The 48,376-nt window shown below is 74.5% G+C and carries 43 protein-coding genes and 1 pseudogene; 20 read left to right on the top strand and 24 right to left on the bottom strand.

Annotated elements, in window-relative coordinates; translation table 11 throughout:
- The first annotated feature begins 250 nt into the window (after window positions 1-250).
- The 3 genes from ABEA15_RS22620 (at window position 251) to ABEA15_RS22610 (ending at window position 3,053) form a co-directional block, all read left to right on the top strand.
- Window positions 251-1,798, top strand: coding sequence for an aldehyde dehydrogenase family protein (locus ABEA15_RS22620; protein ID WP_344142855.1), 1,548 nt, complete (start codon window positions 251-253; stop codon window positions 1,796-1,798).
- A gap of 355 nt (window positions 1,799-2,153) precedes the next feature.
- On the top strand, window positions 2,154-2,351 hold the full coding sequence (locus ABEA15_RS22615) for a hypothetical protein (protein ID WP_345558873.1): 198 nt from the start codon (window positions 2,154-2,156) through the stop codon (window positions 2,349-2,351).
- Between the two features lie 120 nt (window positions 2,352-2,471).
- The gene (locus ABEA15_RS22610) at window positions 2,472-3,053 is read left to right on the top strand and encodes an HhH-GPD-type base excision DNA repair protein (RefSeq protein ID WP_344142858.1); all 582 of its coding nucleotides are present in this window, start codon (window positions 2,472-2,474) and stop codon (window positions 3,051-3,053) included.
- A gap of 147 nt (window positions 3,054-3,200) precedes the next feature.
- On the opposite strand, the gene fdhD is transcribed toward ABEA15_RS22610, so the two are convergent.
- The 5 genes from fdhD to ABEA15_RS22585 all read right to left on the bottom strand — a co-directional run bounded on the left by fdhD (window position 3,201) and on the right by ABEA15_RS22585 (window position 10,792).
- Entirely contained in the window at window positions 3,201-4,061 is an 861-nt protein-coding gene (gene fdhD, locus ABEA15_RS22605; protein WP_345558871.1) for a formate dehydrogenase accessory sulfurtransferase FdhD, read from the bottom strand.
- A 198-nt stretch (window positions 4,062-4,259) separates the two neighbouring features.
- Window positions 4,260-5,201, bottom strand: coding sequence for a 2Fe-2S iron-sulfur cluster-binding protein (locus ABEA15_RS22600; RefSeq protein WP_344142860.1), 942 nt, complete (start codon window positions 5,199-5,201; stop codon window positions 4,260-4,262).
- Window positions 5,198-7,192 (bottom strand): NAD(P)H-dependent oxidoreductase subunit E, encoded by a 1,995-nt coding sequence (locus ABEA15_RS22595; RefSeq protein ID WP_345558879.1) that lies wholly within the window; start codon window positions 7,190-7,192, stop codon window positions 5,198-5,200. Before ABEA15_RS22595 ends, ABEA15_RS22600 begins: the two co-directional genes overlap by 4 nt.
- Window positions 7,193-7,636: 444 nt before the next feature.
- Window positions 7,637-9,607 carry a molybdopterin oxidoreductase family protein gene (locus tag ABEA15_RS22590; protein ID WP_345558869.1) on the bottom strand — a complete coding sequence of 657 codons (1,971 nt, stop codon included), beginning with the start codon at window positions 9,605-9,607 and terminating at the stop codon, window positions 7,637-7,639.
- Window positions 9,608-9,760: 153 nt separating this feature from the next.
- Window positions 9,761-10,792: a 2-dehydropantoate 2-reductase gene (locus ABEA15_RS22585; RefSeq protein ID WP_345558867.1), complete on the bottom strand. Its 1,032-nt coding sequence runs from the start codon at window positions 10,790-10,792 to the stop codon at window positions 9,761-9,763.
- A gap of 328 nt (window positions 10,793-11,120) precedes the next feature.
- Between ABEA15_RS22585 and ABEA15_RS22580 the strand changes: the two genes are divergently transcribed.
- Window positions 11,121-11,798, top strand: a complete 678-nt coding sequence (locus ABEA15_RS22580) for a GntR family transcriptional regulator (RefSeq protein ID WP_344142863.1) — start codon at window positions 11,121-11,123, stop codon at window positions 11,796-11,798.
- A 77-nt stretch (window positions 11,799-11,875) separates the two neighbouring features.
- On the opposite strand, the gene ABEA15_RS22575 is transcribed toward ABEA15_RS22580, so the two are convergent.
- Window positions 11,876-13,900, bottom strand: coding sequence for a CocE/NonD family hydrolase (locus ABEA15_RS22575; protein ID WP_345558864.1), 2,025 nt, complete (start codon window positions 13,898-13,900; stop codon window positions 11,876-11,878).
- A gap of 19 nt (window positions 13,901-13,919) precedes the next feature.
- Window positions 13,920-15,194: an ATP-grasp domain-containing protein gene (locus ABEA15_RS22570; RefSeq protein ID WP_345558862.1), complete on the bottom strand. Its 1,275-nt coding sequence runs from the start codon at window positions 15,192-15,194 to the stop codon at window positions 13,920-13,922.
- A 140-nt stretch (window positions 15,195-15,334) separates the two neighbouring features.
- Between ABEA15_RS22570 and ABEA15_RS22565 the strand changes: the two genes are divergently transcribed.
- Together ABEA15_RS22565 and ABEA15_RS22560 are read left to right on the top strand one after the other, a co-directional pair.
- Window positions 15,335-15,757: a hypothetical protein gene (locus ABEA15_RS22565; protein WP_344142867.1), complete on the top strand. Its 423-nt coding sequence runs from the start codon at window positions 15,335-15,337 to the stop codon at window positions 15,755-15,757.
- A 616-nt stretch (window positions 15,758-16,373) separates the two neighbouring features.
- Window positions 16,374-16,643 (top strand): hypothetical protein, encoded by a 270-nt coding sequence (locus tag ABEA15_RS22560; RefSeq protein ID WP_344142868.1) that lies wholly within the window; start codon window positions 16,374-16,376, stop codon window positions 16,641-16,643.
- A 159-nt stretch (window positions 16,644-16,802) separates the two neighbouring features.
- On the opposite strand, the gene ABEA15_RS22555 is transcribed toward ABEA15_RS22560, so the two are convergent.
- The gene (locus ABEA15_RS22555; RefSeq protein WP_425579437.1) at window positions 16,803-17,939 is read right to left on the bottom strand and encodes a pyroglutamyl peptidase; all 1,137 of its coding nucleotides are present in this window, start codon (window positions 17,937-17,939) and stop codon (window positions 16,803-16,805) included.
- 321 nt (window positions 17,940-18,260) lie between these two features.
- Here ABEA15_RS22555 and amaB point away from each other — a divergent pair, with 321 nt between their 5' ends.
- A complete protein-coding gene (amaB, locus tag ABEA15_RS22550; RefSeq protein WP_345558858.1) occupies window positions 18,261-19,802 on the top strand; it encodes an L-piperidine-6-carboxylate dehydrogenase in 1,542 nt (513 codons plus the stop codon).
- Between the two features lie 241 nt (window positions 19,803-20,043).
- Here amaB and ABEA15_RS22545 read toward each other — a convergent pair whose 3' ends face one another.
- Window positions 20,044-20,949, bottom strand: coding sequence for a hypothetical protein (locus ABEA15_RS22545; RefSeq protein ID WP_345558856.1), 906 nt, complete (start codon window positions 20,947-20,949; stop codon window positions 20,044-20,046).
- Window positions 20,950-21,134: 185 nt separating this feature from the next.
- Between ABEA15_RS22545 and ABEA15_RS22540 the strand changes: the two genes are divergently transcribed.
- The 5 genes from ABEA15_RS22540 to ABEA15_RS22520 all read left to right on the top strand — a co-directional run bounded on the left by ABEA15_RS22540 (window position 21,135) and on the right by ABEA15_RS22520 (window position 25,922).
- Entirely contained in the window at window positions 21,135-23,522 is a 2,388-nt protein-coding gene (locus ABEA15_RS22540) for a lysylphosphatidylglycerol synthase transmembrane domain-containing protein (protein WP_425579436.1), read from the top strand.
- A gap of 234 nt (window positions 23,523-23,756) precedes the next feature.
- The gene (locus tag ABEA15_RS22535) at window positions 23,757-24,197 is read left to right on the top strand and encodes a MarR family winged helix-turn-helix transcriptional regulator (RefSeq protein WP_344142876.1); all 441 of its coding nucleotides are present in this window, start codon (window positions 23,757-23,759) and stop codon (window positions 24,195-24,197) included.
- Between the two features lie 81 nt (window positions 24,198-24,278).
- Window positions 24,279-24,743: a MarR family winged helix-turn-helix transcriptional regulator gene (locus ABEA15_RS22530; RefSeq protein WP_345558854.1), complete on the top strand. Its 465-nt coding sequence runs from the start codon at window positions 24,279-24,281 to the stop codon at window positions 24,741-24,743.
- 82 nt (window positions 24,744-24,825) lie between these two features.
- A complete protein-coding gene (locus ABEA15_RS22525; protein WP_344142879.1) occupies window positions 24,826-25,248 on the top strand; it encodes an organic hydroperoxide resistance protein in 423 nt (140 codons plus the stop codon).
- A gap of 131 nt (window positions 25,249-25,379) precedes the next feature.
- Window positions 25,380-25,922 (top strand): hypothetical protein, encoded by a 543-nt coding sequence (locus ABEA15_RS22520; protein ID WP_344142880.1) that lies wholly within the window; start codon window positions 25,380-25,382, stop codon window positions 25,920-25,922.
- 312 nt (window positions 25,923-26,234) lie between these two features.
- Here the strand turns inward: ABEA15_RS22520 and ABEA15_RS22515 are convergent, their stop codons facing one another.
- From ABEA15_RS22515 to ABEA15_RS22495, 5 genes are all read right to left on the bottom strand, one after another.
- A complete protein-coding gene (locus tag ABEA15_RS22515; RefSeq protein WP_344142881.1) occupies window positions 26,235-27,176 on the bottom strand; it encodes a DMT family transporter in 942 nt (313 codons plus the stop codon).
- A gap of 283 nt (window positions 27,177-27,459) precedes the next feature.
- Complete coding sequence (locus tag ABEA15_RS22510) at window positions 27,460-28,473, bottom strand: hemolysin family protein (RefSeq protein WP_344142882.1); 1,014 nt, start codon at window positions 28,471-28,473, stop codon at window positions 27,460-27,462.
- Complete coding sequence (locus tag ABEA15_RS22505; RefSeq protein ID WP_345558851.1) at window positions 28,470-29,861, bottom strand: hemolysin family protein; 1,392 nt, start codon at window positions 29,859-29,861, stop codon at window positions 28,470-28,472. The genes ABEA15_RS22510 and ABEA15_RS22505 overlap by 4 nt, the downstream gene beginning before the upstream one ends.
- A gap of 246 nt (window positions 29,862-30,107) precedes the next feature.
- On the bottom strand, window positions 30,108-30,695 hold the full coding sequence (locus ABEA15_RS22500; RefSeq protein ID WP_345558875.1) for a TrmH family RNA methyltransferase: 588 nt from the start codon (window positions 30,693-30,695) through the stop codon (window positions 30,108-30,110).
- A 132-nt stretch (window positions 30,696-30,827) separates the two neighbouring features.
- On the bottom strand, window positions 30,828-31,511 hold the full coding sequence (locus tag ABEA15_RS22495; RefSeq protein WP_345558849.1) for a class I SAM-dependent methyltransferase: 684 nt from the start codon (window positions 31,509-31,511) through the stop codon (window positions 30,828-30,830).
- Between the two features lie 307 nt (window positions 31,512-31,818).
- Here ABEA15_RS22495 and ABEA15_RS22490 point away from each other — a divergent pair, with 307 nt between their 5' ends.
- From ABEA15_RS22490 to ABEA15_RS22475, 4 genes are all read left to right on the top strand, one after another.
- Entirely contained in the window at window positions 31,819-32,574 is a 756-nt protein-coding gene (locus ABEA15_RS22490; protein WP_344142885.1) for an SDR family oxidoreductase, read from the top strand.
- A 181-nt stretch (window positions 32,575-32,755) separates the two neighbouring features.
- Window positions 32,756-32,959 (top strand): DUF1918 domain-containing protein, encoded by a 204-nt coding sequence (locus ABEA15_RS22485; protein WP_345558847.1) that lies wholly within the window; start codon window positions 32,756-32,758, stop codon window positions 32,957-32,959.
- A gap of 33 nt (window positions 32,960-32,992) precedes the next feature.
- On the top strand, window positions 32,993-33,268 hold the full coding sequence (locus ABEA15_RS22480) for a DUF1876 domain-containing protein (RefSeq protein WP_311546291.1): 276 nt from the start codon (window positions 32,993-32,995) through the stop codon (window positions 33,266-33,268).
- A 334-nt stretch (window positions 33,269-33,602) separates the two neighbouring features.
- Entirely contained in the window at window positions 33,603-34,871 is a 1,269-nt protein-coding gene (locus tag ABEA15_RS22475; protein ID WP_345558845.1) for an APC family permease, read from the top strand.
- A gap of 172 nt (window positions 34,872-35,043) precedes the next feature.
- Here the strand turns inward: ABEA15_RS22475 and ABEA15_RS22470 are convergent, their stop codons facing one another.
- From ABEA15_RS22470 to ABEA15_RS22450, 5 genes are all read right to left on the bottom strand, one after another.
- A complete protein-coding gene (locus ABEA15_RS22470; protein ID WP_345558843.1) occupies window positions 35,044-35,916 on the bottom strand; it encodes an NUDIX hydrolase in 873 nt (290 codons plus the stop codon).
- The gene (locus ABEA15_RS22465) at window positions 35,913-36,686 is read right to left on the bottom strand and encodes an HAD family hydrolase (RefSeq protein ID WP_344142891.1); all 774 of its coding nucleotides are present in this window, start codon (window positions 36,684-36,686) and stop codon (window positions 35,913-35,915) included. The genes ABEA15_RS22470 and ABEA15_RS22465 overlap by 4 nt, the downstream gene beginning before the upstream one ends.
- A 180-nt stretch (window positions 36,687-36,866) precedes the next feature.
- Window positions 36,867-37,814: a VWA domain-containing protein gene (locus ABEA15_RS22460; protein WP_344142892.1), complete on the bottom strand. Its 948-nt coding sequence runs from the start codon at window positions 37,812-37,814 to the stop codon at window positions 36,867-36,869.
- 100 nt (window positions 37,815-37,914) lie between these two features.
- Window positions 37,915-38,895 carry a DUF58 domain-containing protein gene (locus ABEA15_RS22455; protein WP_344142893.1) on the bottom strand — a complete coding sequence of 327 codons (981 nt, stop codon included), beginning with the start codon at window positions 38,893-38,895 and terminating at the stop codon, window positions 37,915-37,917.
- Window positions 38,896-38,904: 9 nt separating this feature from the next.
- Window positions 38,905-39,981: an AAA family ATPase gene (locus ABEA15_RS22450; RefSeq protein WP_345558841.1), complete on the bottom strand. Its 1,077-nt coding sequence runs from the start codon at window positions 39,979-39,981 to the stop codon at window positions 38,905-38,907.
- Window positions 39,982-40,133: 152 nt separating this feature from the next.
- On the opposite strand from ABEA15_RS22450, the gene ABEA15_RS22445 reads away from it, so the two are divergent.
- The 3 genes from ABEA15_RS22445 to ABEA15_RS22435 all read left to right on the top strand — a co-directional run bounded on the left by ABEA15_RS22445 (window position 40,134) and on the right by ABEA15_RS22435 (window position 42,558).
- A complete protein-coding gene (locus ABEA15_RS22445) occupies window positions 40,134-40,895 on the top strand; it encodes a hypothetical protein (protein ID WP_345558839.1) in 762 nt (253 codons plus the stop codon).
- A gap of 262 nt (window positions 40,896-41,157) precedes the next feature.
- Window positions 41,158-41,658: an SRPBCC family protein gene (locus ABEA15_RS22440; RefSeq protein WP_345558837.1), complete on the top strand. Its 501-nt coding sequence runs from the start codon at window positions 41,158-41,160 to the stop codon at window positions 41,656-41,658.
- A 591-nt stretch (window positions 41,659-42,249) separates the two neighbouring features.
- Window positions 42,250-42,558: a 4a-hydroxytetrahydrobiopterin dehydratase gene (locus ABEA15_RS22435; RefSeq protein ID WP_344142899.1), complete on the top strand. Its 309-nt coding sequence runs from the start codon at window positions 42,250-42,252 to the stop codon at window positions 42,556-42,558.
- Window positions 42,559-42,632: 74 nt separating this feature from the next.
- Here the strand turns inward: ABEA15_RS22435 and ABEA15_RS22430 are convergent, their stop codons facing one another.
- Window positions 42,633-44,264, bottom strand: coding sequence for an AMP-binding protein (locus tag ABEA15_RS22430; RefSeq protein WP_345558835.1), 1,632 nt, complete (start codon window positions 44,262-44,264; stop codon window positions 42,633-42,635).
- A gap of 146 nt (window positions 44,265-44,410) precedes the next feature.
- On the opposite strand from ABEA15_RS22430, the gene ABEA15_RS22425 reads away from it, so the two are divergent.
- Window positions 44,411-45,415, top strand: coding sequence for an acyltransferase domain-containing protein (locus ABEA15_RS22425; RefSeq protein WP_345558833.1), 1,005 nt, complete (start codon window positions 44,411-44,413; stop codon window positions 45,413-45,415).
- Window positions 45,416-45,434: 19 nt separating this feature from the next.
- Here the strand turns inward: ABEA15_RS22425 and ABEA15_RS25705 are convergent.
- From ABEA15_RS25705 to ABEA15_RS22410, 4 genes and pseudogenes are all read right to left on the bottom strand, one after another.
- Window positions 45,435-45,779 (bottom strand): annotated as a pseudogene (locus ABEA15_RS25705) (IS982 family transposase); the annotation flags it as partial.
- 19 nt (window positions 45,780-45,798) lie between these two features.
- Window positions 45,799-45,996: a hypothetical protein gene (locus tag ABEA15_RS22420; RefSeq protein WP_344142902.1), complete on the bottom strand. Its 198-nt coding sequence runs from the start codon at window positions 45,994-45,996 to the stop codon at window positions 45,799-45,801.
- Between the two features lie 32 nt (window positions 45,997-46,028).
- On the bottom strand, window positions 46,029-46,865 hold the full coding sequence (locus ABEA15_RS22415; protein ID WP_344142903.1) for an arginase family protein: 837 nt from the start codon (window positions 46,863-46,865) through the stop codon (window positions 46,029-46,031).
- Between the two features lie 170 nt (window positions 46,866-47,035).
- Window positions 47,036-47,791, bottom strand: a complete 756-nt coding sequence (locus tag ABEA15_RS22410; protein WP_345558830.1) for a class I SAM-dependent methyltransferase — start codon at window positions 47,789-47,791, stop codon at window positions 47,036-47,038.
- Window positions 47,792-48,376 lie beyond the last annotated feature (585 nt).

Below are 48,376 nucleotides of genomic sequence, written 5' to 3'. Positions count from 1 at the left end.
CAGGCGAAGAAGGAGGCGTTGGAGGCGGCCGGCGTCAAGGTCGGCAAAACCCCCACCGAGACGGCCGAGATCGCCCGCTCGCTCTGTTAACTATCGCCGCACGTCCCGTTTCCGTGAAGAGTCGCCGAAGAGCGCACGCCGCGGCCGTGGCCGCGGACGAGGACTTCGGGGGACCGTTGACTAGGGCCGGCGGCCGCGCGGCCGCCGGCTCCGCAGTTTCGAGCAGCACCGCAACCACCAGGGGAACCCTATGACCCTCATGCTCAAGCCCGGGACCGAATGGACCACCCTGTACCAGCGCTGCCGCGAGATCGCCCCCGAGGCGTTCGCAGCCGAGAGGGTGTACAACCACTGGGGCGGCCGCTGGCGGGCCGACGGCGAGCCGCGGCTGGCCGTCTCGCCCGTCGACGGCACCGAGATCGCCGGCCCTCCGATGGTCGGCGCCGACACCGCCGAGGCGGCCGTGCGCGCGGCGGCCGACCAGCACCGCGCCTGGCGCGTCACGCCGCTGGAGGAGCGGCGCGCGCGGGTGCGCGCGACCGTCGAGGCCTGGACCGAGCACCGCGACACGCTCGCGCTCGCGCTGGTCTGGGAGATCGGCAAGCCGTGGCGGCTGGCGCGCCAGGACGTCGACCGCGCCGTGTCGGGCGTGGAGTGGTACCTCGAACAGATCGAGGACATGATGGAGGGCCGCGCTCCCCTGGAGGGGCCGGTCAGCAACATCGCCAGCTGGAACTACCCGATGAGCGTGCTGACCCACGCCATGTGCGTGCAGGCGCTCGCCGGCAACGCCGCCATCGCCAAGACCCCCACCGACGGCGGCCTGGTGTGCCTGACGCTCGCCGTCGCCCTGGCCGCGCGCGAGGGCCTGCCCTTCACGCTCGTCAGCGGCGGCGGCCGCGACCTCTCGCCGGTGCTCGTGCGCTCGCCGGAGATCGGCTGCGTGTCCTTCATCGGCGGCCGCGACACCGGCGGCCAGGTCGCCACCGACCTCGCCGACCTCGGCAAGCCGCACATCCTGGAGCAGGAGGGGCTCAACTGCTGGGGCGTGTGGGAGTACAGCGACTGGGACACCTTCGCCGGCCAGGTCCGCAAGACCTTCGACTACGCCAAGCAGCGCTGCACCGCCTACCCCCGGTTCGTCGTGCAGCGCTCCCTGTTCGACCGGTTCCTGGGCGCCTACCTGCCCGCGGTGGCCTCGGTGCGCTTCGGCCACCCGCTGGCCGTCGCCTCGGCCGAGGACGACCTGCCCGAGCTGGACTTCGGCCCGCTGATCAACGCCGCCAAGGCCAAGGACCTCACCGCCCAGGTGAGCGAGGCCATCGCGGGAGGGGCGGTTCCGCTCTACCGCGGCTCGCCGGACGACGCCCTGCTGCTGCCCGGCCAGAACACCGACGCCTACGTCGCGCCGGTCTCGCTGCTGGAGCCGCCGCGCTCCTCGCCGCTGTTCCACGCCGAGCCCTTCGGGCCGGCCGACTCCATCGTGCTCGTCGACACCGAGGCCGAGCTGATGGCGGCCATGAACGCCAGCAACGGCGCCCTGGTCTCCACGATCTCCACCGACGACCCCGACCTGGGCGCGCGCCTGGCCGCGGAGGTGCGCGCCTTCAAGGTCGGCATCAACAAGCCGCGCTCGCGCGGCGACCGCGACGAGATGTTCGGCGGCTGGGGCGCCTCCTGGCGCGGCGCCTTCGTCGGCGGGAAGCTGCTGGTCCACGCGGTCAGCCGCGGCCCGGTCGGCGAGCGACCGCCCGGCAACTTCCCCGACTACACCCTGGTCCCGCGCGAGCACTCCTGACCGCGGCGCCGACCTCCGCGCCGGCGCCTGAGGGGGCGCCGGCGCGGAGTCCTCGACCGCGGGGTGCGCCGCCCCCGCCACCGCCGGCGGCGCACCCCGTCCGCCCCGCCCCCGCCCGCGTGCTCAGCGCTGCGCTGATCGGCATGGTCGGGGACTGGGCCGATGCGCTGGAGGGCGGCCTGGAGGGACCGCTGTAGGAGGGTGCACCCTCCGCCGTGGGGGCGCCGGTTCCGTCGACCGCTTCCGCACGGCCTGGGAGCGGATCGCGGCCACCTGCGCCGACTCGGCGGGCGACTGGCGCGACGGCATCGAGGCGCCGGCCCGGTCGCGGCACTCTCCGTCCGTCCGCGCGCGGTTGGCCGACGGCTACGAGGAGGGCCGCCGAGCGCTGGGAGCGTGGTTCGGGTTCGGCGCCGGCCCCGGGGCCGACCCCGAGGAGGCGCGCGCCTTCGGCGGATTCCTGTCCCTGCTCATCGGCATGCTCGTCCAGCACGGCATCGATCCGAGCGCGCGCCGACGTCCGGAGACCTCACCCGGGCCCTGCGCCGTATGACCGCCGACGCCGGGGCGGACGGCGCCGGAGCGGTGGAGCGCAAGCGAGGCCCGTGCGGCGGGCCGCCGACCCGCCCCGGCGCGGCGTGCCGCCGGCGCCCTCTCCTGGGACAATGGCGCCATGACCTCGTTGCACCTCGTCCAGGAACCCGAAGCCGACGCGCTGTTGGCGTCGGACCCGCTGGCGCTGCTGGTCGGCATGCTGTTGGACCAGCAGGTGGCGATGGAAGTCGCCTTCGCCGGGCCCAAGAAGATCGCCGACCGCATGGGCGGGCTCGACGCCGGCGCGATCGCACGCACCGATCCCGAAGAGTTCGCCGAGCTGTGCGCCCGCCAGCCGGCCGTGCACCGGTTCCCCGGGTCGATGGCCGCCCGCATCCAGTCGCTGTGCGGCTACCTCGTCGAGCACTACGGCGGCGACGCCGCCGCGGTGTGGACCTCGGGCGAGCCCGACGGCCGCGAGGTGCTCAAGCGGCTCAAGTCGCTGCCGGGCTACGGCGACCAGAAGGCGCGGATCTTCCTGGCGCTGCTGGGCAAGCAGCGGGGCCTGCGCGCGCCGGGCTGGCGCGAGGCCGCGGGCGACTACGGCGAGGAGGGCGCGCGCCGCTCCATCGCCGACGTGGTCGACGAGCAGACACTGGCCGAGGTGCGCGCGTTCAAGAAGAGCGCCAAGGCGGCCAAGAAGGCGGCAAAGCCCGAGTAGGCGCGGGCGGCCGGGAGGACGCGGGCGCCGCGCCCGGCGCAGCGCGAACGCCGGTGCCGGGCGCGGCGGCGGTAAGTGTCGGGACCGGCCGGCGCAGGGGGCTGGTGCACGCCGGCCGGTCCCCGCCTACCGGCCCGGTCGGCTGACTCACCCTGGGGCCGCCATAGGCGTCGTGGACGCCGTCTCCAGGGTGATCCGATGCCGGCCGGCGTAGACGTTCATCGAGGCGCCGCGCAGGAATCCCACCAGGCTCAGCCCGGAGTCGGCCGCCAGCTCCACGGCCAGCGACGACGGCGCGGAGACCGCGGCCAGCATCGGGATTCCCGCCATCAGCGCCTTCTGCGCGAGCTCGAACGAGGCCCGGCCCGAGACCATCAGGGCGCTGCCGCGCAGCGGCAGCCGGTCCTCGCGCAGGGCCCAGCCCACGAGCTTGTCGACCGCGTTGTGCCGGCCGACGTCCTCGCGCACGCAGAGCAGCTCCCCCTCCGGAGTGAACAGGCCCGCCGCGTGCAGGCCGCCCGTGCGGTCGAAGACCCGCTGGGCCTCGCGCAGGCGTTCGGGCATCCGCGAGAGGACGGGGACCTCGAAGAGGGGCGCGTCCTCGGCGACCGACCAGTGGGCGACGGTGGTGACCGCCTCCAGACTGGCCTTGCCGCACACTCCGCAGGAGGAGGTGGTGTAGAAGTTGCGCTCCAGCGACGCCTCGGGCACCGCGACTCCGGGTGCCAGAACGACGTCGAGGACGTTGTAGGTGTTGGAGCCGTCGTCGGTGGCGCCGGCGCAGTAGCGGATGGTCGCGATCTGGTCGGGGCCGGTGATGACGCCCTCGCTCACCAGAAAGCCCGCCGCCAGGTCGAAGTCGTGTCCCGGCGTGCGCATCGTGACGGTGAGCGGACGCCCGTTCATCCGGATCTCCAGCGGCTCCTCGGCCACCAGGGTGTCGGCGCGCTCGTCGGCGGCGCCGTCCCGGATGCGCAGGATGCGCTCGCGGACCGTGACCCGTCCCATGGCCCTGCCCCTTTCCGGAGGCCCCTCGGGGCCTCCTGTGCCCGGCGTGCTGTCCCCGACTCGGGTGGCATTCCCGTTCCGGTCCGTTCTCAGTCGCGTCCGGTGCGGGTTCCGCCCGTCTCGGTCGCGGGCGGAACGGATTCCGTCCGCTGCGCCGGGCTGACGGCGGCGGCCCGCGGAGAACGGGCCGCGCCGGCGTCAGTCGTGGCGCCTCTGCTGTACGTGCTGGAAGCCGAACCGCCCCTTGATGCACAGGTTCCCGTGCGTCACCGGGTTGTCGTGCGGCGAGGTGACCTTGACGATCTCGTTGTCCTGCACATGCAGGGTGACGTTGCAGCCGACCCCGCAGTAGGTGCACACGGTGGTGGTCTCGCTCTGGCGCTCCTCGTCCCAGGTGCCCTCCTGGCGCATCTCGTACTCGGTGCGGAACGACAGCGCCCCGGTGGGGCAGACCTCGATGCAGTTGCCGCAGTAGACACAGGCGGAGTCGGGCAGCGCGAAGTCGTGCTCGGTGGAGACGCGGGCGTCGAACCCGCGGCCGGCGATGCCGATCGCGAACGTGTTCTGCCACTGCTCGCCGCAGGCGTCGACGCACTTGTAGCACATGATGCACTTGCCGTAGTCGCGCACGTAGAGATCGTTGTCGACCTTGGTGGGCTGCTCCACGGTGGCGGCGGTCGCGCCGTCGCCGGCCTCGTGCTCGCCTGCGCGGCGGGCGTCGCGCTCGCCCATCCGTGCGGGCTCGGCCCGGGGGCCGAACCGGTCGGGCCGGGCGTCGTAGCGCTCGTTCCACTCGGGGACGCCGGGTGTGGTGGACAGGTCCACCGACGAGCCCAGCAGCTCCAGCACCATCTTGCGGCTGTGGCGGACGCGCTCGGAGTCGGTGGCCACCGACATGGAGTCCTCGACCTTGCGCGAGCAGGCCGGCGCGAGCGTGCGCGCCCCCTCGACCTCCACCACGCACACCCGGCAGGCGTTGCGCGGGGTGAGGGTGTCGCCGTAGCACAGGGTCGGTACGTCGGTGCCCACGGCCTCGCAGGCGTCCAGGATGGTCGCGCCCTCGGGAACGCGCACCTCCTGGCCGTCGATGGTCACCTCGACCAGGCGGCGGGGCGCCCCAATGACAACCGGTGTGCTCACCGGGCCTCCTTTACGGGTTGTTCCTCCTGCGGACCGAAGACGCCGAGCCGGTCGATGGCCGACTCCACCGCGTTCCACGCGGTCTGGCCCAGGCCGCAGATCGAGGCGTCGCGCATGGCCTCGCCCACCTCGCGCAGCAGCGCGATGTCGGTGCGGCGCGGCCCCGCGTCCTGCGCGAGCCGCACCAGCGCCTCCTCCTGGCGGACCGTGCCCACCCGGCAGGGCACGCACTGCCCGCAGGACTCGTCGCGGAAGAACGCCGCGATGCGCACGAGGATCGCGGCCAGGTCGACGGTGTCGTCGAGGACCAGGATCACGCCCGAGCCCAGGGTGGCCCCGGCCTCGCGCGCCCCCTCGAAGGTGAGGGGGATGTCCAGCTCGTCGCCGCGCACGAACCCGCCGGCGGCGCCGCCCAGCAGCACCGCGCGCGGCAGGCGGGGCCGGCCGTCGGGGCCGGTGCCCACACCGCCGCACATGTCCATCAGGTCGCGCAGGCTGGCGCCGAAGGGGACCTCGTAGACGCCGGGGCGCTCCACCGAGCCGGACACGCAGAACAGCTTGGGTCCGGTGGAGCGGCCGGTGCCGATCGCGGCGTAGGCGGGGCCGCCCATCATCATGATCGGCAGCACGTTGACCAGGGTCTCGACGTTGTTGATCGCGGTCGGCTTGCCGAACACGCCGCGCTCGACCGGGAAGGGCGGCTTGCTGCGGGGCTCGCCGCGCAGCCCTTCGATCGAGTTGAAGATCGCGGTCTCCTCGCCGCAGATGTAGGCGCCTGCGCCGCGGCGGATCTCGATGTCGAAGTCGAACCCGGATCCGAGGATGTCGCGCCCGAGCAGGTTGCGCGCGTGCGCCAGCTCGATCGCGTTCTCCAGCAGCGACAGCGCCCGCGGGTACTCGCCGCGGATGTAGATGTAGCCGTGGTTGGCGTTGTTGGCGAAGCCGGCGATCGTCAGGGCCTCGACGACCGAGAAGGGGTCGCCCTCCATGAGGACGCGGTCCTTGAAGGTGCCCGGCTCGCTCTCGTCGGCGTTGCAGATGACGTAGCGGGGGGTCTCGGGCCGCTTGGCGGTGCCGTCCCACTTGCGGCCGGTGGGGAAGGCCGCTCCGCCGCGCCCGACCAGGCCGGAGTCGGAGACCTCGCGGATGACGGCGCTGGGCCCCATGCGCAGTGCCTCGCGCAGGGCGGCGTAGCCCCCGTTGGCCCGGTAGTCGTCCAGGCTGGCGGGGTCGACCACGCCGATGCGGCGCAGCAGGACCAGGTCGGCCTCGCCCGCCTGGGGAACGGCCTCGCCGGCGGGCGGCTCCGGCGCGGGGCCGGGCAGCGTCGTCGGGGAGAAGGTGGCGCGCCGCCGGGGGCGGCCGCCGTTGAGGGAGGGGCCGTGCCCGTTGGCCGAGGGGCCGGAGGTGCCGGCCTCCGCCGCGGGGACCTCGCCCGGAGCGGGGACGATGTCGTCGGCCGCGGCGGGCGCGGCGACGCTGTAGCGGGGCGGGTCGCCGGCCTCCAGCGAGACCGCGGCCGGCGCGCGTTCGCACAGGCCCAGGCACGGGCTCTCGTGCCAGGTGAACTCGCCCCCCTCGGTGCCCGGTCCTCCGGCGCGCTCGGTCAGCGCCGCGCACAGGCCCTCGGACCCCTTGGCAGCGCACGCGATGTCGGTGCAGACGTGCACCACCCGGCGCGGGCGCTGTTTGAGCGAGAACATGGCGTAGAAGGTCGCGACGCCGTAGGCCTCGGCCGGCGGGATCGTCAGCCGACGGCAGATGTAGTCGAGCGCAGCGGGGCTGATCCAGCCCACGCGGTCGTTGACAGCGTGCAGGGCCGGCAGCAGCAGGTCGCGCCTGCCGCGGGCGGCGTGGCCGCCCTCGGCGAAGCGCAGATCGGAGGCCTGGCGCGTGCCGCCGTCCCACCCCGACTCCGGTGGGCCCAGGACGGCGTCCACGGCCTCACGCTCGGAGTCCTCCGGCACAGCATCCAGGAAGTGCAGGTCCACGTCCCCGGTCACCTCGAATCATGTAAGCCAGGTCACAGACTTTGTATACGGGCTACAGTATGCTTTATTCCGACCGCGGGCAACCCCTGGTCGAACCCGGTTTCGACGCCTCGTGCACGTGCATCAGAGTATGCGCCGAGAGTGATCACGGCAGTCCGCCGGGCCGTGGCGGCCGGCGCGCACCGCTGGTGCGCGCCGGCCGCGGCAGTGGCCGCCCGGGCGCCGTTCGGGCGGCCGCCGCCCCGGTACGCGCCGGGGTGGGCACATCCGTGCCGCTCGGCGGAGCCGGCCGCCTCGGGCCGCGCTCCGCCATCCGCCGCGTACCCGCGATCCGTGCCCCGGGCACCAGGTGGCGAACAGCGCACCCGGGGACACGGCGCGGACCGCGGGGGAACGGCCGGGACCCCGAAGGGCCCCGGCCGCGGACCGCGGGGCTCGCGGCGTTCAGGGCGAGGCCGGCACCGGCGCATGGTCGGAGGCTCCGGCGGGCGCGGCGCCCTCGGCGACCTTCTCGATGCTCACGGCGGCGGCCTTGTACTCGGCCGTGCCGGCGTCGGGGTCGGTGGCGTCGATGGTCAGCAGCTGGGTGTCCACCTGGTCGGGGAAGTGGAAGGTCATGAAGACCAGCCCCGCCCGCATCTGCGTGGACACCGCGACCGGGACCAGCACCGACCCCCGGCGGGAGGAGACCCGCACGGTCTCGCCGTCGGCGACGCCCAGCTTCTCGGCGTCCTCGGGCGATATGTCCAGCGTCTCGCCGCGCCGCATGGGCGAGGAGAACCCGCTGCTCTGCACGCCGGTGTTGTAGTCGTCCAGCCGGCGGCCCGTGGTCAGGCGGTAGGGGTAGTCGTCGTCGAGCAGGTCCACCGGCGGGGAGTGGCCCACGATGCCGAACGGCGCCGGCATGCCCCGCTTCTCGGGGTCGGTCGACCACAGCCGCGCGTGCAGGTAGCTGGGCTCCAGGTCCTCCTCGGAGAAGCACGGCCACTGGATGCCCTGCAGCTCCTCCAGCCGCCGGTAGCTCATGCCGCGGTGGATGGGGGAGAGGCTGCGCAGCTCGTCCCAGACGGCCTCGGCCTCGGGCCGCTGCCAGGCGTGGCCCAGGCGCTGGGCCAGCTCGCACATGATCTCGATGTCGTCGCGCGCGCCGGGCGGCGGGTCCAGTGCCTTGCGCACCAGCTGCACCCGGCGCTCGCTGTTGGTGAAGGTGCCGTCGGACTCGCACCAGGAGGCGCTGGCGGGCAGCACCACGTCGGCCAGCTCGGCGGTCTTGGTCAGGAAGATGTCCTGCACCACCAGGTGGTCCAGCCGCTGGAGGCGGCGCGTGGTGGTGAAGGTCTCGGGCTCGGACTGCACCGGGTTCTCGCCGATGATGTAGAGCGTCTTGAGCTCGCCCTCGTCCATCGCCTCGAACATCTGGGTCAGCGTCCGGCCCTTGTGCGGCCGGATGCTGGTGTTCCAGACCGCCTCGAAGCGCGAGCGGACCTCGGGGTCGAGGATGTCCTGGAACCCGGCCAGCCGGTCGGGGATGGCGCCCATGTCGCCGCCGCCCTGCACGTTGTTCTGGCCGCGCAGCGGCTGCAGGCCGGAGCCGTAGCGGCCGACGTGCCCGGTGAGCAGGGCGAGGTTGATCAGCGCCTTGACGTTGTCGGTGGCGTTGTGGTGCTCGGTGATGCCCAGGGTCCACGACAGCTGCGCGCGCTCGGCGGTGGCGAAGGCGTGGGCGAGCTCGCGGATGGCCTCGGCGGGGACCCCGGTCTCGGCCTCGGCCGCCTGCAGGGTCCAGGGCTCGACCAGCTCGCGGTACTCCTCGTAGCCGGTCGTGGCGCGCGCGATGAAGGTGTCGTTGGTCAGGCCCGCGTGGATGATCTCGCGCCCGATGGCGTGGGCCAGCGGGATGTCGGTGCCGACGTTGAGGCCGAGCCAGCGGTCGGCCCACTGGGCCGAGGAGGTGCGGCGGGGGTCGACCACGAACAGCCGGGCGCCCTTGTGCACGCCCTTGAGCACATGCTGGAAGAAGATCGGGTGGGCGAAGCGCGGATTGCCTCCCCACACCACGATCAGGTCGGTGTCCTCGACCTCGGCGTAGGACGAGGTGCCCCCGCCCGAGCCGAAGGCCGCGGAGAGCCCGGCCACGCTGGGCGCGTGGCAGGTGCGGTTGCAGGAGTCGACGTTGTTGGTGCCCATCACGACGCGGGTGAACTTCTGCGCCATGAAGTTCATCTCGTTGGTGGCCCTGGCACAGGAGAGCATGCCGAAGGATTCGGGGCCGTGCTGCTGGACGCCGTCGCGGAAGCCGTCGGCGGCGCGGTCGAGTGCCTCCTCCCAGGAGGCGGGGCGCAGTCGGCCGTCCTCGCGCACGAGTGGGCGAGTGAGGCGTTCGTAGCTGCTGGGCTGAAGGTCGTCCGATCGCATCTTCTAAGGCCTCGCTTGGGTCTCGTGGCCACTGCGGTGCTACAAGTACATCACAGCAATATTGTCTACAGTATGCGCCGCCGGGGCGGCGGGCAAGGGTGCGCAGGCGGGGCGGCGGCAGGGACCGTTCCGCCGGGTGTCGGAAGGCGCGTGCTAGGCGGCGCGCGCGGGTGCGGCGGCGGCCGCGGCGGCGGTCATGCGCTCGGCCACGCTGCCGTCGGTCAGCCGGGCGTTGAGCAGTCGCGCGACCGAGTCGACGGTGCGCAGGGTGGGCACCTCGGCGCCGACCATGTCGGCGAGCTCGACCACGGCGGTGAGGATGACGTCGAGCTCCATGGGCCGGCCGCGCTCGACGTCGTGCAGAGTGGAGGTGCGGTGGTCGCCGGCGCGCTCGGCGCCGGCCAGGCGGCGCTCGACGGAGATCGTGGGGTTGACGCCCAGGCGGGCCGCCACGTCCAGGGTCTCGTTCATCATCGACCGCGCGAGTTCGCGCGAGGAGCGGTCGCGGCAGATCTGGGCCATGGTGGACCGGGTCAGGGCGCTGAGGGGGTTGAAGGTGATGTTGCCCATCAGCTTGACCCAGATGTCCTCGCGCAGGTCCTGCTCGACCGGGCACTTCAGGCCGCCGGCCACCATCGCCTCGCTGAGGTCGGTGCAGCGCCGGGAGATCGTGCGGTCGGGCTCGCCGATGGAGAACCGGGTGCCCTCCAGGTGGCGGATGACCCCGGGCGCCTCGATCTCGGTGGCGGCGTAGACGACGCAGCCGATGGCGCGCTCGACCGGGATCGCCCGGCTGACCGAGCCCCCCGGATCGACGGTGTGCACCCGGTGGTCGGCCAGCGGCCCCGTCAGCCCGTGGAAGTACCACCAGGGGATGCCGTTCTGGGCGGCGACCACGGCGGTGTGCGGGCCCATCAGCGGGCGCAGCATCGGGCCGCAGGCGGCGTAGTGCTGGGCCTTGAGCCCCAGGAAGACGAAGTCGACCGGACCGACCTCGCGGGGGTCGCTCGTGGCATTGGGGCGGGCGGTGAAGTCGCCCCGGTCGCTGAGGACGCGCACGCCGTCGGCCCGCAGAGCCTCCAGGTGCGGGCCGCGGGCGATCAGGTGGACGTCGGCCCCTCCGCGGTGCAGGGCCGCGCCCGCGTAGGCGCCGATGGCGCCGGCGCCGAGGATGGCGATTCTCATACTGCGCTCCGTTCTCTCGCCCGAACGATTTTGTATACAGTATGCTGATGAGTGCGCAAAGAGCGAGGGGTCTGCAGCGGAAAAGGAACGTGTGAATGCAGGCGAACAGCAAGTTCACCGGTTCTTCTTCGCTGCGGGTCCCTCGCTCGGCAGGGGGCGGATGCGGCCTGGACGGCCACCGCGCCGCCAGGTGCGCTCCGAGCGATCGCGGGCCGGCGAGCCGCCCGCGGGCCCGCGATCGCCGTCCGGACTGCGAAGGGGCGGTGGTTTTCGTAGACTGTCTACATCATTCACTCGAGTCGAGCATCGTGCGACGGGCGGGAGCGGCATGACCACACAGCCGTTGAAGGCCGCGCTGAGTGGACGGGTCCAACGCCCCGTCCCACTTCGTGAGACGGTTTACGAGACCATCCTCAACCTGATCATCACCCGCGAGTTCCCGCCCGGCCGTCACCTGGTCGAGAGCGAGCTCGCCGAGCAGCTCGGCGTCTCCCGCCAGCCGGTGCGCGAGGCGCTGCAGCGGCTGAGCAACGAGGGCTGGGTGGACCTGCGGCCCGGCTACGGCGCCTTCGTCCACACGCCCACCGAGAGCGAGGCCGACCAGCTGCTCGCGGTGCGCGCCGTCCTGGAGACCGAGGCCGCCCGGCTGGCCGCCCTCTCCGCCGCGCCCGAGCAGGTCGAGCACCTGCGCGAGCTGTGGCGCGCCGGTGTCGCCGCGGTCGACGACGCCGACGTCGACTCCGTGGTCACCGCCAACGCCGACTTCCACCGCGGCGTCATCGAGGCCTCAGGCAACCGGGTGCTGGCCGAGCTCGCCGCACAGGTGGACCGCAGGGTGCGCTGGTACTACGCGCCCATCGCGCGCTCGCGCGGCATGGCCTCCTGGGACGAGCACGCCGAGATCATCGTCGCCGTCGCCGAGGGCGACTCCGCAAAGGCCGCGCGGCTGATGAACGACCACACCGAGCGCACGCGGCTCACCTACCACGACAAGATCGACCGCTGACTCCCGCCGCGGCAGGGGGCGCGCGACCCGCGCGCCCCCTGCCGCGGTCCCCGGCCCGCCGGTACCGGGCGCGCGGCTCAGACGTGGTCGCGCGGGATGACCGTGTTCCAGGTGCGCGCGGCCACCCGGTCGCCGCCCTCGTAGGCGTCCAGCGTCGCGTTGACGTGGAACTCCTCGGGCGTGGCCGACAGCTCCGTCCGGGTCACCGTCTCCACCTCCCAGTCGCCGCGCTTGAAGCGCATCCGCCAGGTCGTCACGCCCTTGGGCGAGGTGAAGTCGTCGCCGCGCACCGTGTAGACCTCCTCGGCGCGGCGGCTCACCTCCCAGCCGATGTCGTCGAAGTACACCGTGCCCAGGTCCTTGATCACCTTCAGCGACGACTGGTAGTCGACGAGGTCGCGCTCGACCTTCCACTGCTGCTCGCCCGGCACCGGGCGGCTGGTGTCCAGCGGCGGGGTCCCCTCGGGCTCGTCGAAGGGCTGCGGAGCGACCTCGTCGGAGCTGTCGGTCGGGCGCACCGGCAGCACCAGCGAGCTCTCGCCCTGCAGCAGGACGGTCAGCAGCACCGGCTGCGGCGGCGGCCAGGCCAGCGGCCAGTACGAGGTCGACACCGAGACCCGCAGCCGGTGCCCCGGCGGGAACGCCTGGGCGACGCCGTTCATCGGCACCGCCACGTTGTAGAGCCTGCCGGGCGCCAGGTCCTCGGCTTCGGCGTGGTCGCCGGAGTGGGTGAGGTTGAGCAGGCCGTAGGTCACCCGGGTGGCGCGCCCGTCGGGGGCCACGTCCGACAGCCGCACGCACACCATCGCCACCGGCCGGTCGACGGTGAACTCCAGGTTGACCACGGGCGCGCCGAGGATCTCCAGCCGCTCGGTGAGCTCGTCGCTGTCGAACACCAGCGACCCGCCGTCGTCCTCGCGCTGGTCGTAGGGCAGGTCCGGAGGCGCGTTGTAGGAGCACCACTTGCCCGCGTACTGGCCCACCGTCAGCGGCGACTCCACCGACGCGGCGGCGGTGGCCACGTCGGCGCCGGGATCGGCGATGCCGTCCTGGGCCAGGGGGTGGGTGCGGCGGTAGACCCGCGGCGAGGGCCAGCGCGGCTCGCCCACCCAGCGCCCGGGGCGCTCGGAGTAGGCGGTGGAGGGGGGAACGCTCTCCTGCATCCAGCTGCGCAGCATGGGCTCGCGCATCACGTCGTTGTCGGCGCCCTTGAGCCAGCGGTCCCACCAGCGCACGCACTGCTGCAGGAAGCCGATGGCCGGTCCGGGCTCGCCCAGGTGCGGGTACTTGTGCGACCACGGTCCGATCAGCCCCAGCCGCGGTACGCTCAGGCCCTCCATCAGCCGGAAGACCGCGTTGGAGTAGCCGTCGGCCCACCCGCTGACGGCCATCACCGGGATCTCGATCGCGGAGAGGTCCTCGCGCACCGAGCCGTGCCGCCAGTAGTCGTCGCGCAGCTGGTGGCGCAGCCAGGTGTCCAGCCACAGGCCGCTGCCCTCCAGCCGCCGGCGCCACATCTCGCGCCAGCGCTCGCCCACCACCGCCGGGTCGGGCGGGCAGGAGGTGTAGGCGAACATCGTGGAGGCCCACGAGAGGTTGTCGCCCAGCAGGCAGCCGCCCATGTAGTGCACGTCGTCGGCGTAGCGGTCGTCGGTCGAGCACAGCGTCACGATGGCGCCCAGGCTCGCGGGCCGGCGGGCGGCCAGCTGCAGCGCGTTGAACCCGCCCCAGGAGATGCCCATCATCCCCGTCGTGCCCGAGCACCAGGGCTGGGCGGCCAGCCACGCCAGCACCTCCTCGGCGTCGCGCAGCTCCTGCTCCAGGTACTCGTCCTGGAGCACCCCCTCGGAGTCGCCGCTGCCGCGCAGGTCCACCCGGGCGCACGCGTAGCCGTGCCCGGCGAGGTAGGGGTGGATGGTGGAGTCGCGCTGTGCGGTGAGGTCGCGCTGCCGGTAGGGGATGAACTCCAGGATCGCCGGCACCGGCTCCTCCTCGGAGTCGGGGCGCCAGATCCGCGCGGCCAGCCGGGTGCCGTCGGACATGGGGATCATGACGCCCCGCTCCTCGGCGATCTTGTTGGGCAGTGCCGTGACTTGGCGCATGCGGCCTCTCCCTTCTCGATCACGCCTGGTCGGCGTCTCCCGTCTCCTCGATCTCGAACGGGAGCCGGGCCAGGCACAGCTCGTAGGCGCGCTGCAGGCCCTCGGCGTCGGCGGCGCCGGTGTAGACGACCGCGAGGGCGAAACTGTAGCTGTCCTGCTCGCCCATCTCCGAAAGGCGGGTGCCGGGCTCGACCAGGATCTCCGCCGACGTTCCCGGAATATCGCGCTCCATGCGCGCGACGTCCTCCTCGCCGGGGGCCATGCGCACCATCCCGTCGCCGAAGCGGCGCAGGAACCACTTGGCCGCCACCGCGTAGTCGCCGCCGCCCTGCTCCAGCTCGGGTTCGCGGCCCAGCGCGAGGTCGACGCGGTAGGTGTGGTTGGGCCGGCCGTCGACGAAGGACATCAGGCGGGCGTGGGACTGGGAGTGGCGGGGGTTGACCTCCAGCAGCCGCACCTCGTCGGTGTCGGGGTCCCAGAAGAACTCGATGTTGAATGTGGTGTTGTCCAGCCCCAGCCGGGTGACCACGCGGCAGGCGACGTCGCGGACGCGGTTGAGCACGTGCCCGGGGAGCTCGGACGGGTACTGGTAGCGCAGGAAGCTGGGGGAACCGGGGTAGTCGAGGGAGTCGACGACACCGTAGGCGTGGGGGCGGCCCTGGTACACGTAGCCTTCGACCGTCAGCTGCAGCCCGGTGACCTCCTCCTCGGCGAGGCAGGCGGTGCCGCCGGCCTCCGCCACCGCCTCCGGCAGCTCGACCTGCTCCAGCACCCACTCGAAGGGGGCGCCGAGCTTGCCCGCTCCCTCGCCGATCCGGGCGAGGGCGTCGCGGAAGGCGTCGTCGTCCTCGACCCGGAAGGCCAGCTCCGAGGAGAAGCCCTTCACCGGCTTCAGCCACATCGGGTAGCTCATGTGGTCCGGCGGACGCTCGGCGTCGAAGGGGATCGCGGCGAACCCGGGCAGCTCCTCGATGACCTCGGCCTGCTCCAGGCGGCTCCAGTACTTGTGCTCGCACTTGACCACCGCCTCCAGCGGCGGCGCGGGCAGCCCCCGCTCGGCGCACAGGATCGGCACCAGGGTGCTGACCGGGAAGTCCCAGTAGCCCATGATCGCGTCCACCGGGCCGTCGAACGCATCGAGCACGGCGCGGGCCTCGTCGAGCAGGGCCTCCATGTCGTCGCGCTTGCGCACCCGCTCCATGGAGAGGAGCTGGAGGAAGCGGGCACCGGGGATCTCCTTGAGGGATTCGCGGTTGTGCTCGTCCATACCGAGCACGAAAACGTTCTGGCTCATCTCGCACCCCTTTCGGTCCCTCCGTGGTGGCAGCGCCTACCCGCCCGGGGCACGGATGCGACGTGGCCGCCGCGTGATCCACGCCTCGCCGCGGGGCGGTCCCCGCCGGCGCGCGGTACGCCCCCGCCTAAGCTGGGCCCATGGCGCACCGACACCCCAGCAAGCTCAACGCCGAGCACGTGGTCCACCCCGGGGCACGGCGCCTGCTCAAGGCCGAACTGGCCAACTGCGCCGACTGCCGCGCCCACGGCGACGCCGATGCGCTGGCCGACCCCGGGATCCTGGAGTCGCTGCTGCACGGCTTCGTGCTCAAGCGGGCCGAGCAGTGGCGCAACCGCCACTCGCGCTACCCGGTCAACCTCTACGACCTGGCCCCGCCCGACGAGCTGCGCTTCCTGCACATCCCCACCCGCGAGGTGGTGCGGCTGTGCGTGGTCGAGGGGCGCGCGGGCGACCGCGTGGACACCGCCGGCGCGCTGGTCGAAACGGGCAACCTCACCGACGAGGACCGGTCGCGGGTGCTCGGCGACATCGTCGACGGGATCCTGGAGGACGAGGGCTGAGCCCGTGGCCGATACCGGCCCCGATCCGCCCCGCCGCGGCTCCGCTGCAGGTCGGCACCGATTGCGGTTGCATCACGATCGGCGGCCTTCGTGCTCCCGCTCGGCGATGGTTCGCCCCCGCCGCGACCGGCTGCCCTGCTCCGCAGCGTGGTGTCGCCGAACCCGCCGGGACGCCAGCGGGGCCGAGCGCACGCGTTCGGCCCCGCCCCTGGCGGACGGGACCAGGGGCGCGGCATCGTATGCTGCCCTAGCGGACGCCGAGGCCTCGAACGCCCTGAAGCCGGTTTCGGCGCGTCCCGGAGGCGGTCGCTGCACGCCCGGTTCGGGCAGGCTCCTGCGAATCCATGGAACCTCGGCGGCCGCGTGCGCATCAGACATGTGCGCTTCAGCAACGGAAACATCATCGAGACATCCCGGCGGCGCCGGTGAGCGCGCGCCGCCCAGGGCATTCCGGGGAGGAAACAGCATGAGTTACGGTCCGTCAGGGGGCCAGCCGCCTTACGGCGGAGGAAGCGGAGGTTACGGTCCCCCGCCCCCGCCGCCCCCCGGTCCGCCCGGTGGCGGCGCCTACGGCGCTCCTCCGCCTCCCCCGCCCGGAGCCCCCGGCGGCGGCGGAATGGAGCCTCCGGCCAACAAGGGCAGCGCCATCGGCGCGACCATCGCCAACGGCATCGGCATGTGCCTCACCTGCGGTGGAACCACGATCGGCCTGGTGCTGGGGATCATCGGCATCGTCATGGCCGAGAGCAACCCCAAGGCGGCGCGGACGTGCACGCTGATCTCATGGATCTTCTTCGGGGTGGTCCTCGTCCTCGGGATCATCTGGTGGATCGTCTACGGAATCGCGCTCTTCTCGGCCTCGTCGACGGGCTACTCGACCTATTAGCGCCGCGGGGCCCCGGCCGGCGGACGCGCCGGCCGCTCCGTGCGGCCTCCTCCGCGGGCCCGTCCCTGCGCCCCGGTCCGGCATCGCGCCCGGGCCGGGGCGTTCGCGTGTGCGCGGGCGTGCGCCCGCGCACACGCCGGGCCGCCGGCGCGCCGTCGGCTACCCCTCCAGCGCCGTCTCCACGATGGCGCGCAGCTGCTCGACGATGTCGGCGCGGTCGCGCTCGAAGTCCGGCGTGCTCAGCACCTCGGGGTCGGGCGAACCGACCTCCAGCACCGGCGTGAGGACGTGTCCGGCGGGGATGTCGCGTCCCGTGGCGTCGCGCAGCAGCGTGTTGCGGTAGGCGACCTCGTTGGACACGTAGTCGCCGCCGGCGCCCGCGAGTACGCGCGCGCCGGGCGTGGGCCCGCCCGCCCGCACCGCGGGCTCGCCCGCGCCCGGCACGGCCTCGGTCACCTCGGTGTTGTCGTGGACCGGAAAGCGCCCCTCGGCGTTGGCCAGGACGGCGCGGCGCGGCAGCGTGGAGACCGTCCACTCCGGCAGGGGCCCGGTCGACCCGGGCGCGGGCGGCACCGGCCCCGGCGCGCTCACCCGCTCGTTGTCGGGCGCGGCGCCGCGCATCCCCGCGTTGTAGACCTGCAGGTCGAAGCGGCCCGCCCGGCCCTGGCTCGCCGTGATCACCGCGTCGGCGGCCACCGCGCCCGGCCCGGGGGAGTAGTGCGGCCCCAGCGCCCGCTCGACCATGCCCGCCCCCAGGTCCCGCCAGCGAGTGGGGAAGATCGCGGTGCGCACGGCGGCCCGGCGGCCGCGCGCCTCCAGCACCGACCCGTGCAGGCTCAGCGCCGCGGCGCCCGAGGGGTTGGACCGGCGCACGTCCTCGTCGAGGCCGAAGGGGTCGAATCCGGTGACGATGACGCGCAGCAGCTTGTCGTCGGGCGGGAACACCAGGTCGTCGTGGCCGCGCGAGGCCAGCTCCAGCCGGTCGGCGAGCGCGGCGCGCTGCTCGGCCTCCAACGGGAAGGCGGGACTCCACTCGCGCAGCCGGGCGGTGAGCGTCAGCCGCGCCCAGTACAGGAAGCGGTCGTCGGCGACGCGGTCGCTCTGGCGCACCGCCTCGGTCCACAGCCTGCGCCCGTGCGAGGCGACGACGCCCTCGGCCTCCGGGAGGTCCCGGGCCCCGGCGAGGTCGGCCGCGAACAGCGGGGCCGCGGCCGCGAACCCGGAGCGGCGCAGTATCGCCTGCGGTGCGGCGAAGGAGGTACGGGACTCCTCGGCGGTCATGGCGGTGGCCCTCATGTGCATTGCGGCGTGCTGTCCCCGGCTCCGCGGGGAAACGCCGCGCCTCCTTCCAGGTATAGCGCGGTCGCCGATCTCGTGCCGAAGCGGTCGCCGGCGGCCCCGCCGCGGCGTTCGGCGCGCAGGACCCGCCGGGTCCGCGGCCGGGCGCGGGGTCCGGCGCACAGCCTCCCACAGGCGGCGGACGATCGGGCGCACGGCCCGCGGCGCCCGCAGGCCCCGCCCGTGCAGGCGCGCGGTCAGCGCCGGCCCGGTTAGGGGCGGGCGGCGCAGGGAAAAAGTCGGATGCCCGCAACCGCCTCTCAACGGAGAGAGAAGGACATGGCAGCCCTTCCTGCGACCGACCACCTGCGCGAGCGCGCCCGAGCGGCCCTGGCCCGCTGCGGGGTCGAGCACCTCGACGAGGCCGCCGGCGGCGGCCACGACGCGCGCACCCCCATCACCGGCGGCACGCTGTTCCAGCTCGCCCCCTCCAGCGCGGCCGACGTCGACAGCGCCGTCTCCACCGCCCGGTCGGCCTTCAGCGACGTCTGGCGCGACACCCCCGCCCCCGAACGCGGCCGCCTCGTCCGGCGGCTGGGCGAACTGCTGCGCGAGCACAAGAGCGACCTCGCCGACCTCGTCTCAATCGAGGCGGGCAAGATCGGCTCCGAGGCCGCCGGCGAGGTCCAGGAGATGATCGACATCTGCGACTTCGCCGTGGGCCTGTCGCGCCAGCTCTACGGCCGCACCATGGCCTCCGAGCGGCCCGGCCACCGCCTGATGGAGACCTGGCACCCGCTGGGCGTCGTCGGCGTGGTCACCGCCTTCAACTTCCCCGTCGCGGTGTGGTCGTGGAACACCGCCGTCGCCCTGGTGTGCGGCGACACCGTCGTGTGGAAGCCCTCCGAGCTGGCACCGCTCACGGCGCTGGCCTGCCACGGGCTGCTGATGCGCGCCGCCGCCGACGTCGGCGCACCGCAGGAGGTGCACCGCGTCGTGCTCGGCGGCCGCGAGGCCGGCGAGCGGCTGGTCGACGACGAGCGCGTGGCGCTGCTGAGCGCGACCGGCTCGGTGCGCATGGGCCGCGAGGTGGGCCCGCGCGTGGCCGCCCGGCTGGGGCGGTGCCTGCTGGAGCTGGGCGGCAACAACGCCGCGATCGTCGCGCCCTCGGCCGACATGGACCTGGCCCTGCAGGGCGTCGCCTTCGGCGCCGCGGGGACCGCCGGGCAGCGCTGCACCACCCAGCGGCGCCTCATCGTGCACGAGGACGTCGCCGACGAGTTCACCGAACGCGTGGTCGAGGCCTACGGCAAGCTGGGCGAGCGCATCGGCGACCCCTTCGCCGAGGAGACCCTGGTCGGCCCGCTGATCGGCGAGAAGGCGCACCGCTCGATGGACGAGGCGCTGCGGACGGCCGCCGACAGCGGCGGGCGGCTGCTCACCGGGGGCACCCGCCGCCTGGCCTCCGAGGCGCCCGACGCCTACTACGTCGACCCGGCGGTGGTGCGCATGCCGCGCCAGGAGGACGTCGTGCGCCGGGAGACCTTCGCCCCGATCCTCTACGTGCTCACCTACCGCACCTTCGAGGAGGCGCTGGAGCTGCACAACGGCGTACCGCAGGGCCTGTCGGGCTCGGTGTTCACGCGCGACCAGCGCGAGGCCGAGCGGTTCCTGTCATCGGCCGGATGCGACTGCGGGATCGCCAACGTCAACATCGGCACCTCCGGCGCCGAGATCGGCGGCGCGTTCGGCGGCGAGAAGGCCACCGGCGGCGGCCGCGAGTCCGGCTCCGACTCCTGGCGCGCCTACATGCGCCGCGCCACCAACACCGTCAACTACTCCGCGGAGCTGCCGCTGGCCCAGGGCGTGAGCTTCCTGTGACAGCGGCCTGAGCCGAAGGGGGCGGCCGGCGCGGCAGGAGGTCCGGGTGCCGCGCCGACCGGGTCCGGCGTCCGAACGCGCCGCCTGCGGCGGTGGGCGGCCTTCACCGCCGCAGGCCGGCGCATCGCCCGCGCCCCGAAGGCGCGACGCCGGGCCGACTACCCAGAGAGGGGCGCAGCCACCACCTCGGATGCAAAGCCGTCGCAGGTCGTCCCGCATCCGAGACGTGGGCGGGCGCCGCTCACCGCTCGGGCGCCGGATGCGCGGCCAGGCGCTCGTGCAGGGTTGCGGCGGCGCGCACCAGCGCCCGGCACCGCGCGAACTCCACCGGTGTGAACGGGACCTCGCGCCGCAGCAGCACGCCGCCCTCGGGATCGGGCAGGGTCATCTCCGTGCGCCGCAGTTCCTCGGCCGCCAGCCCGGGCGGGGGAGTGCCGAGCCGCGCGACGTCGCGCGCACCCGACACCGAGGCGAGCACCTCGGCCAAACTCCTCCGCCCGGCGACCAGGCCCGCCAGCAGGGACAGGGCGCGGGCCGCGGTGTCGGCCGGATCGTGGGCGCCGGCCGGCTCGACGACCGGGCGGCGCCTGCCCGCGCGCGCGGCGGCGGCGCGCAGCGCCTCGGCGCCGGCCCCGGGCGGCGCTGCCACGTAGAGCTCGTCGACGGCCTCGTCTGCGGCCTCCTCGGCGGTGGGGCGGACCCGGAGGAGCCGGATGTCCACGCCCTGCCGCGCCATCTGCGCGGTCAGCGCCGCCGGCCCGCCGGGGACGTCGCCGACGGCCACCCGCACCCGCCACAACCGCTCCCGGTCCGTCCCCGCCGCCTGCGGTACCCCCGCGCCTCCGGGTACCGCCGCGGTCCCGCGCGCCGTCGGCCGGCCGCCGGAGGCGCGAGCCCCGGCGCGGTGCCTGCACCAGCGGTGCAGCGTCGAGACCGCCAGCAGGGCGGCCCCGGCCGCCGCCAGCATCCGGCCCCCGTGGTCGCTGTGGCCCAGGGACAGCACCAGCAGGTGTGCGGCGCCCGCCGCCAGCAGCAGCCCGCCCATGTCCACCAGCTCCTGGCCGAGAAAACCCCGCGGCGCCGGCTCGCGGCGCGCACTCCGCCGGCCGCCTCGTGCGTTCGCGTCGGTTCGCAAGTCGTCACCCATGGCCTCGACGATGCCCGCCGCGCGTTTCGCGGGATCGACCGGCCGTGACGGGGCGGTAACGGCCGGGCGTGACGTCGGTCACCGATCGTGACCGGCGGGGGTCCGCTTGCGGGCCGCGCCTGCGGCGGACACGCCAATTCGGGGGCTGGTGCGGGATCGTGGGCGGATTCGGGCAGTGTGGAAGTGTGAAATCCGCAGGAGTCGACCCGGAACAGGGCACGGACGAGCGCCTGTCGGCGCTGGGGCCCATCGCGCGCAGGCCGGTGGACCTGCTGGTCGCCGCCGCCGGCATGCTGGCCATCGCCGCCGTGCTGGTCGTCGTCCGCCTCGTCACCGACGGCCAGGAGGCGGCCTACCCGGCCGAGCTGCGCACGCTGCTGCCGCCCTCGGTGCTCGCCCTGGCCGCCGGCGTCGCCAACCTGACGGTCATCGTGCTCGTCGCCGTCACCGCCGTGGAGCGGCTGCTGCGCACCGAGTTCCGCCAGATCGTGCGCGCGCTCGCGGCGGCCGGCTTCTGCTACGGGCTCGTCGGAGCCGCCAACGCGACCGTGCACGCCCTCACCCCCGCGCCGGGGCTGCCGGAGGTCCTCCAGGCGCCGGAGGCCCAGAGCCTGTTCACCTCCCCGCTGCACGCCTACATCGCCGCCGCCGTCGCCTACGTGTGCGCGCTACCGCTGGCCCATCTGCCGCGCGTTCGGGCCGCGATGTGGGGCGGCATCGCCCTGACCTCGGTCTCGGTGCTGCTGGCGGGGGTGACCACGACACTGTCGCTGCTGCTGACCCTGCTGGCCGGATGGACCTGCGCGTCGGTGGCGGCCTATGCCGTGGGCCTGTCGCGGCCGGTCCCGGCCACCGGCCGGCTGGTGCGCGAGCTGCGCCGGTTCGGCTGGGAGCCGCTGGGGCTGACCCCGCTGGGCGGCGACGCCGAGGGGAACCAGCGCTACGCCGTCGACACCGTCGACCGGCGCCTGGACGTGGTGCTGTTCCGGGCCGAGGACACCCACGGGCTGTGGAAGCGGCTGCTGGGCGCGGTGATGCTGCGCGGCCCGGCGGCGCCCTCGGTGCTGCTGGGCGTCCAGCGCAGGGTGGAGCACGCCGCGCTGATGGACTTCGCCGCCCGCGCCGCCGGGGCCGCCGGCCCGCAGGTGCTGGGCGTGGGCGAACTGGGACTGGGCACCGTGGCGCTGGTGACCGAGCACGTGCCGCTGCGCACCCTCGACGAGATCGGCACCGACGAGCTCACCGACGAGGCGCTCGACGAGGTCTACTCCGAGCTCCTCCTGCTGCACCGCAACCGCATCACCCACGGCAACCTGAACGGCTCCACAGTGGGGCGGCGGCTCAACGGGCGGGTCGTGTTCACCGGCCTGGCCAACGGCACGGTCGCCGGCTCGCCGATCAAGGCGTCCCTGGACGTTGCGGCGCTGATGACCCTGCTGGCGCTGCGCGTGGGCGAGCGGCGCGCGGTCGACTCGGCCGTGCGCGTCCTCGGCCGCGACACCGCGGCCGCCGCCCTGCCGTTCGTGCAGACCGCCGGGATGCCGTTCGCGCTGCGCGGCCGGCTGCGCGCCCACCGCGGGACCCTGGGCGCCATCCGGGCCCAGATCACCGGCGCGGTGCCCGAGGCGCAGGCGCGCCCGGCACGCCTGGAGCGGATGCGCCCGCGCACCGTGGTCAGCGTGGTGGTCGCCACCGCGGTGGGGCTCGTCCTCGCCTACCAGCTCGCCGGCGTCGACTTCGGCACCATCGCCGCCGCGGACCTCGGCTGGGCGGCCGCCGCGTTCGCCGCCTCGACGCTGTGCATGGTGGCCGCGGCCATGGCGCTGATGGGCTTCGTGCCGATCCGGCTGAACCTGTGGACGACGGTGCTGGTGCAGTTCGCCGGCTCGTTCGTCCGCATCGCCGCGCCCGCGGGGCTGGGGTCGCTGGCGATCAACACGCGCTACGTCTCCCGGATGGGCGCCTCGGCGGGGCTGGCGATCTCGGCCGTGGGGCTCTCCCAGGCCGTGGGGCTGATCCTGCACGTGCCCCTGCTGCTGGTGGCCGCCTACCTGACCGGTACCTCCTACCTCGCCGACTTCTCGCCGTCAGTGACGCTCATCGCGGTCACCGCCGGCCTGGCCCTGGCGGTGGCGCTGGTCCTGCTGGTGCCGGGTTTGCGCCGCGCGGTCCTGGAGCGCGCCCGCCCCTACTTCCAGGACACGCTGCCGCAGCTGCTGGACCTGATGCAGCACCCGCGCCGGCTGGTGATGGGCGTGGGCGGCACACTGCTGCTGACCGCGGGTTTCGTGATGTGCCTGGGCTTCTCGGTGGCCGCCTTCGGCGGCAGCGCCGGCGTCGCCGCGCTGGTCGTGGTGTTCCTCGCCGGAAACGCCATCGGCTCGGCCGCGCCCACCCCCGGCGGGCTCGGTGCCGTCGAGGCCGCGCTGCTGGGCGGGCTGACGACGGTCGCGGGGGTGCCGGCCGCGGTCGGGCTGCCCGCGGTGCTGCTGTACCGGCTGCTGACCTTCTGGCTCCCGGTGCTGCCGGGATGGGGCGCCTTCCATCTGCTGCAGCGCTGGAAGGCGATCTAAAGGCGCCGCGGCGCATCCGGGCGTGCGTATCGCGCTTCGGTGCCGCCGCGCGTCCCGGGACGGTGGAATCATGGGTCGGCGACGCAGCCCCGCAGCGGGGGCGGACGGTCCTCGCCGCCGCACCGGTGCGCCCGGACCGCACACGCATTCGCAGAGCCGGCGCGCGGCGGCGCTGCGGGGCACCCGGGCGCAGGGCCCGCGGGAGCGAGCGCGACGAGGCGGAGGAGCCCGAGGATGGCCAGGAACAAGCTCGCGGAGGAGGCGTGGGAGGAGCTCGCCCGCGCCCAGATCGCGCTGATGCGCAGGTTTCAGGACGACTTCCGCGGGACCGGGATCACCATGCGCGAGTACGACGTGCTCTTCACCCTCTCCCGCTGCCCCGAGGGCTCGCGCATGCGCGACCTCAGCGAGCACGTGCTGCTGACCCAGCCCAGTATCAGCCGCCTGGTCGAGCGCATGGCCGAGGACGGCCTGGTCACCCGCGGCTGCGACCCCGCGGACCGGCGCGGAACCGTGGTCGGGCTCACCGAGCGCGGCCGGGCGGTGCTCAACCGGACCGGCCGCCGCCACGCGGCGGCGATCGAGCAGTACGTGGGCGGTGCGCTGAGCAGCGAGGAGCTGCGCACGCTGCGCGACATCGCCGGAAAGCTGCGCCGCGCGCAGGCGCCGGAGTAGGCCGGGGCCGCGACGGAGGGTTGGTTGTGTCCAATTCGATTGTGCTAAATTGACCGCCGTCAAGGAGGGAGAGCCCGAACCATGGCAGACAGGTCCGAGCCGCTCGCGCTGGAACACCAGCTGTGCTTCGCGGTCTACGCCGCCTCGCGCGCGATGACCGGCCTCTACCGCGAGCTGCTCGACGGGCTCGACCTCACCTACCCCCAGTACCTGGCCATGCTGGTGCTGTGGGAGCGCGGCGACCTCACCGTCAAGGAACTGGGCACCCGGCTGCGGCTGGACTCGGGCACCCTCTCGCCCCTGCTGCGCCGGCTGGAGGCGGGCGGTCTGGTCCGGCGCAGCCGCCAAGGCGGCGACGAGCGCGTCGTGCACATCACTCTCACCGGCAAGGGCATGCGCCTGCGCGAGCAGGCCGCCGGCATCCCCGCTCAGGTTCTGGACGCCACCGGCGTCTCCGCGGCCCAGGCCGCGGAGCTGCGCCGCACCCTGGAGCGGATCACCGACTCCGCCACCGCCGCCGCCGACGACCTCCGCAGCCGGCAGTGAGCCGGCGACGGCGCACGGCGGGGAATGCGGCCGCGGCCACCCCAGCCGCGGGCGAAACGCCATCCGAAAGGAAGACAGCGCGATGAAGGTCATGTACACCGCCGAGGCTCACATCGAGGGCGAGGGCCGCAAGGGTCGCGGCCGCACGACCGACGACCGCCTGGACGTCGAGCTCTCGGTCCCCTCGGGCCTGGGCGGCGACGACGGGCCCGGCACCAACCCCGAGCAGCTGTTCGCCGTGGGCTACGCCGCCTGCTTCCACGGCGCCCTCAAGAAGGTCGCCCGCGAGTCCGGCGACTCCGTCGACGGCTCCTCGATCGACTCCACGGTCAGCCTGGGCAGCGCCGACGACGGCCTGACCCTGGCGGTCGAGCTGGAGGTCGCCATCCCCGGCAAGACCCAGGAGGAGGCCCAGAAGCTGGTGGAGGCCGCCCATCAGGTGTGCCCCTACTCCCGCGCCACCCGCGGGAACATCGAGGTGACCCTGACCACCAGGAACGGCTGACACCCCGCCGCAGCGCCGGCCCGCCTCCGCCCGCCTCCGGGCGGGCGCGGGCCGGCGCCCGCGTTAGCCGCCTCCGGCCGCCGACCTGATCGTCTACCGGGGCGGTGCACCGCTTCGTTACGCTGGCCGCCATGTTGGATCCACTCATCACGCGGGCCGGCCTGCCCGCCGACGCCTCCATGGCCCAGGTGGTCGACGCCGTCCACCGCATCCCCTTCGGGGCCCCGGCCGACCGCAGCGCCCAGGGAACCCTGGACGAGTGGCGGGGCACCAGCACCACCAAGCACGAACTGCTCGCCGCGGCCCTGGAGAAGGGCTGGCCCGAGACCCGGCCGCGGCTGGTGCACCGGGTGCACGTGTGCACCCCCGAGGACGCCCGCGCGCGCCTGGGCGAGGCGGCCGCGGCGGCGGTGCCCGAGTCCGGCGTGCGGGACGTGCACCGCTACCTCGTCGTCGAGCTCGACGGCCGGCGCGTCTCCATCGACGTCACCTACCCCTCGACACCGGGCTGGGACGGCTCCGCGCCGATGCCGGTGGCGGCCGGCGAAGGCCCCGACCACGAGGCCGGCCCCGATGCCGACCGCGAGCTGCGCGTCCTCGAAGCGGCTCACTGCGACCCGCGATCGCGCGAGCACCTCATTACTGCGCTGTCAGCCTCACTGGCCTCCGTCTGAGGTGCGCCGCGGTGGGCAGGCGGCGGAGTGGTGTCACTGCGCTGTCAGCCTCACTGGCCTCCGTCTGAGGTGCGCCGCGGTGGGCAGGCGGCGGAGTGGTGTCACTGCGCTGTCGGCCTCGCCGGTCTCCGTCTGAGGTGCGCCGCTGCTGCCAGGCGGCGGGTGGTGTCACTGCTGTCGGCGCCGGCGGCGCCGCCCGAGGTGCGGCCGCGGCCCGCGGAGGCCGCCGCCGTTGTCACCGCGCCGGAGCCTCCGGCCCGGCGCGCCCGTACTCCTCGCCCGCTGCACGTGCCGCGCCCGCCGCCCGAGGCCTCAGCGCGCCGCCGCGGGGGCCGCCGGGCTCTCCTCGGGCACGCGCACGCCCGAGGGGCGCGGTCCCGACCGGCTCAGCGCCATCGCGGTGACGGCGGCGAGCACCACGGCGCCGCCGGCCCACTGGCTCCAGGCCGGCTCCGCGCCCAGCAGCCCGGCGCCCACGGCCGCCGACACCAGCGGGAAGGCCAGCTCGCCCAGCGTGGCGCGGCTGGCCGGTGTCCTGCGCAGTCCCCAGTAGTACAGCGTCAGCGCCAGCAGGCCGGGGATCAGCGCGAGCAGCACCAGCTGCGGCACCTGGGTCCCGCCCACGGCCAGCGAGGCGCCCGACGCGAGGGCGATCGCCAGTGCCACCGGCAGTCCGAACGCGAACCGCAGCGCCGTCACGTGCATGAACGCCAGGCGCGCCCCGGCTAGCCGCCCCAGCACCGTGCCCGCGGCCCACAGCAGCGCCGCCCCCACCGCCAGGGCGGCGCCCTGGGCGTCGCGCACACTCACCGACAGCGGCTCGGGAAAGGCCAGCAGCCACGCGCCGGCCAGCGCCGGCAGTGCGTAGAGCGCGAAGCGCGGTGCCAGCCGCTCGCCCAGCAGCACCACGGCCAGCACGATCGCGAACACCGGCTGCAGCTTCTGCAGGACCTGCGGCGTGATCGGGTCGCCCACGGTGAAGGCCATGGTGAACAGCGTGGTCGCCAGCGCCGACGACCCGCCGCCGACCACGGCGACCGCCGCGATCACAGTGGGACCGGCCTCGGCCAGGGCGCGCAGCGCCGGCACCAGCCACGGCAGCAGCAGCACCACGATAACGGCGTGCTCGTAGAACACGATGGTCGAGGCGGGCAGCACCTGGGCCAGCGGGTCGCGCATCAGCGCCGAGGTCCCCCACAACCCGGCGGCCAGCGCCACCGCCCACATCCGGTCCGCTCGGCGTGCCTGCACCACGTCGCCGCCCCGATTCCCGCTCGTCGCCGTCACCTGCCTGGTCCGGGCCCACCGTAGCGGCCCCGCCGGAGGCGCCCCGGGGCCGCCTCCGCGCCGCCTCCGCCGCGCGATGCGACGGAGCACGCGACACGGCAGAACAGTCCCGCTCCGGCGCTGATTCCCGGGCGCGGAGGCCGATTCGCGTCACAGGGGCGAGAGCGCCCGTCGCGGCCGGTGGCGGAGCCCGCCGGTACCGGCCGCGGAGGCCGCCGCTCCGGCCGTGGAGCGGCGGCCGGGGCGTCCCTCAGGCCGCGGAGTCGAGCAGCAGCAGCCGGTCCAGCATGTCCTGCAGGGTGACCAGGCCGGCGAGGCGGCCCTGCTCCTCCACGAGCGCCAAGTGGGTGCGGCTCTCGCGCATGATGCCCAGTGCGGCGTAGATGGGGGTCTCGCCCTCCATCGTGAGCACCGGCCGCATCAGGTCGGCGGCCGTGGTCTGCGGCGGGCTGGTCAGCGCGTCGCGCACGTGCAGCACCCCCACCGGCTCGGCGCCTTCGCGCACCACCAGCCGCAGGTGGCCGGACTCGCGGGAGACCCGCTGGACCTCCTCCAGCGTCGCCGTGGGCGCCACCGCCGCCAGCTCCTCGCTGGGTGTGGTGATCTCGCGCAGCGGGCGCGAGTTCACCTCCAGCGCGGTGGCCAGCTGGTCGCGCCGCTCCTCGTCCAGCGCACCGGTCTTGGCCGAGTGGTCGACCAGCTCGCGCAGGTCGTCGGGTCCGTGCCCGGCGGCGACCTCGTCGACCGCCTGCACGCCCACCCGGTGCAGCGACCAGTTCGCCAGGCCGTTGAGCAGCACCAGCGCCGGGCGGGTCACCCACATGAACGCGCGCATCGGCAGCGCCAGCAGCGTCGCCGACCGCTCCGGGTGGGAGATGGCCCAGGACTTGGGCGCCATCTCGCCCACCACCAGGTGCACGAACGTCACCGCGACCAGCGCCGCCACGAACGCCACGGCCGTGGCCGCCGCCTCGGGCAGCCAGCCCGTGAACAGCGGGTGCAGCATGTGCTCGACAGCGGGCTTGGTGATGGCGCCCAGCGCCAGGGTGCACAGCGTGATCCCCAGCTGGGAGCCCGCGAGCAGAAGCGAGAGGTCGCGGGAGCTCTTCAGCGCCGCCCGGGCCGAGGCGCTGGTCTCGGCGGCCTCCTCCAGCCGGTAGCGGCGGGCCGCCACCAGCGCGAACTCGATGGCCACGAAGAACGCGCTCAAGGCGATGATGGCGACCGTCGCCGCCATGGCGGCCATCGGACTCATGTCGCTCATGCGCTCACCCCGCTGTCCTGCCCGGCGTGCTCGCCGGCCTGTTCCTCACGCAGTTCCAGGCGCACCGTCTCGGGCACGTGCCGGTCGACGGTGCGCACCCCCAGGTCCACGGTGCGCAGCGGCTCCTCCTCGGCGGCGCCGGCGTGGCGGGGGAGCACCACGCTGACGCTGTCGCCCGGGGCGGGAAGCCGCCGGAGCTCGGAGATCACCAGGCCGCCGATGGTCTCGAAGTCCCCCTCGGGAAGGTCGTGGCCGATGAGCCGCTCGACCTCGTCGACGTGCAGCGCGCCGGGGACGAGCCAGCTGCCGTCCTCGCCGACGCGCGCCTCGCCGGCGTCCTCGGGGTCGTGCTCGTCGGCGATCTCGCCCACCAGCTCCTCGGCGATGTCCTCGGTCGTGACGACGCCGGCCAGGCCGCCGTACTCGTCGACCACGCAGGCGAACTCCTCGTCGAAGTCGCGCAGCTGGCGGAGCAGGGACGGCAGCGGCAGCGATCCGGGCACCAGCACCGGAGAGCGCGCCACGTCGGAGACCCGGACGTCGGCCAGCGCGCGGTCGCCCAGCGCGAGCACGTCGCGCAGGCAGATCACGCCCACGATGTCGTCGACGCCGTCGCCCAGGACCGGGAAGCGGGAGTGGCCCGAGGCCATCAGTTCCACGACGCGGCTGACCGGCTCGCCCGCCTCGACCGTGGAGACCTGCGGGCGCGGGATCATGGCGTGCTCGGTGGTGCGGTCGTGGAAGTCCAGCGTGCGGTCCAGCAGCGTGGACAGCTCCGCGGGCAGGTCGCCGCTCTCGCGCGACTCCTCGACGATGTACTCCAGGTCGCGGGGCGTGGCGGCGTGCTGGACGTCCTCGACCGGCTCGATGCGCACCAGGCGCAGCAGCAGGACCGAGGCCTGGTCGAACAGCCGGATGAGCCAGCCGAACACGCGCAGGTAGACGCCGGTGGACAGCGCCAGCCAGCGGGCGACCGGCTCGGGCCGGGCGATCGCCAGGTTCTTGGGGAACAGCTCGCCGAAGACCATCTGCACGACGGTGGAGAAGAGCAGCGCGAGGACGGTTCCGACCGCGATACCGGTGCCGAGCGGCACTCCGGCCCAGCCCAGCACCTCGCCGATGCCCTCGCCCACCATCGGCTCGGCGACGTAGCCGACCAGCAGACCGGTGACGGTGATGCCCAGTTGGGCGCCCGAGAGCATGAACGAGGTGCGGCCGGTGATGTCCAGCGCGCGCCGGGCGCCGGTGTCGCCCCGGCTGGCGCGGGCCTTCAGGCGGGAGCGGTCCACCGCCATGTAGCCGAACTCCTGGGCGACGAAGAAGCCCGTCGCCGCGGTGATCACCAGGATCACCAGCGCTCCGAGGAGGATGCTGAGGACGACGCTCATTTCGCACGCACCGCCTCGGAGCGACGGACTCCGGTGCGCGCGCTACCTGGTGAAGGAGGCTCGTCGGATTCGGGGGAGCAGCGTCCGGTCAGGGCGCTGCCGGTACTTCGGGACGGGTCCACGTGATCCTCTCTCGACGGGTTTTTCAGTGTGGATACGATCGCGGAGCTGGAAAAATTCCCCCGATCCTCCGCTTCGAACCCTGCTCGGGGGGCTTGTTCGCCGGCCGCTCGCAGCGGCGGTGCGTCAGTGCGAGCCGGGGGCCTCCGCGGCCTCGGCGGTGCCCGCGCCCTCGGCGTCGCCGGGCAGCTCCCGCCATTCGCGGCGCCGGGTCTCGGCGATGGCGACGGCGGCGGCCACGGCGACGTTCAGCGAGCCGACGCGGCCGATCTGCGGGATGTAGACGGCGGTGTCGGCCGCCGAGAGCAGGCCCGGCGAGCAGCCGTGGTCCTCGGCGCCCACGGCGAGGCAGACGTCGCCTTCCAGTGGGGCCTCGTGCAGCGGCACGGCGCCGCGGGCGAGCTCGACGGCGGCGACGCGGTAGCCCGCCCCGCGGGCGGCGGCCGCGGCCTGCGCGCCGGTGGAGGCCTTCTCCAGGCGGAGCTTCTGCTCGGTACCCAGCGCGGTCTTGCCCACCTGGGGATGGGCCGGATCGGCGGAGTTGCCCGCCAGCCAGACCGTCTCGACTCCGAACGTCGCGCAGGTGCGCAGGATGGAGCCCAGGTTGAACGGCTGGGTGACGGACTCGGCGATGAGGGCGATTCTGCCCTGGGTGCGCCTGCGCCAATGGCGGTTGAGTCGCTTGACGTCAGTGGGGCGCAGCTGCGTGCTCACCTGCGGTGCGTTCCTCGTGTACTGGTCGTTGCCGGTGCGGTTCGTCGTCTCCACGATAGCGGTATCGGGGAGTTCGGGGCAGGGGGCGGGCGCCGAGTGCGGCGCCCCGCCGCCGGGGCGGAGGCGTCCCGGTCAGGGCGCGTGGACGCGCAGGACCCGGAATCCGGCACGCGAGGCGGCGCGCTCGGTCGCCATACCCGCCTCCTGCTCCAGCCAGCGGTGCAGCGAGTCGGAGCCCAGGTTGCGCTGGACGACCAGGTGGGCCGTCCCGCCGGAGGTCAGCCGGCCCAGCCAGGTGCGCAGCAGCCGGTGCAGCGCCTCCTTGCCGACGCGGATCGGCGGGTTGGCCCACAGGGCGTCGAACGGCCCGGTCAGCGGGGGTTCCGAGGGCCGGGCGAGGGCGTCGGCGGGCGAGCCGTCCCCGTTCACCAATTGGAAATCTACGTTGTAAAGGCCGTTCTCGGCGGCGTTGCGCCGAGCCAGCTCCAGGGCGCGCCCGTTCACGTCCACGCCCAGCACCGCGGCCTCCGGCGCTCGCGCGGCCATCGCGAGCGCGATCGGGCCGTAGCCGCAGCCGACGTCGAGCAGGCGTCCGCGCTCGGGCGGTGGGGGCACCGACTCCAGCAGCACCCGGGTGCCCAGGTCCACGCGATCGGCGGAGAACACGCCGCGGTCGGTCGCCAGCCGCAGGTGCAGGTCCGGCAGGACCAGGTCGACGGAGGCGGGCCGGCTGGCGGCGGCGGGGTCGGCGTCGAAGTAGTGCTGCGCGCGTTCGCGCCCCTCGCCGGGGGAGCCGCCGTGCTCGCGCCGGTCCACGGCGCCTCCAATCACCACCTGCCCCCGCCGGGGCGTGTCTTGCGGTGCGCCGGGCCTCCGGCGGGACCGCGGGCGGGGTCGCGCCGGGCGCGGCAGCTGTCCGCTCGCGCACCACGGGCGCACGCTACCAGCAGCGGGCCACCGGCGCGGGTGTGCGCTGGGCCGAAGCGGCGGACCGCCGGTTGCGCAGGCGGACGGTGCCGCACGGGCGCCACGGGGCGGGGCCGGCGCCGAGGCGGTCCGCGCCACAATCCGACCGGTCGGTAGTGTGGTGCCGTCGGAGAGCACGGACGAAGGGAAACAGGTCGTGGGACGTTTTGCCGGCAAGGTCGCCATCATCACCGGAGCCAGCCGCGGGATCGGGCTGGCCACCGCCCGGCGCATCGCCGACGAGGGCGGCAAGGTCGTCGTCACCGGGCGCAACCCCGAGCCGCTGGAGAAGGCGGTCTCCGACCTCGGCGGCGCGGGCACCGCCGTGGGCGTCGCGGGCAAGGCGCACGACGCCGAGCACCGCGACGAGGTCGTCCGGCGGACGCTCGCCGAGTTCGGCCGCATCGACGTCCTCGTCAACAACACGGGCACCAACCCCGTGTTCGACGCGATCGTCAACGTGGACCCCGCCGCGATGGCCAAGATCTTCGAGATCAACGTCATCGCCGCCGCGTCCTGGGTCAGCGCCGTCCACCGCGCGTGGATGGCCGAGCACGGCGGCGCGGTCGTCAACGTCGCGTCGCTGGCGGGGCAGCACCCCTCGCCCGGCCTCGGGATCTACGGCGCCAGCAAGGCCGCCCTGATCAACCTCACCGAGCAGCTGGCCTACGAGCTGGCGCCCGTGGGCATCCGCGTCAACGCCGTCGCGCCGGCCGTGGTGAAGACGAAGTTCGCCGAGGCGCTCTTCGAGGACGAGGAGAAGACCGCAGCGGGCTACCCGCTGGGCCGCCTGGGCGTGCCCGAGGACGTCGCCGCCGCCATCGCCTACCTCGCCTCCGACGAGTCCTCCTGGGTCACCGGCCAGACCCACACCCTCGACGGCGGCCGCACCCTCAGCGCCGGCGTCGAGTAGTACGCCGCCGAGCCGCCGCGGGCCCGGCCCGGCGTACGCGACCGCATCCGCTCCGACCTGCGCGACCGCCCCCTCCACCGCTCCTTGGAGCGCCATTGCATTCCAACGTGGGCAGGCGGAGGATGGTGGGTAGTCCCGCAGGTGAGGACACTCAGGCGAGCACGTGCCGAGGGGAGTAGCGATGAGAGCCCGGGTCGGAGACCACCTCGTCGTCGAGGGGCCCCGCGACGACATGCACCGCCGCACCGCAGTGGTCACTCAGGTTCGCGGCAGCGAGGGCGCACCGCCCTACCAGGTCCGATGGCTGGACGAGGACGCCGATACCGAGTCCCTGGTCTACCCCGGACCCGACGCCCATATCGAAAAGAACCCCGCCGGGGGCTGAGCCGCCCGGTGCATCAGCTGGAGGTGGGTGACGATGCACACCACGAAGCGGTGGAACATCGACATCCTGCTGTCAGAGGAGTCCGAGGGCGACTCTGCCCGCACCATGGCCGAGGCGGGCCTCGACTCCCAGGACGGCGTGGGGCTGCGCGGCCACGGCATGGCCCGCAAGCACCCCACCGACGACGACGTTCCCGAGATCGGCGACGAGCTCGCGGTGTCGCGCGCGCTCGCCGACCTCTCCCGCCAGCTCCGGCAGGTCGCGGCCGAGGACATCAGCGACCACACCGGGACACCCTGGCGTCCGTGAACCCGGTCCAGGGCGAGTACGCCGGACTACGGCCGCGGCTCCCGGCCGCCGCGGGGGCGGGACCGGTCCGCGGCCACGGCGTGCGCCGAAGATCCGGCGGCGGGCGGGCCCGGGTGCGGCGTGAGCCGCGCCCCGGCTCGGCGGTGCCGCTCTGCGGTGCGCCCGCGAAAGTGACTCGGGCGCGCGGCTCCGACACGCCCCGCGCGGCCGGATGCGGCCGCCGGGGCACCGACCCCGGGTCCCGGCGCGGACACCGCCTGCGGCCGGTTGTGGTCGCGCTGGGTGTTCGGGTTGTTCACTGATGCGTGATCATGGTGGGGCAGACTCTGGCGGTATGACCACCTCTTCTGGATCGCAGGCCACGCCCTCCCGGGTGCTGGGCACCGCCGACGCGGTCACCGTCGGCGCTGCGGCGATGATCGGAGCCGGCGTGTTCGCGGTGTTCGCGCCGGCGGCGGAGGAAGCGGGTGCGTGGCTGTGGGTGGCGCTGCTGATCGCCGCCGTGGTCGCCTACTGCAACGCCACCTCCTCGGCGCGCCTGGCCGCGCGGCACCCGGAGTCGGGCGGCACCTACGTCTACGGGCGCGAGCGCCTCGGCGAGCTGTGGGGCTACCTCGCCGGGTGGGCCTTCACCGTGGGCAAGGCGGCCTCGTGCGCGGCGATGGCGCTGACCTTCGGCGCCTACGTGGCGCCCGAGCTGGCACGGCCGCTCGCGGTGGCCGCCGTGGTCGCGCTGACCGCGGTCAACTACCGGGGCCTGCGCACGTCGGCGGGACTGGCGCGGGTCCTGCTGGCGGCCGTCCTCGCGGTGCTGGCCGCCGTGGCCGCCGTGGGACTGCTCGGCAGCGAGGCCAACCCCGCCCAGCTGGCGGTATCGGGCCACTGGCCCGGCTTCTTCGGCCTCCTAGGCGCCGCGGGCATGCTGTTCTTCGCCTTCGCCGGCTATGCGCGCATCGCCACTCTCGGCGGCGAGGTCCGCGACCCCGCGACGACGATCCCGCGCGCGATCGGCATAGCCCTGGCCGGCGTCTTCGTCGTCTACCTGGTGGTGGCCGCCGCGGCGCTGACGGTGCTGGGCCGCGACGGGCTCGCCGAGAGCAGCGCACCGCTGGCCGACACCGTCGCGGCGGCCGGCTGGCCGGAGCTGGTCCCCGTGGTGGCGGTGGGCGCGGCGCTGGCGAGCCTGGGCGCTCTGCTGGCGCTCATCCTCGGCGTTTCGCGGACCGTGGCGGCGATGGCCTCCGACGGCCACCTGCCGCGCTCCCTGGCGGCCACGCACGAGCGCTTCGGCGGCCCGCACCGCGCCGAGGCCGCCGTGGGCGCGGTCGTCTGCCTGATCGTGCTGGTCTCGGACCTGCGCGGCGCCATCGGGTTCTCCGCCTTCGGCGTGCTGGTCTACTACACGATCACCAACGCCTCGGCGCTGCGACTGGGCCCGCGCGAGAACCGGCCGCCGCTGCTGGTGCCCGTGGTGGGCCTGGCCGGGTGCCTGGTGCTGGCCTTCACCCTGCCCCTGAGCTCGGTCGTGAGCGGCGCCGCGGTCATCGCCGCCGGAGCCGCCGTCTGGGCCCTGCGGCGGCTGGTCCTGGACCGCCGGGGCTGACCCCCGCGCCCCGCGGGCCTGCAAGCCCGCTGCGGGCGGAACCGCCCCCGCGCCGCCTCCGCTGGGGGAGCGGGTGGAGGGCGGCACAGCCCCTCCTCGGGAGGCGACGGCGAAGACGCGTGCTGCGCGGCCGTTGGCGGCGCCGCGGCGGGTGCGGGCCCCTCGGGCGGGCCTAACGGGCCGGGGAACCGGTGCCCGACAGCTCCGCGAACGCGCGCAGGGCCGTGGCCGAGAGCGGGATGCGGGCGATGTCGTCGGCGTCGAACCAGGCGCAGTCCTCGGTGGAGCCGCCGACCTCGACCACCCGCAGCGTCCGCGGATCGGCGACGTGGGCGTGGAAGAACACCCACACCGCGTAGACGTCGCTCTCCGGTCCGGCCGGGCCGAGCTCGCGGGTGCGGCGGTAGTGGCTGATCGCGATGAGCTCGCCCACGCCGCAGCGCTGGTCGGTCTCCTCGACCACCTCGCGGCGCAGCGCCGCGCGGGGCGACTCGCCGTGGTCGACGCCGCCGCCGGGCAGGTGCCAGGTGCCCGCGCCCGGAAACCCCGGGGCGATCCGCGAGAGCAGGATGCGCCCCGCCGGGTCGGTGACCACCCCGTAGCAGGAGAACCGGCGCAGCACGGGCCCGGCGCGCTCGGCCTCCTCCTCGGCCAGAAGGTCGGCCGACGGCTGCGCCGGCAGCGCGAGCGCGGCGCGCACGGGGATGCTCCGCCCGCCGGGGGCGGCCGGGGCCCGCTCCGCGGGAGCGGTGTAGTAGATCCGGTCGATGTGCAGCTCCACGGTGCCGCCGCCGGCGCTGCGGGCCTCGGCGAGCTCGGTGCGCACGTCGCAGGGCGCCAACCGGACGTCGGCCGCAAGCCCGGCGGCGGCACGGGCCACCTCGGCGGGGTCGTCGCCGAAGCCGACCCTGGCCCCGGCCAGGCGCTCCTCGCCGGGCGCCCCGCCCGCGTCCAGCACCGCCCGGCCGTCGGCTCCGACCAGGGCGAGGTGGGCGGTGGCGCGGCGCGCGCGCCGCGGTGCGTCCGCGGCGCCGGGGACGCTCACAGTCCCGCGTCGGCGGTGCGGCCGACCTGGGGCTGGGGCCCGGGGGAGGCGGGTGCGCGCGAGGCGTGCACCATCCGCAGCAGGTCGTCGAGTCCCGGCACGGTCTGGACGTCGTGGTCGGCGGCCTCGTTGCGCTCGTGCCGGTCGACGAGCACGGGGTGCAGGCCCGCGGCCACGGCGCCGAGCGCGTCGGCGTGCAGCTGGTCGCCCACGTGCCAGGCGCGCTCGGGCGGGACCTGGACGCTCCGGCAGGCGGCGTGGAAGATGCGCGGGTCGGGTTTGCCCGCCCCCGCGGTGTCGGCGCAGGCCACCGTCGGGAAGAACCCCGCGAGGTCGAGCGCGGAAAGCTTCTCGCGCTGCAGCTGCTCGATGCCGTTGGTGACCACGGCCAGGCGTATGCCGCCGCGGGCGAGCTCGCCGAGAACGGGCACCACGTCGCGGAAGGGCGCCCACGCCGAGCGGTGCGCCGACAGGTAGACCTGGTAGAGCTCGTCGCAGTGCTCGTCGGCGATGTGGGAGTGGCCCGCCTGGATCGCCAGAGCGCGCACGCGCTCGCGGCGCTGCTCCTGCAGGCTGAGGCGGCCGGCGATGTAGGCGCCGAACGAGATGTCGGTCTGGACGTCCCACAACCGGCGGGCGGCGGAGAACTCCGGGTGCCCGAGGCGTTCCATGATCGTGCGCAGTCCCGCCGAGCTGGCGGCGCGGTCGTCGAGCAGGGTGTCGTCGAGGTCGAAGAGGATCGCCTCGGGTGCGGGGGCTGTTGGGGGCATCGTTCCTTTTCCGTCGTCCCTGGTTGAGGGCAACCTCAAACACTGCCACGGTACCGGGCGAACTGCGCAAACGCGGTAGCGGGCCCGGTTCGGGCGGCCCCGTCGCCGCCTCGGACCGGCGCCGATGGGACCGGTCGCGGCCCCTGCCGGCTCCGCACTGGCCGGATGCGGTCACCCCGCTCAGGGCACGCGCTGGTTCCACGCCATCGACGCCACGGCCGCCGCCGCGGCCAAAAGCAGGCCCACGAGCACGAACCGGGTGACGATCTCGCGGTCGACGGTCTCGCTGCCCAGGGAGGATCCGATGTCGTCGTAGACGTCGCTCAGCTCGGCCTCGGACTCGGCCTCGTAGAAATGGCCGTCGGTGTCGGCGGCCAGCCGCTCCAGGGCGCCCTTGTCGATGTCGGCCTCGACCGGTTCGCCGTTGATCTCGATGATGGCGGCGCCGGTGCCGAATGCGATCGTGGAGACCGGGACGCCGATGTCGGCCGCCTCCCTGCTCGCGGCGGTGATCGGGCGCCCGCTGGTGTTCTCGCCGTCGGAGAGCAGCACGATCGCCGACGGCGGCGGGTTCCGCCCCGCCTCCTCGTCGAAGGAGCGGATGGACTCCAGGGAGGTGAAGACCCCCTCGCCGATGGCCGTGCCCGGCGACATCTGCAGCGTCTCGATCGAGTCGGTCACGGCCTGGTGGTCGTGGGTGGGCGAGGAGATGACGCTGGCGGTCGAGGAGAACGCCACCAGCCCGACGTTGAAGCGGTCGGGCAGCGAGTCGACGAACCCGCGCGCGGACTCCTTGGCGGCGATCAGCCGGTTGGGGTCGACGTCGTTGGCCGCCATGGAGGGCGACACGTCGATCGCGACCATGATCGTGGCGCGCTCGCGGGGCACCTCGACGGGCATCGCGGGCCGGGCCACCGAGGCGATCAGCACGGCCACGGCCAGGAAGTACAGCGCGGCGCCGACGTGGCGCTGCCAGCCCGACCGCCGGGGCGCCACCCGGTCCAGCAGCGCGAGGTTGGTGAAGCGCAGCGTGTTCTCGCGGCGGCGGAACTGCAGCAGGACGTAGGCGGCGACGAGTGCGGCGAGGGCGAGCAGCAGCCAGAGCCACCCTGGCGATAGGAATGTCACCCGGTCGTCCTTTCTGCGTGCCTGCCTGGATGCACCCGGAGGCGCTCTTGCTCGGCCGGCGCGAGGCGCCTGCCCACGCGTGCGCGCCGGCCGCCGGGCATCAGCGCGGGATGGCCGGCGTGTGCCGGGACAGCCGGTGGGCGGTGCGGCGCTGCTCGATCACGAACCGCGCCATGTCCGCGATCCAGTCGCGGTCGGTGCGCAGGGTCAGGTGCGGGACCCCGCAGCGGCGCAGCGCCGCCCGGACGGCGGCGCGCTGGTCCTGGGCGGCCTGGCGGTAGTCGCGCCGGACGCGGGGGCTGAGGCGGACCTCGCGCGTGCGTCCGGATTCGGGATCCTGCATCGTGACCAATCCTATGTCGGGAAGGTCGAGTTCGCGGGGGTCGACCACCTCCACCGCCAGGACCTGGTGCCGGCCGGCCAGGCTGCGCAGCGGCCGCTCCCAGCCTGCGGGCGCCTGCGCCGAGACCGCCTCGGGCGGGGTGTCCAGGAAGTCGGAGACGACGACCCGCAGGCCCCGGCGCGACCGGGTGCGCGCCAGGTCCTCCAGGGCGTCGGCGAGGCCGGCGCCCTCGGCGTCGGAGGTGTCGCCCTCGGGCGCTGCCGCCACAGTGGACAGCAGCGACATCAGCGCGGCCTTGCCCGACCGGGCCGGCCAGCGGCGGATGCGGCCGCGGTGCAGGAAGTGCGCGCCGAAGCGGTCGCCCACCCGCTGGGTGAGCACGGTGACCGCGGCCATGGCACCGATCGCGACCTCGCGCTTCTGGTCGTCCACGGTGCCGAAGTCCATGCTGGCCGAGAGGTCCAGCAGCGTCCAGCTCTCCAGTTCGCGGTCGGCGACCAGGTCGCGGACGTGGGGCACGGTGGTGCGCGCGGTCACCGACCAGTCCATCAGCCGCACGTCGTCCTCGCCGGGCTGGTACATCCTGGCCTCGGCGGGCTCGCTGCCCGGGCCGGCCCGCAGCCCCAGGTGCTCGCCGTGCAGCAGGCCCTCCAACCGGCGGACGATGCGCAGGTCCAGCCGGTGCAGGGCCTCGTGCATGCGCGGGTCGAGCCCGGGGCCGATGGGGCGCTGGGGCATGGCCGCCGCCTAGCGCACCGCCGCGGCGGCCTGCTCGCCGCTGGGCGGGTCGTCCCAGATGACGCGGGGCGGCGGCACCGCGGCCAGCACCCGGTCGACGACCTGGGTGGTGGAGACGCCGTCGGCCAGCGCGTCGAAGGTCAGCACGAGCCGGTGCGCGATGACGTCGCGGGCCAGCACGCGCACGTCCTCGGGCAGCACGTAGTCGCGGCCGCGGATGAGCGCCAGCGCGCGGGCGGCGGCGACCAGGCCCAGGCTGGCGCGCGGGCTGGCGCCGACCTCCAGCACCCGCCGCAGTTCGGGCACGCCGTAGCTCTCGGGCTCGCGGGTGGCCATGACCAGGCGCACGACGTAGTCGGCGATGAGCTGGTGGACGTGCACCCGCTCGGCGTCCCCCTGCAGCTCCTTCAGCGTGACCGGGTCGAGGATCTGGTGGGGCTCGGGCGGGCGGGCGCTCATCCGCCGCAGGATCTCCATCTCCTCGTGGGCGCGCGGGTGGTCCACGACGACCTTCATCAGGAACCTGTCGCGCTGGGCCTCGGGCAGCGGGTAGACGCCCTCGGACTCCACCGGGTTCTGCGTGGCGATGACGATGAAGGGGTCGGGCAGCGGGTGGGTGGCGCCGCCCAGCGAGACCTGCTTCTCGGCCATGACCTCCAGCAGCGAGGACTGCACCTTGGCGGGCGCGCGATTGATCTCGTCGGCGAGCACGAAGTTGGCGAAGACCGGGCCCAGCTCCACGTCGAACTGCTCGGTGGAGGGGTGGTAGATGCGGGTGCCCACGATGTCGGAGGGCACCAGGTCGGGTGTGAACTGCACGCGCGCGAACGAGCCTCCGGTGACCTTGGCCAGGGTGGAGACCGCCAGCGTCTTGGCGATGCCCGGCACACCCTCCAGCAGGCAGTGCCCGCGCGCGATGAGCGCGACCATGCTGCGCTCGACCATCTGGTCCTGGCCCACGATGACGGTCGAGACCTCCTGCAGGGCCGCGCGCAGCAGGCGCGTGGGCTCGCCGGTGGAGCCGCCGCCGCGCGGACGCGGCCCGGAGTCCTCGCCGTGCCCGCCCGGGAGCTCGGATCCGGCCATGTCACCAGCCTTTCCAGTGCGGCGCGGTCACCGCTGCCCGCCGCCGGGTACGTTGATGGTCACGCACCGGCGATGCTACCCGCAACGCATGCGGGGAACCGGTCCTCCGGTGCCGACGCGATCAGGGCCGTGGCAGGCGAGAGGAGGCCCCGGTGCCCCTGCACGAGGCGGACCCGCGCCAACTGGGACCGTTCCGGCTGACCGACCGGGTCAGCGCGAGCGCCGAAGGCGTCGTCTACAGCGGCCGCGACTCCCGCGGACGGCGGGTGAGCGTCGCCATGCTCAGCTCCGGCGCCGCCGCCGACCCCGCCGCGCGCGACCGCTTCGCCGCGGCGGTGCGCGGCGGCAAGGGGATCGCCGACCCGCCGAAGGTGCTCGCCTCCAGCCTCACCAGCCCCGCCGCATCGTGGGTGGCCGTGCGCGGCGGGGGACCGCGCGGCGCCGAGGCCTTCCTGGAGCCCGTGGCGGTGGCGGCGGGCGAGTCGGCCGGCGCCGAGGCGGCGCCCTCCTACGCCCCCTACTGGGCGGGGCGCGGGAGCCCCGGCCCGGCGGCGGCCGCGTGGTCGTGGGCCTCGGTGGGGCACCGGAGGGGGCCGGGGGCGCCGGCGCGCGCCGGGTGGCCCGTGATCGTCGCGCTGCTGGTGGCGCTGCTGCTGATCGCCGTGGTGGTCGTGGCGGTGTTCCTGCTGCTGCAGAACATGTCGGCCCAGGCGAGCCGGCCGCCGCCGCAGCCGTCCTCGGGGACGGGCTCGCCGTCTCCGGGGCCCGGCAGCGGCTCCGACGGGCCGCCGCAGCCCTCGCCGGAGGAGCCCACGCCGACCTCGTCGCCCAGCGGCGACGTACCCAGCGTGGACGTGGACGAGGACGACTACCCGGCGGGCGAGGTCCCCTCCGACCCCGAGGACCAGGCCTAACCGGGCCCGGCGCCGCCGGGCCCGGCCCTTCGCGGCGGAAGCCGGCGCAGCAGGCGGGGGAGCACGCCGGGCGGAGGCCGCCCCCGCACTGCGTAAGCTCAGCAATGCGTACGCCGGGATTGCACAGCGAAACGCATCCTCCGGCGCCCGACCGCAGACCACCTGCCTGCCCTCTGCACGCGGACACATGAGGCAGTGCCCTCAGCCGAGGAGCGCGGCGAGCGGTACAGGAGCACGTTGTGCCACGAGAAGGGCAGGACTGATGCGCCCCATGAAATACACCGTCTCCATCGAGATCGCCCTGCCGCGGGAGAGGACGGCCCGGCTGCTCGCCGACCCGGTACACCTGCCGAAATGGCTGCGGGGCCTGGTGGCGCACGAGCCGCTGAGTGGAGGGCACGGGCAGCTCGGCACGACGTCGCGGGTCGTGATGCAGATGGGCCGGCGGAAGTTCGAGTGCACCGAGACCATCACCCGCCGGGAACCCGAAGACCTGCGCGAGATCCCGAATACGGGCGTCGTTCACTTCGACCGCGAGATCGTCGGCGAGGGCATGTGGAGCGCCGTGCGCGACCGGCTGACCGAAGCGGACCCGGAAACGACGCTCTGGGAGAGTGAGAACGAATACCGGTTCGACGGCTTTCTGATGAAGCTGGTGGGGCGTCTGGTGCCCGGAGCCTTCCGCAGGCAGTCGCAGCAGCACATGCAGGACTTCAAGGCGTTCGCCGAGCGGGGAGAGGACGTCCGCGAAGCGGCGGACTGATCTGCCGCAACCGGTCAGGCTCCGGCGGCGCGGCGTGGTGGTCTTCCCTTCATGCGTAGACGACCGCTGGGCAGGGGCCGCCGGCGCCGTCCGGAGACGACCGGTGCCGAAGGCGGCGAGACCGCGCTGCGGCGTGCGAAACGCTCCGCAGCCATACCAGGCGTGCGTCCGGAGCGGCCGGCTCGCGGCTCACCACCGAGGAGGGTTCCGGTGCCCGATCAGCCCGTCTTCGTCGAGGGCGCGGGCCGTCGCTGTGCGGTTCCTCGCAGGCGGAGGGGAGTGCTGCGGAGGACCGCCCGCGGACACGCCGACGCGAAGGGCCGCGTCCGATCCCGGCCGCGTTCGGCGCCCGTGTCCGCAAAAGCCGATCACCTCGGCGCCGGCCTGCGTTGCTGCAGTCGTGTGTCCCCGCTGGCGGCGTCCTCGACGAGGGCCGGCCCTCCGCGCGCTCGCCGGCGTCCGGCGTCGGCCACGAGGGAATCTACATCGTAAAGGTGTCCGTCGGAAAACGGCCGCAAGGATTGCCCCGGCCGTCAACGCGGTAGGACCACCACCGCACGTCACCGACCACCGACCCGGAGGAGTCCACCCATGGAGCTGCTCACCGAAGACCAGATCAGCGACGGCCTGCAGCGGCTCGACGGCTGGGAGCGCGACACCGACGGCAGCGACGCGATCCGGCGCATCGTGCGCATGCCCGACTTCATGAGCGGGATCCACCTGGTCACCTCGGTCGCCCACGCCGCCGAGGAGGCCGGGCACCATCCCGACATGGACATCCGCTACAACCGGATCACCTTCCACCAGACCACCCACGCCGCCGGCGGTCTGACCGCCGCCGACATGCAGCTGGCCGCGCGCATCGACGAGCTCGTCTCCGACGCCCTGTCGCACGCCTGAGCCGGGCCGCGGGGCACCCGCGACCCGGACCGGCCCGTATTCTCCTGCGCCGATGCGCCGGGACCAGGGGCGGGTCAAACCCGCCGTGCCCCCAGCCGCGAGCGGCGGATCTTGCCCGAGGGGCTGCGCGGCAGCTCCTCGGCGAACGTGATGTGGCGCGGGTAGGCGTGCGAGGCGAACCGGGTGCGCACGATCTCGCGCAGGTCCTCGGCCAGGTCGTCGTCGCCGACGGCCCCCTCGCCGAGCACCACCGTCGCCGCCACGAGCTGTCCGTGCACCTCGTCGGGCAGGCCGTAGACCGCCGCCTCCTCGACCGCGGGGTGCTCCAGCAGCGCCGACTCGACGTCGAAAGGGCCGATGCGGTAGCCCGCGGAGAGGATGGCGTCGTCGTCGCGCGAGGCGAAGTACAGGTTGCCTGCGCGGTCGCGGGTGCCGGCGTCGCCGGTCAGGTACCACCGGCCGTCGGGGGTGAACCGGGCCGAGGTGGCCGCGGGGGCGTCGCGGTAGCCGGTGAACCACATGAGCGGGCTGTGTTCGGTGTCCACGCCGATGCGGCCGAACGCGCCGGGCGGGGCCTCCTCGTCGGCGACGGCCTCCAGCACGCCGGCGCGCCAGCCCGGCAGCGCCGTGCCCAGCGAGTCGGGGCCGGGCTCGGCGCCCTCGGCGGCCGCGGCCGGGTCGTTGGCGCGGCCCACGCACATGCCCAGCTCGGTCTGGCCGTAGTGGTCGCGTACGGGCACGCCGAACACGTCGCGCGCCCATTCCAGCACGTCGGCGCCGAGCGGCTCGCCGGCGCTGGAGAGGCGGCGCACCGCGATCTCGGGCGGCAGGGTCTTCAGGATCGCGCGCAGCGAGCGGTACACCGTCGGCGCGGCGGCCAGGTTGGTGACACCGTGGATGGCCAGGACGTCCAGCACCAGCTCGGGGTCGAAGCCGGCGTCCAGGTGCAGGGTGCGGTGCCCGGCCAGCAGCGGGGAGATCAGGCCGTGGTAGAGCCCGTAGGCGCCGCTGGGGTCGGAGGTGTTCCAGTAGACGTCGTCGCCGGTGACGTCCAGCCCGAAGCGGTGGTAGGCGTGGAAGGCGGCCAGGGCGCGCACGGGAACCGGGACCCCCTTGGCCGGCCCGGCGCTGCCCACGGTGTGCATCAGCACGAAGGGGGAGCCGCCGCCCACCGCGGCGGCGGTGACCGGCGCCCCCGCACCCGCCGCCGCGAGCCCGGCGAGGGTGCGGTCGCCCTCGCGCAGCGGGGCCTCGCCCGTGGTGACCACCCGGGAGACGGACCCCTCGGGAAGGTCGGGGCCGGGGTCGAGCTTGGCGCGCTGGTCGTCGTCGGCGACGACGAGCCTGGTACCGGGCGTGAGGCGGTGGGCGATGGCCGAGGGGGCGAAGGTGGTCAGCAGGGGCACGTGGACCGCGCCGAGCCGCCATGTCGCCAGCGCCGCCACGGCGAGGTCGGCGCCCCGGGCCACCATGGTGGCCACGTCGTCGCCGGCGCGCACGCCCTCCGCGGCCATGCCCGCGGCCAGCGCCGCGGAGCGGTCGGCCAGCTCGCCGTAGGTCACGTCGCGCGCAGCGAGGTCGGCCCCGACGTCGGTGAGGGCGACGCGGTCGCGGGGGTGGCGGTCGCAGAGGAGTTCGGCCACTGATGCGGTGGGGGTGTCGTAGGTGGCGAGCCAGTCGCGTACCTGCTGCGCCGGGTCGGGCATCGGTGGTCGTCCCCTTGTCCGGTGGTGGGTTGGGTGTAGGGCCTGTCTCGTATCAGACTATGTCCCTTCCTGTGATGTGCGTCCCAGGGGCCGGGCGGCCGCAAGGCCGGTGGCGCCCGCGGATCGGTGAGGCGAGGATGTCGGGCATGAACGCAGACGCGGAGGAAGCCGCCCGGAGGCTGGGCCTGGACGAGCAGGCGCGGGCCTGGCTCGACGAGGCCGCCGGGCTGGAGGCGCCCGGCGGGGGGCCGCACCTGGCGCCGCCCTCCCGGGCCCGGGAGGCACTGGCGCCGCTGGGGCCGGCGCGGGCCGACGAGGACGAGATCGCGGCGCTGTGGCCCGACGGCTCCTGGTCCGAGGAGCTGATGTGGGTGGTCGGGCGCATGTACGCGCGCCTGGCGGCAGACCTGGCCGAGGGCCGGACCGAGTGGCGCGACTGGCCGGTGCTGGTGCACTCCGCGGACGCGCGGGTGCGGTGCGCGATGCCGGTCGCTCTGACGGCCGCGGTTCCGCCGGTGCTGGCCGAGCACGCCCGCTGGGGCGTTCCCGCGCCGGTGAGCGCGGCGACCCTCGCCGACATCGGTCGCCACCTGGCCCAGACCCGCGCCATGTTCGGGCGGGTGGGGCTGGAGACGGCGACGTGGGCTGCGCTGCACTTCCGGTGCGGCCTGTACGAGCTGGGGCGGCTGCAGTACGAGCCCGCCACGGTGCGCTGGAGTGCGCCGCAGGAGACGCCGGGGCTGGAGTCGGAGCCGGAGCCGGCCCGCGGCGCGCCGGTGCTGCGGCTGCACATCCCCGCCGACGGGCCGCTGGACCCCGAGCAGGTGGACGCGTCGCTGGCGCGGGCCCGGGGCTTCTTCGCCGACTGCTTCGGCACCGACTACCGGATCGCCTCGTGCTCGTCGTGGTTGCTGGATCCGCAGCTTGCGGAGTACCTGCCGGAGTCGTCCAACATCATCGCCTTCCAGCGGCGGTTCGCGCTGGTGGAGGAGGACGCGCCCGGTGACGGCGACGTGTTCCGGTTCGTCTTCGGCATGCCCGCCGTCGACGTGGCCCGCGCTCCGCGGCGGAGCCGGCTGGAGAAGGCCGCGGTCGAGCACCTGCGGGCGGGCCGCCACTGGCGGGTGCGCACGGGCTGGCTGCGCCTCTAGACGAGTGAGTCCGCTGTCGTCAGCGGTCGTAGGCGATCAGGGTCCGTTCGACGGGTGCGTCGGTCTCCCGGTCGGGCCGGATCGCCGCGGCCACAGACGGCAGTCGCCCTCCGGTGCGGGAATGATCCCGGCCGGGCTGCGTCCGCCGCGGGACTCCGGGCCGAGCCGGCCTTTGCGGGTGTCGACGACCGCCGCGGTCCACCGGCGGAACCGGGCCGGGCGGCCGTGGCGCGGGGACTCGTCCTTGCAGTCGGGCCGCACGCGGCGGCGTCGCCTCGGTGACGAAGCGCGCGAACCCCGTTCCGGCGAAGCCCGTGTCGGCCGGGATGACCTGTCCTGCGCGCACGAGGTCGTGGTCGCGCCGCGGCGGTGCGGGCCGGGCGCTAGTCCGCGGAGTCCGGACCGTCGTCGGGATCGGCTCCGGCGCTCCAGCCGGCGGTGCCGACCCGGCCGGCGCCGGAGCACTCGCGGCAGCGGCGGGGGACCACCATCTCCCCGGTGATGTCGCTGCCGGAGTAGCCGACGACGGAGACGCGCAGCCCGCTGCCCTGGCAGGCCTGGCAGACGATCATGAGGTCCATCCCCGCAGCATAGGCCCGCGCGCCCCCTGCGGTCAGCCGGCGGCGCGCTCCACCAGGTCCAGGCCGGACAGCAGGGCGGCGAGGCGGTCCTCGTCGTGCCCGACGACCGGGGCGTACTCGGTGACGGCGACGCCGACGACGCTGTGGTGGGCGGCGACGGCGGCGAGCGCGCGGGCGACGGCGGCGACACCGGGACCCCCGGGCGCCGGCACGGAGACGGCGGGCATCTCCAGGGGGTCGCACACGTCCATGTCCAGGTGCACGTAGGCGGGGGAGCCGGCACGGCGGCCGGCGGTGAGGCCGCGGGGGTCGGCGGCGAGCTCGGCGGGGCCCAGCGCGGTGACGGCGCTGTGGGCGATGTAGGCGCGCTCGGGCGGGTCGAGGTCGCGGACGCCGGCGAGCACGACCTGGTCGGGGGAGAGCGCGGGGGGCGCCTGGCCCATCAGGTCGGGATGGCCCTCGCCCAGCAGGGTCCGCAGCGCCATGCCGTGGGCCAGCCCGCTGGGGGACTGGGCGGGGGCGTTGAGGTCGGCGTGGGCGTCGATCCAGTAGACGGTCATGCCGGGGTGGCGGCGGGCGAGGTGCTGGGCGGCGGCGGTGTCGCAGGCGCAGTCGCCGCCCAGGGTGAGGATGCGCGCGGGGTCGCGGCGGGCCAGGCGCTCGCGCATGCGCTGCGCGGTCTGGGCGAGGGTGTCGAGGTTGCGGACGCCGTCGCGGGCGGTGCGGGGGCCTTCGGAGACGGCGATGTGCAGCCGCCCGGCGTGGGTGGGCACCAGGCGGGCCAGGGCGCCGGCTCCGGCGGCCACGCGCACGTCGTCGCCGCCCTGCCAGAGGGGGACGACCAGATCGACCTCGCGTTGCCACACCATGGGTTCACCCTAGGGCCGCGGGGCGCCGGTCGCAGGGGAACCCGGCTACGGACCGTGACCGGCAGCGGCCACGCCCGCGGGTAAACCGTTCCGGCAGCACGGGAGGAAGGGGTCGGCGCCGCTTCGCGGGGGAGGCGGCCACAGCCTCCCCCGCCCGGCCCGGGCCGACCTCAGCCGGCCGGCTTGGCGGCGGTCACGCGGAGGCGCACGTAGTCGGCCCACCAGCTGCCGCTGTGGTGGAGCACCGGGCCCAGCCGGTCGGTGAGGCGGTCGATGAAGGCGTCGGTGTCGGGTGCGCCGGACAGCAGGGGGGCGCCGAACATGCGCAGCCAGTCGGCCAGCCCGTCGTCGCCCTCCAGGCGGGTGGGGCGGTCGAACAGCCACGCGCCGGTGACCTTCAGCCCGGCCTCCTCCAGCACGGCGGAGTACTCGTCGATACCGGGGAAGTACCAGCCGCCGTCCGCCTCGGGCAGGCCCTGTTCGGCGCGCAGGGCGCGGGCGGCGCCCTGGATGGTCCCGACGTTGCCGGCGCCGCCCAGTTCGGCGACCAGGCGGCCGCCGGGGCGCAGCGCGCGGGCGATCCCGGCGGCCGCGGCGCCGGCCTCGGGGATCCAGTGCAGCACGGCGTTGCTGAGCACGGCGTCGAAGCCGGGCTCCAGGTCCAGGCTGCGCAGATCGGCCACACGCAGGTCGAGGTGGGGGAAGCGCTCGCGGGCGCGGTCGATCATCTCCGGGCTGGAGTCGATCCCGACGACCTCGGCCCCGGCGTCGGCCAGAGTCGCGGCGAGGTCGCCCGTGCCGCATCCGGCGTCGAGGATCCGTTCGCCGGGGCGGGGGTCGAGCTCGCCGATGAGGTCGCTGCCGTGGCGGGCGACGAAGGAATGGCGGTCGTCGTAGAGGAGGGGGTCCCATCGCTGTACTGCCATGGCGGAAACCTATCGTTTCGTCTCATTGTGCGAAATTCAAATCTCACGATTCGGACGACAGGAGTACGCCTGCGCCCGCTTCCGCGTCCGGGAGCGGGCGGGTGGCCGCGGATGGCGACAGCCTGCCACGCCCGGGCGCCCGCGCGGCAGGGGGCGTGCGCCGCGCGCCGACCGGTCGCCCGGTCGGGTCCGGGGTGCCCGGTGCGCCGCGGGGCCCCGCGGATCGCCGCCTCCGGCGCACCCGGGTGGAGGTCCGCCTGTCGCCCGCCGTGCCCGGCTGGATTCGGTGCGCACGACGTGATAAGCATGGGGTGCTCGGCTGAGAGTTTTCACAGGAACATCGTTCCGGTATCCCATCGGCAACGAAGTTATCACGACGCGACGGTGTCGTCCGGACGTCCTCCGGGGTCCCGGACACCGCCGGCCCCCGGACCAGCGCTCCCGTCACGAAAAAACGCACCCCCAGTGGCCACACAGACGCGAAACGACGCTCCCGCCCGCACCCCGGACGCGGCGGGCGCCCCGTCCGGACGCCGGTTCCTGCCGGAGGTGCAGGGGCTGCGCGCCGTGGCGGTGGGGCTGGTG

The sequence above is a fragment of the Streptomonospora halophila genome (genome assembly GCF_039542725.1).
Lineage (GTDB): Bacteria > Actinomycetota > Actinomycetes > Streptosporangiales > Streptosporangiaceae > Streptomonospora > Streptomonospora halophila.
This window is presented reverse-complemented; position numbering and strand designations above follow the sequence as displayed.

Excerpts from the sequence above, each read along its gene's own strand:
- ABEA15_RS22620 (WP_344142855.1), top strand. The coding sequence starts at position 251 with ATGACCCTCATGCTCAAGCCCGGGACCGAATGGACCACCCTGTACCAG.
- ABEA15_RS22610 (WP_344142858.1), top strand. The coding sequence starts at position 2,472 with ATGACCTCGTTGCACCTCGTCCAGGAACCCGAAGCCGACGCGCTGTTG.
- fdhD (WP_345558871.1), bottom strand. The coding sequence starts at position 4,061 with ATGGGACGGGTCACGGTCCGCGAGCGCATCCTGCGCATCCGGGACGGC.
- ABEA15_RS22590 (WP_345558869.1), bottom strand. The coding sequence starts at position 9,607 with ATGCGATCGGACGACCTTCAGCCCAGCAGCTACGAACGCCTCACTCGC.
- ABEA15_RS22585 (WP_345558867.1), bottom strand. The coding sequence starts at position 10,792 with ATGAGAATCGCCATCCTCGGCGCCGGCGCCATCGGCGCCTACGCGGGC.
- ABEA15_RS22580 (WP_344142863.1), top strand. The coding sequence starts at position 11,121 with ATGACCACACAGCCGTTGAAGGCCGCGCTGAGTGGACGGGTCCAACGC.
- ABEA15_RS22575 (WP_345558864.1), bottom strand. The coding sequence starts at position 13,900 with ATGCGCCAAGTCACGGCACTGCCCAACAAGATCGCCGAGGAGCGGGGC.
- ABEA15_RS22570 (WP_345558862.1), bottom strand. The coding sequence starts at position 15,194 with ATGAGCCAGAACGTTTTCGTGCTCGGTATGGACGAGCACAACCGCGAA.
- ABEA15_RS22565 (WP_344142867.1), top strand. The coding sequence starts at position 15,335 with ATGGCGCACCGACACCCCAGCAAGCTCAACGCCGAGCACGTGGTCCAC.
- ABEA15_RS22560 (WP_344142868.1), top strand. The coding sequence starts at position 16,374 with ATGGAGCCTCCGGCCAACAAGGGCAGCGCCATCGGCGCGACCATCGCC.
- ABEA15_RS22555 (WP_425579437.1), bottom strand. The coding sequence starts at position 17,939 with ATGAGGGCCACCGCCATGACCGCCGAGGAGTCCCGTACCTCCTTCGCC.
- amaB (WP_345558858.1), top strand. The coding sequence starts at position 18,261 with ATGGCAGCCCTTCCTGCGACCGACCACCTGCGCGAGCGCGCCCGAGCG.
- ABEA15_RS22545 (WP_345558856.1), bottom strand. The coding sequence starts at position 20,949 with ATGGGTGACGACTTGCGAACCGACGCGAACGCACGAGGCGGCCGGCGG.
- ABEA15_RS22535 (WP_344142876.1), top strand. The coding sequence starts at position 23,757 with ATGGCCAGGAACAAGCTCGCGGAGGAGGCGTGGGAGGAGCTCGCCCGC.
- ABEA15_RS22530 (WP_345558854.1), top strand. The coding sequence starts at position 24,279 with ATGGCAGACAGGTCCGAGCCGCTCGCGCTGGAACACCAGCTGTGCTTC.
- ABEA15_RS22525 (WP_344142879.1), top strand. The coding sequence starts at position 24,826 with ATGAAGGTCATGTACACCGCCGAGGCTCACATCGAGGGCGAGGGCCGC.
- ABEA15_RS22520 (WP_344142880.1), top strand. The coding sequence starts at position 25,380 with ATGTTGGATCCACTCATCACGCGGGCCGGCCTGCCCGCCGACGCCTCC.
- ABEA15_RS22510 (WP_344142882.1), bottom strand. The coding sequence starts at position 28,473 with ATGAGCGACATGAGTCCGATGGCCGCCATGGCGGCGACGGTCGCCATC.
- ABEA15_RS22505 (WP_345558851.1), bottom strand. The coding sequence starts at position 29,861 with ATGAGCGTCGTCCTCAGCATCCTCCTCGGAGCGCTGGTGATCCTGGTG.
- ABEA15_RS22485 (WP_345558847.1), top strand. The coding sequence starts at position 32,756 with ATGAGAGCCCGGGTCGGAGACCACCTCGTCGTCGAGGGGCCCCGCGAC.
- ABEA15_RS22480 (WP_311546291.1), top strand. The coding sequence starts at position 32,993 with ATGCACACCACGAAGCGGTGGAACATCGACATCCTGCTGTCAGAGGAG.
- ABEA15_RS22475 (WP_345558845.1), top strand. The coding sequence starts at position 33,603 with ATGACCACCTCTTCTGGATCGCAGGCCACGCCCTCCCGGGTGCTGGGC.
- ABEA15_RS22465 (WP_344142891.1), bottom strand. The coding sequence starts at position 36,686 with ATGCCCCCAACAGCCCCCGCACCCGAGGCGATCCTCTTCGACCTCGAC.
- ABEA15_RS22455 (WP_344142893.1), bottom strand. The coding sequence starts at position 38,895 with ATGCCCCAGCGCCCCATCGGCCCCGGGCTCGACCCGCGCATGCACGAG.
- ABEA15_RS22450 (WP_345558841.1), bottom strand. The coding sequence starts at position 39,981 with ATGGCCGGATCCGAGCTCCCGGGCGGGCACGGCGAGGACTCCGGGCCG.
- ABEA15_RS22440 (WP_345558837.1), top strand. The coding sequence starts at position 41,158 with ATGCGCCCCATGAAATACACCGTCTCCATCGAGATCGCCCTGCCGCGG.
- ABEA15_RS22435 (WP_344142899.1), top strand. The coding sequence starts at position 42,250 with ATGGAGCTGCTCACCGAAGACCAGATCAGCGACGGCCTGCAGCGGCTC.
- ABEA15_RS22430 (WP_345558835.1), bottom strand. The coding sequence starts at position 44,264 with ATGCCCGACCCGGCGCAGCAGGTACGCGACTGGCTCGCCACCTACGAC.
- ABEA15_RS22425 (WP_345558833.1), top strand. The coding sequence starts at position 44,411 with ATGAACGCAGACGCGGAGGAAGCCGCCCGGAGGCTGGGCCTGGACGAG.
- ABEA15_RS22420 (WP_344142902.1), bottom strand. The coding sequence starts at position 45,996 with ATGGACCTCATGATCGTCTGCCAGGCCTGCCAGGGCAGCGGGCTGCGC.
- ABEA15_RS22415 (WP_344142903.1), bottom strand. The coding sequence starts at position 46,865 with ATGGTGTGGCAACGCGAGGTCGATCTGGTCGTCCCCCTCTGGCAGGGC.
- ABEA15_RS22410 (WP_345558830.1), bottom strand. The coding sequence starts at position 47,791 with ATGGCAGTACAGCGATGGGACCCCCTCCTCTACGACGACCGCCATTCC.